The organism is Paraburkholderia fungorum (assembly GCF_902833645.1).
In the GTDB taxonomy this organism is placed as follows: Bacteria; Pseudomonadota; Gammaproteobacteria; order Burkholderiales; family Burkholderiaceae; genus Paraburkholderia; species Paraburkholderia fungorum.
Map to the genome: position 1 here is coordinate 1 of NZ_CADFGE010000013.1, position 56481 is coordinate 56481.

Annotated in this window: 53 protein-coding genes, 6 pseudogenes and 1 riboswitch; of the genes and pseudogenes, 32 read left to right on the top strand and 27 right to left on the bottom strand. The window is 59.0% G+C overall.

The features are described 5' to 3' along the window. Positions 1-37 precede the first annotated feature (37 nt). From HWX91_RS40940 to HWX91_RS31155, 5 genes are all read right to left on the bottom strand, one after another. Positions 38-196, bottom strand: coding sequence for a hypothetical protein (locus tag HWX91_RS40940; protein WP_244144167.1), 159 nt, complete (start codon positions 194-196; stop codon positions 38-40). A gap of 67 nt (positions 197-263) precedes the next feature. After that, positions 264-614, bottom strand: a complete 351-nt coding sequence (locus HWX91_RS31140) for a copper-binding protein (RefSeq protein WP_025496437.1) — start codon at positions 612-614, stop codon at positions 264-266. A gap of 63 nt (positions 615-677) precedes the next feature. Further along, positions 678-1973 (bottom strand): copper oxidase, encoded by a 1296-nt coding sequence (locus tag HWX91_RS31145; RefSeq protein ID WP_028196975.1) that lies wholly within the window; start codon positions 1971-1973, stop codon positions 678-680. 1 nt (position 1974) lies between these two features. Then, positions 1975-3420: a TolC family protein gene (locus HWX91_RS31150; RefSeq protein WP_025496435.1), complete on the bottom strand. Its 1446-nt coding sequence runs from the start codon at positions 3418-3420 to the stop codon at positions 1975-1977. Further along, complete coding sequence (locus HWX91_RS31155; protein WP_025496434.1) at positions 3417-3719, bottom strand: hypothetical protein; 303 nt, start codon at positions 3717-3719, stop codon at positions 3417-3419. Before HWX91_RS31155 ends, HWX91_RS31150 begins: the two co-directional genes overlap by 4 nt. A gap of 769 nt (positions 3720-4488) precedes the next feature. On the opposite strand from HWX91_RS31155, the gene HWX91_RS31160 reads away from it, so the two are divergent. From HWX91_RS31160 to HWX91_RS31195, 7 genes are all read left to right on the top strand, one after another. Continuing rightward, the gene (locus HWX91_RS31160) at positions 4489-5160 is read left to right on the top strand and encodes a heavy metal response regulator transcription factor (RefSeq protein ID WP_025496432.1); all 672 of its coding nucleotides are present in this window, start codon (positions 4489-4491) and stop codon (positions 5158-5160) included. Continuing rightward, on the top strand, positions 5157-6554 hold the full coding sequence (locus HWX91_RS31165) for a heavy metal sensor histidine kinase (RefSeq protein WP_025496431.1): 1398 nt from the start codon (positions 5157-5159) through the stop codon (positions 6552-6554). Before HWX91_RS31160 ends, HWX91_RS31165 begins: the two co-directional genes overlap by 4 nt. Before the next feature lie 104 nt (positions 6555-6658). Next, positions 6659-6856 (top strand): heavy-metal-associated domain-containing protein, encoded by a 198-nt coding sequence (locus HWX91_RS31170; RefSeq protein ID WP_025496430.1) that lies wholly within the window; start codon positions 6659-6661, stop codon positions 6854-6856. Positions 6857-6883: 27 nt separating this feature from the next. Then, the gene (locus tag HWX91_RS31175; RefSeq protein ID WP_025496429.1) at positions 6884-7846 is read left to right on the top strand and encodes a YVTN family beta-propeller repeat protein; all 963 of its coding nucleotides are present in this window, start codon (positions 6884-6886) and stop codon (positions 7844-7846) included. 23 nt (positions 7847-7869) lie between these two features. Continuing rightward, entirely contained in the window at positions 7870-9078 is a 1209-nt protein-coding gene (locus HWX91_RS31180; RefSeq protein WP_028196976.1) for a permease, read from the top strand. Positions 9079-9101: 23 nt separating this feature from the next. Continuing rightward, entirely contained in the window at positions 9102-9497 is a 396-nt protein-coding gene (copM, locus tag HWX91_RS31185) for a CopM family metallochaperone (RefSeq protein WP_025496655.1), read from the top strand. Between the two features lie 666 nt (positions 9498-10163). Then, positions 10164-10778, top strand: coding sequence for a class I SAM-dependent methyltransferase (locus HWX91_RS31195; protein ID WP_025496656.1), 615 nt, complete (start codon positions 10164-10166; stop codon positions 10776-10778). Positions 10779-10830: 52 nt separating this feature from the next. On the opposite strand, the gene HWX91_RS40950 is transcribed toward HWX91_RS31195, so the two are convergent. Next, positions 10831-11028: a GDCCVxC domain-containing (seleno)protein gene (locus tag HWX91_RS40950; RefSeq protein WP_081833071.1), complete on the bottom strand. Its 198-nt coding sequence runs from the start codon at positions 11026-11028 to the stop codon at positions 10831-10833. A 94-nt stretch (positions 11029-11122) separates the two neighbouring features. Between HWX91_RS40950 and istA the strand changes: the two genes are divergently transcribed. From istA to HWX91_RS31230, 7 genes and pseudogenes are all read left to right on the top strand, one after another. After that, a complete protein-coding gene (gene istA / locus HWX91_RS31200) occupies positions 11123-12601 on the top strand; it encodes an IS21 family transposase (RefSeq protein WP_221306894.1) in 1479 nt (492 codons plus the stop codon). After that, positions 12594-13397: an IS21-like element helper ATPase IstB gene (gene istB, locus HWX91_RS31205; protein ID WP_025496658.1), complete on the top strand. Its 804-nt coding sequence runs from the start codon at positions 12594-12596 to the stop codon at positions 13395-13397. Before istA ends, istB begins: the two co-directional genes overlap by 8 nt. A gap of 59 nt (positions 13398-13456) precedes the next feature. Next, positions 13457-13681, top strand: a complete 225-nt coding sequence (locus HWX91_RS31210) for a hypothetical protein (RefSeq protein WP_025496843.1) — start codon at positions 13457-13459, stop codon at positions 13679-13681. 310 nt (positions 13682-13991) lie between these two features. Then, the gene (locus HWX91_RS31215; RefSeq protein WP_025496844.1) at positions 13992-14567 is read left to right on the top strand and encodes a cytochrome b; all 576 of its coding nucleotides are present in this window, start codon (positions 13992-13994) and stop codon (positions 14565-14567) included. 9 nt (positions 14568-14576) lie between these two features. Next, positions 14577-15269: a VIT1/CCC1 transporter family protein gene (locus HWX91_RS31220; RefSeq protein ID WP_025584620.1), complete on the top strand. Its 693-nt coding sequence runs from the start codon at positions 14577-14579 to the stop codon at positions 15267-15269. A 1193-nt stretch (positions 15270-16462) separates the two neighbouring features. After that, positions 16463-16815, top strand: a pseudogene (locus HWX91_RS31225) (oxidoreductase); the annotation flags it as partial. 492 nt (positions 16816-17307) lie between these two features. Then, on the top strand, positions 17308-17730 hold the full coding sequence (locus HWX91_RS31230) for a YfdX family protein (RefSeq protein WP_025496580.1): 423 nt from the start codon (positions 17308-17310) through the stop codon (positions 17728-17730). Positions 17731-18097: 367 nt separating this feature from the next. On the opposite strand, the gene HWX91_RS31235 is transcribed toward HWX91_RS31230, so the two are convergent. After that, positions 18098-18670: a glycine zipper family protein gene (locus tag HWX91_RS31235; RefSeq protein WP_025496579.1), complete on the bottom strand. Its 573-nt coding sequence runs from the start codon at positions 18668-18670 to the stop codon at positions 18098-18100. A 297-nt stretch (positions 18671-18967) separates the two neighbouring features. Then, positions 18968-19849: pseudogene (locus HWX91_RS31240) on the bottom strand (glycoside hydrolase family 15 protein); the annotation flags it as partial. Positions 19850-20108: 259 nt separating this feature from the next. Here HWX91_RS31240 and HWX91_RS41395 point away from each other — a divergent pair. Next, a pseudogene (locus HWX91_RS41395) lies at positions 20109-20985 on the top strand (c-type cytochrome). 696 nt (positions 20986-21681) lie between these two features. Here the strand turns inward: HWX91_RS41395 and HWX91_RS31250 are convergent. The 7 genes from HWX91_RS31250 to HWX91_RS31280 form a co-directional block, all read right to left on the bottom strand. Next, a complete protein-coding gene (locus HWX91_RS31250) occupies positions 21682-22014 on the bottom strand; it encodes a cytochrome o ubiquinol oxidase subunit IV (protein WP_025496578.1) in 333 nt (110 codons plus the stop codon). Beyond that, a complete protein-coding gene (locus tag HWX91_RS31255) occupies positions 22011-22634 on the bottom strand; it encodes a cytochrome c oxidase subunit 3 (RefSeq protein WP_025496577.1) in 624 nt (207 codons plus the stop codon). Before HWX91_RS31255 ends, HWX91_RS31250 begins: the two co-directional genes overlap by 4 nt. After that, positions 22631-24742, bottom strand: coding sequence for a cbb3-type cytochrome c oxidase subunit I (locus HWX91_RS31260; RefSeq protein WP_052660723.1), 2112 nt, complete (start codon positions 24740-24742; stop codon positions 22631-22633). Before HWX91_RS31260 ends, HWX91_RS31255 begins: the two co-directional genes overlap by 4 nt. Next, a complete protein-coding gene (locus HWX91_RS31265; protein WP_052660724.1) occupies positions 24739-25767 on the bottom strand; it encodes a cytochrome ubiquinol oxidase subunit II family protein in 1029 nt (342 codons plus the stop codon). The genes HWX91_RS31260 and HWX91_RS31265 overlap by 4 nt, the downstream gene beginning before the upstream one ends. Before the next feature lie 187 nt (positions 25768-25954). Next, positions 25955-26749: an SDR family oxidoreductase gene (locus tag HWX91_RS31270; protein WP_042275118.1), complete on the bottom strand. Its 795-nt coding sequence runs from the start codon at positions 26747-26749 to the stop codon at positions 25955-25957. 132 nt (positions 26750-26881) lie between these two features. Continuing rightward, the gene (locus HWX91_RS31275; RefSeq protein ID WP_028196979.1) at positions 26882-28669 is read right to left on the bottom strand and encodes a glycoside hydrolase family 15 protein; all 1788 of its coding nucleotides are present in this window, start codon (positions 28667-28669) and stop codon (positions 26882-26884) included. A 26-nt stretch (positions 28670-28695) separates the two neighbouring features. Next, positions 28696-29691, bottom strand: a complete 996-nt coding sequence (locus HWX91_RS31280) for an SDR family oxidoreductase (RefSeq protein ID WP_028196980.1) — start codon at positions 29689-29691, stop codon at positions 28696-28698. A gap of 215 nt (positions 29692-29906) precedes the next feature. Between HWX91_RS31280 and HWX91_RS31285 the strand changes: the two genes are divergently transcribed. The 5 genes from HWX91_RS31285 to HWX91_RS31305 are packed head-to-tail and all read left to right on the top strand — an operon-like array spanning position 29907 to position 34343. Then, the gene (locus tag HWX91_RS31285; RefSeq protein ID WP_028196981.1) at positions 29907-31502 is read left to right on the top strand and encodes a GMC oxidoreductase; all 1596 of its coding nucleotides are present in this window, start codon (positions 29907-29909) and stop codon (positions 31500-31502) included. 22 nt (positions 31503-31524) lie between these two features. Beyond that, entirely contained in the window at positions 31525-32037 is a 513-nt protein-coding gene (locus HWX91_RS31290; protein WP_063627878.1) for a DoxX family protein, read from the top strand. Between the two features lie 8 nt (positions 32038-32045). Beyond that, positions 32046-32504, top strand: a complete 459-nt coding sequence (locus tag HWX91_RS31295) for a cupin domain-containing protein (RefSeq protein ID WP_028196982.1) — start codon at positions 32046-32048, stop codon at positions 32502-32504. A gap of 10 nt (positions 32505-32514) precedes the next feature. Continuing rightward, positions 32515-33429 (top strand): SMP-30/gluconolactonase/LRE family protein, encoded by a 915-nt coding sequence (locus HWX91_RS31300; RefSeq protein ID WP_028196983.1) that lies wholly within the window; start codon positions 32515-32517, stop codon positions 33427-33429. Beyond that, positions 33426-34343, top strand: coding sequence for a VOC family protein (locus tag HWX91_RS31305; protein ID WP_052660725.1), 918 nt, complete (start codon positions 33426-33428; stop codon positions 34341-34343). Before HWX91_RS31300 ends, HWX91_RS31305 begins: the two co-directional genes overlap by 4 nt. Before the next feature lie 212 nt (positions 34344-34555). Here the strand turns inward: HWX91_RS31305 and HWX91_RS31310 are convergent. After that, positions 34556-34746, bottom strand: a pseudogene (locus HWX91_RS31310) (Crp/Fnr family transcriptional regulator); the annotation flags it as partial. A gap of 1720 nt (positions 34747-36466) precedes the next feature. Between HWX91_RS31310 and HWX91_RS31315 the strand changes: the two are divergent. The 5 genes from HWX91_RS31315 to HWX91_RS31335 all read left to right on the top strand — a co-directional run bounded on the left by HWX91_RS31315 (position 36467) and on the right by HWX91_RS31335 (position 41000). Then, the gene (locus HWX91_RS31315; RefSeq protein ID WP_028196985.1) at positions 36467-37813 is read left to right on the top strand and encodes a PQQ-dependent sugar dehydrogenase; all 1347 of its coding nucleotides are present in this window, start codon (positions 36467-36469) and stop codon (positions 37811-37813) included. Between the two features lie 531 nt (positions 37814-38344). Then, positions 38345-38415, top strand: a riboswitch (Fluoride riboswitch). 80 nt (positions 38416-38495) lie between these two features. After that, a complete protein-coding gene (locus HWX91_RS31320) occupies positions 38496-39872 on the top strand; it encodes a voltage-gated chloride channel family protein (protein WP_028196986.1) in 1377 nt (458 codons plus the stop codon). Beyond that, positions 39869-40270, top strand: coding sequence for a putative PII-like signaling protein (locus HWX91_RS31325; protein ID WP_081833074.1), 402 nt, complete (start codon positions 39869-39871; stop codon positions 40268-40270). The genes HWX91_RS31320 and HWX91_RS31325 overlap by 4 nt, the downstream gene beginning before the upstream one ends. Positions 40271-40273: 3 nt before the next feature. Then, complete coding sequence (gene crcB, locus HWX91_RS31330) at positions 40274-40663, top strand: fluoride efflux transporter CrcB (RefSeq protein WP_028196988.1); 390 nt, start codon at positions 40274-40276, stop codon at positions 40661-40663. A 13-nt stretch (positions 40664-40676) separates the two neighbouring features. Further along, positions 40677-41000: a DUF190 domain-containing protein gene (locus tag HWX91_RS31335; RefSeq protein WP_028196989.1), complete on the top strand. Its 324-nt coding sequence runs from the start codon at positions 40677-40679 to the stop codon at positions 40998-41000. Between the two features lie 522 nt (positions 41001-41522). Here the strand turns inward: HWX91_RS31335 and HWX91_RS41160 are convergent. Continuing rightward, the gene (locus HWX91_RS41160) at positions 41523-41654 is read right to left on the bottom strand and encodes a hypothetical protein (protein ID WP_255246784.1); all 132 of its coding nucleotides are present in this window, start codon (positions 41652-41654) and stop codon (positions 41523-41525) included. Positions 41655-41681: 27 nt separating this feature from the next. Continuing rightward, on the bottom strand, positions 41682-41891 hold the full coding sequence (locus HWX91_RS31340; protein ID WP_028196990.1) for a transposase domain-containing protein: 210 nt from the start codon (positions 41889-41891) through the stop codon (positions 41682-41684). 202 nt (positions 41892-42093) lie between these two features. On the opposite strand from HWX91_RS31340, the gene HWX91_RS31345 reads away from it, so the two are divergent. The 5 genes from HWX91_RS31345 to HWX91_RS31365 are packed head-to-tail and all read left to right on the top strand — an operon-like array spanning position 42094 to position 47857. Further along, complete coding sequence (locus tag HWX91_RS31345; protein ID WP_028196991.1) at positions 42094-43257, top strand: TDT family transporter; 1164 nt, start codon at positions 42094-42096, stop codon at positions 43255-43257. Between the two features lie 58 nt (positions 43258-43315). After that, a complete protein-coding gene (locus tag HWX91_RS31350; RefSeq protein ID WP_028196992.1) occupies positions 43316-44299 on the top strand; it encodes a malate dehydrogenase in 984 nt (327 codons plus the stop codon). Between the two features lie 37 nt (positions 44300-44336). Beyond that, entirely contained in the window at positions 44337-44816 is a 480-nt protein-coding gene (locus tag HWX91_RS31355) for a DUF2244 domain-containing protein (protein ID WP_042275121.1), read from the top strand. A gap of 32 nt (positions 44817-44848) precedes the next feature. Then, positions 44849-46441, top strand: coding sequence for a cytochrome c oxidase subunit I (gene ctaD / locus HWX91_RS31360; RefSeq protein ID WP_028196994.1), 1593 nt, complete (start codon positions 44849-44851; stop codon positions 46439-46441). 57 nt (positions 46442-46498) lie between these two features. Then, positions 46499-47857 (top strand): chloride channel protein, encoded by a 1359-nt coding sequence (locus tag HWX91_RS31365; RefSeq protein WP_052660726.1) that lies wholly within the window; start codon positions 46499-46501, stop codon positions 47855-47857. Positions 47858-48174: 317 nt separating this feature from the next. On the opposite strand, the gene HWX91_RS31370 is transcribed toward HWX91_RS31365, so the two are convergent. Beyond that, on the bottom strand, positions 48175-48447 hold the full coding sequence (locus HWX91_RS31370; protein ID WP_162181295.1) for a hypothetical protein: 273 nt from the start codon (positions 48445-48447) through the stop codon (positions 48175-48177). On the opposite strand from HWX91_RS31370, the pseudogene HWX91_RS31375 reads away from it, so the two are divergent. Together HWX91_RS31375 and HWX91_RS31380 are read left to right on the top strand one after the other, a co-directional pair. Further along, positions 48371-48571 (top strand): annotated as a pseudogene (locus HWX91_RS31375) (transposase domain-containing protein); the annotation flags it as partial. The gene HWX91_RS31370 and the pseudogene HWX91_RS31375 overlap by 77 nt on opposite strands. 139 nt (positions 48572-48710) lie before the next feature. Further along, positions 48711-49292: a uracil-DNA glycosylase gene (locus HWX91_RS31380; protein WP_158380643.1), complete on the top strand. Its 582-nt coding sequence runs from the start codon at positions 48711-48713 to the stop codon at positions 49290-49292. A 158-nt stretch (positions 49293-49450) separates the two neighbouring features. Here HWX91_RS31380 and HWX91_RS31385 read toward each other — a convergent pair. The 8 genes and pseudogenes from HWX91_RS31385 to HWX91_RS31420 form a co-directional block, all read right to left on the bottom strand. Continuing rightward, positions 49451-49625: pseudogene (locus HWX91_RS31385) on the bottom strand (transposase domain-containing protein); the annotation flags it as partial. A gap of 113 nt (positions 49626-49738) precedes the next feature. Next, positions 49739-50668 (bottom strand): LysR family transcriptional regulator, encoded by a 930-nt coding sequence (locus HWX91_RS31390; protein ID WP_042275123.1) that lies wholly within the window; start codon positions 50666-50668, stop codon positions 49739-49741. Positions 50669-50702: 34 nt separating this feature from the next. After that, positions 50703-51494 carry a substrate-binding domain-containing protein gene (locus HWX91_RS31395; protein ID WP_028196995.1) on the bottom strand — a complete coding sequence of 264 codons (792 nt, stop codon included), beginning with the start codon at positions 51492-51494 and terminating at the stop codon, positions 50703-50705. A 170-nt stretch (positions 51495-51664) separates the two neighbouring features. Next, on the bottom strand, positions 51665-51856 hold the full coding sequence (locus HWX91_RS31400; RefSeq protein WP_028196996.1) for a hypothetical protein: 192 nt from the start codon (positions 51854-51856) through the stop codon (positions 51665-51667). A 14-nt stretch (positions 51857-51870) separates the two neighbouring features. Beyond that, complete coding sequence (locus HWX91_RS31405; RefSeq protein ID WP_052660727.1) at positions 51871-53151, bottom strand: cbb3-type cytochrome c oxidase subunit II; 1281 nt, start codon at positions 53149-53151, stop codon at positions 51871-51873. Next, entirely contained in the window at positions 53148-54629 is a 1482-nt protein-coding gene (locus HWX91_RS31410) for a cbb3-type cytochrome c oxidase subunit I (protein ID WP_052660728.1), read from the bottom strand. Before HWX91_RS31410 ends, HWX91_RS31405 begins: the two co-directional genes overlap by 4 nt. Then, complete coding sequence (locus tag HWX91_RS31415) at positions 54626-55630, bottom strand: c-type cytochrome (RefSeq protein ID WP_052660729.1); 1005 nt, start codon at positions 55628-55630, stop codon at positions 54626-54628. The genes HWX91_RS31410 and HWX91_RS31415 overlap by 4 nt, the downstream gene beginning before the upstream one ends. Beyond that, positions 55627-56349, bottom strand: coding sequence for a c-type cytochrome (locus HWX91_RS31420; RefSeq protein ID WP_208459049.1), 723 nt, complete (start codon positions 56347-56349; stop codon positions 55627-55629). The genes HWX91_RS31415 and HWX91_RS31420 overlap by 4 nt, the downstream gene beginning before the upstream one ends. Positions 56350-56481 lie beyond the last annotated feature (132 nt).

Here is a 56481-nt window from a genome sequence, read left to right on the forward strand (position 1 = left end):
ATCAGCGATCACGATCAACCGAAACGGGTGATCACGATCATTCGGAATCCGTGATCACGATCCGTCGGAATGCGTGATCACGTTCGCCGAAATACGCACTCTCGAGCTTGCCGTGCGCGAACGCAGCAGCGGGCACGAACGTGATGACGGCAGCCGTAGTCAGCCCCATCAGTTGGTTGCGAGTGAATGTTTTCATGTTCTTGCGCGTCCTGAATAGTCAAAGCGGGTATTGCTTCCGTCTGTTCACAACACCCAGTGAATCCTTACTTCTTCTGCAGCTTCGTTACCGTCAGTGCGCCGTCAACCTCTTCGGCCACGAAATCAATCTTGTCGCCGACCTTGACCTGCGAAATCATTGACGGGTCCTTGACCTTGAACACCATCGTCATGGCGTCCATGCCCAGGTTTTCCAGCGGGCCGTGCTTGATGGTCAGCTTTCCGGCTGCCGCGTCGACCTTCCTGATTTCCCCATGCGACATGCCGGCCTTCGCCTCGCCAGCCTGTTTGGCGCCGCTACCGCTCATGTCCATGTTGCCCATTTCGCCAGCCGCATAGGCCGATGCTGAAATTGCCAATGCGCAGCCAATTGCAATCGATGCAAATACGTTCTTCATCATGCTTTCTCCAGTGTTTAAAAGACAAAAACGAGCCGGGCATTGCGTCCGGTGAAATCAAAATCAGCTATCCGGCAATTCGCCGGTGTATTCGTAGGCAACCGTCCCCTTGGGGTGTTTGAACCAGCCCGGGTCGCGATAGTCCTTGCGCCCCAATCCATCGCGCACCTTCACCACGCTGAACATGCCGCCCATTTCCAGCGGGCCGAATGGCCCGGTGCCGGTCATCATCGGCAGTGTGTTGTCGGGCAGTGGCATCTCCATCTCTCCCATCGCACCGCCTGTGCTGCCCATCGCCATGTAGTCCGGTACGAGTTTGTTGATGCGTTTCGCGAGGTCCTTCTGCGGCACCCCAATCAGGTTGGGTACGGAGTGCCCCATCGCATTCATCGTGTGGTGGGACTTGTGGCAGTGAAACGCCCAGTCGCCGGGCCGGTTTGCCGTGAATTCGATGGCACGCATCTGGCCGACCGCGACATCGGCGGTCACCTCAGGCCAGCGCGCGGCCGGCGGAATCCATCCACCATCCGTGCCCGCGACCTCGAAGTGATAGCCGTGCAGATGGATGGGGTGATTGGTCATGGTCAGATTGCCGAACCTGATACGCACGCGGTCCCCCGCACGTACCGGCAACGGGTCGATGCCCGGGAAGACCCGCGAATTCCAGGTCCACATGTTGAAGTCGGTCATCTCATTGACGCGCGGCGTGAAGCTACCCGGGTCAATGTCGTACGCGGACATGATGAACACGAAGTCACGGTCGACCTGCATGACGCTGGGGTCTTTCGGATGAACGATGAACGTCCCCATCATCCCCATCGCCATCTGCACCATCTCGTCCGCGTGCGGGTGATACATGAAGGTGCCGTGCTTCTCCAGCTCGAATTCGTAGACGAATGTCTTGCCTGGGGGGATATGTGGTTGCGTAAGCCCTCCGACACCATCCATGCCCGATGGCAACAGCATCCCGTGCCAGTGAACGGTGGTGTGTTCCGGTAGCTTGTTGGTCACGAAGATGCGGACCTTGTCGCCCTCGACTGCCTCAATAGTGGGGCCTGGCGCCTGTCCGTTGTAGCCCCAAAGATTCGCATTCATGCCCGGCGCCATTTCGCGCACGACAGGCTCAGCAATCAGGTGAAACTCCTTCCAGCCGTTCTTCATGCGCCATGGCAGCGACCAGCCGTTCAGTGTGGCAACAGGCGTGTACGGACGGCCATTGGGAGGCGCGAGCGGCGGTTGCATGGTGGCGTTGGCCATTGTGGGTGCCTCAGGCAGCGACGCAGCACCAGCCTTGCTCACCAATGCTGCTCCCAACAGCGCGGCCCCCGAGCCGCCAAGAAAATTTCGACGTGACACCATTTCATTTACCTTCGGAATCTGTAGGCGACGCGGGTTGCATCGTGGATTGCGTCGTGGGCGCGGATGGCGCTGAAGTCATCGCGAGCGGCGGCAGGCGGCCACCGACTGCCTGCTGCAGGTCGGTCTCCGCGAGCCAATAGTCCTTCAACGCGTCGATATAGCTGTTCACAGCGCCGACCTGGTCGCGCGAATCCGACAGCAGCTCGAAGACGCTCGCGAGCATGCCGTTGTAGCGAAGCAGGAGCTCGTCCGAAATGGTTTTCCGGATTGGCACGACTTCATCGCGGTAGTGCTTCGCGACGTCGTAATCGGTCAAATAGGCCGAATACGACTCGCGAACTTCAGACCGCGCGTTAATCGCAGTCTCGGCAACACGGTTGACCGACTGCATGTAAATCGCTTCGGCGCGCGCAACCTTCGAGCCGCCCCAGTTGAAGACAGGAATCTCGACGCTGATTTCGTAGCCCTGCTCATGGCCGTCGGAGGTCGTGAAATTGTTCTGATACCCGACGTCCAGTGCGTTGATGAAACGCGTCGCCTTGCTGAGACCCAATGAGGACGCAACACTCTGCGTTTGCAACTTCGCCGCCTGGATGTCCAGGCGGTTCTGCATCGCAAAACTCTCAAGGTCGTTCAGCTCGGGACGGTTCCTGGGCAGGTCAGGCAGGCGCTCGGGAAGCGTGTACTGTGTCCCGGCACCCCACAGACCCATCGTCCGCGTAAGCTTTTCCCGCGCGGACACAGACTGCTGCCGCGTTTTCGCCAGTTGAGCCGCTGCGTCCGCATAGAATGCCTGCTCACGCGCGTAGTCGAGCTTGCTGAAGTTGCCGGCCTGTTGCATCCGCAACGCCAGTTCGGCACCAGCCTCCGCCGAATCCTTCACCTGCGCGGCATATGCCGCAGCCTGCTCGGCGGCCACCGCGTTGACATAGGCCCGTCGTGCGTCAGCGGCCACCTTAAGCATCGCGTCAGCCGCCAGGAGCTTGGTCTGCTCGAAGCGGCGACTCTCGATGCGCGTCGCCAGCGGCAGTGTGAGCACGTTCAACAATCCGAGTGTGAACGTGCGATTGATGCTCAGGTCGCTGCCCCCGTGAGTGCGGCTAAAATTGAAACCGGGGTTCGGCAGCCGGCCGGCCTGAACCAGGTCGGCCTCGGAAATGCCGAGCTCTCCGTACGAGGCCTGCAGGCCCCGGTTGTTCAGCAGCACAATCTGGACTGCGTCATCCATGCCCAGTGGCCTGGAAAGCAGTTCGTGCGTTCTCTTTGCGACAGCGTCCCGGTCTTCGTCGGTCTTCACCAGTACGGCGTCTTTTCCCAGACGCTCAGAGGCGGTGGTTGAAACGGTGTTGAAGCCACCGTCTTTCGAGACAGTCGTACAGCCTGCGAGGAAAACCATCGCGCTGGCGACCGCAAGAATGCGGCTACCCGAAAAGAAGTGCGCAGTCATTTCGCCGGTTCCTCGTGTCTGGAGCTGTGTTCGTTATTTTTGGCGTCGGTGCCGCCGCCCGGCATGCTGCCGTGGCTCATCCCTTTCATCCCTGATGAGTTCGTCACCGCCTGATTGAGCTCCTGCCAGGTGGACGCTTTCTGGTCCCGGTATGGGTGGTAGTCCGCGAAGGCAGACAGCACACTGACGCCCGGAACCGATGCGGCGGCGTCGGCCGGGTCAGGAAACGTGGTGGTGGCGTGCACAAGCGCCGGCAACAATGCCGACGCGCCCAGCAGCGCCGCGATAAACATTCGCATGGATTTTTCTCGTCGTTAGTCACCTGGATGGCCAACACGCGGCCATCAGGGTGAAATTGCGCATCGCAGCCTGAGGCCGCGACAAAGGGCTAGACGAGAAAGCCTCTGGGAGGTCGTTCGATGCCGCTAGTCAGAAACGACGCGACGCTGACAGAGGGAGGGAGTGGGACAGCAAAGTGAGCCGTGCCGGCCGGCGTTGCCACTGCAGGGACTGCGGGTAACGCAACGCCGAAGCAACAGGATGCGCACGTCGCGCAAGTGTGCGCGCGATGTCCATGCTGATGACTATGACGAATACCGTCAACCATCGCCATACCGCGCATATCATGCCCGGCAATCGACTCAGCCTCATGCGCGTGTTGCGCGGACGTCATTTCGCCCCCGGAATGCGATGTCTCGCATTTCATGGAAATGGCTGCGAACGACTGAACCGGAAGGCTCACTATCAGCAGCACAATGACGAAAAGTTTGCGCCAGTACGACATGGTTGCGAAGTCTAGCACGCAGAATAAGAAGACTGTAAGGTCGGGAGTGTGTCATTGCGTAACCCGCGCTCCCTAAGGGCGCAGCGGCTCGCCGAGTACACGCCCCGAACCTTATCGCCGTGTACGTGACGAAGGAGTGGCCGGAAAATGACCAATTTTTCAGGTTGGCCAAATATGAAAAAATTGTCATTTTCCCGTCATTTTCGATACACCTCCCCGGCACTACGCTGAGTACACTGATTTAATGCTCATAACTGGCGACGACCACCAGGCCGACCTCTCCCATGCGGATACTGATAGTCGAAGACGAGCCGAAAATGGCTTCCTACCTGCACAAGGGACTGACGGAGGCCAGCTACACGGTCGACATCGCCGATAACGGCAAAGACGGCCTCTTTCTGGCGTTACATGAAAACTTCGACCTGGTTGTGCTCGACGTGATGCTCCCTGAACTGAACGGCTTCGAGGTACTCAGGCGCCTGAGGGCGCAGAAGCAAACGCCGGTGCTGCTCCTGACGGCCAGAGACACCGTCGAAGACAAGGTGAAAGGTCTTGAGCTTGGCGCCGACGACTACCTGTCCAAACCTTTCGCCTACGCCGAATTTCTCGCACGCATTCGTTCGCTGCTGCGGCGCTCCCCCCGCGGGGTTCGAGACGTGCTGGTGATAGCCGACCTAGAAGTGGACCTCATCAAGCGCAGGGTCCGGCGAGGCGACGCCCGCATCGACCTTACCGCTCAGGAGTTCGCGCTGCTTCAGTTGCTGGCGGAGCGGCAGGGCGAGGTCCTGACCCGTACGTTCATCACGTCGCAAATCTGGGACATGAACTTCGACAGCGACACAAATGTGGTCGATGTTGCCGTCAAGCGCGTGCGCGCGAAGATTGATAACTCGTTTGACAAAAAGTTGCTGCACACGGTTCGAGGCATGGGTTACGTGCTCGAGGACCGCGCGTGACAACCGGTACGTCCTCATATTCCCTGCTCAAACGATTGACCCTGGCGTTCTCAACGGTCGCCATCCTGGTCTTCGCGCTGACAGGCGCATTCCTGTACAACGCGCTGTCGACCGAGTTGCAGCGACGCGATGACATCGAAATCAGCGGCAAACTCAGCCAGTTTCTGCAACTCGCACGAGATGCCGGTTCAACGCAGGCCGTGCACAATAAGCCTTCCGTGTTCCACGAGGTGTTGCTATCTCACCCCGGCGTCTACCTCGCCATATTCGACCGGCAAGGCACTGTGCTGCTTCAGCATTCGGACAGGTCGTCGGTCGACCTCGCGGCTACGCCGGTTGCCCACCATCCGAACGCACCGTACACCTGTGAGCCACCTGGCATTGGTCCATCCCGCTGTGTCTTTGCCGATGAAACGTTACCGTCCGGCGATTCGGTTCGGGTATTGCTCGTTCGCGCGGCGGCCGACCGCCAATCGTTGCTGGAAAGCTATCGGATAGATATCTGGCTTGCGGTAGCCGTCGGCGCGGCACTGGTCGGGGCATTGGGTTATGCGGTCGCCCGGCGCGGCTTTTTGCCGGTTAGAAGCATCGGGCGTCAGACCTCACGCATTGAAGCTCACAATCTGAGCGAACGTCTCGACATCGAGGGTGGGCCAATCGAGCTTCAGGATATCGCGTTCTCGGTCAATCGCATGCTCGACCGGCTCGAGCGTGCGTTCGTCCGCCTCTCGCAGTTTTCGTCCGACCTCGCACACGACATGCGCACGCCTCTCGCCAACGTTATCAGTTCTTCGCAGGTCACGCTGTCACGTCCCCGAACCACCGAAGAGTACGAAGCGCTCATTGACTCCAATATCGAAGAGTGTGAGCGACTCCAGCGAATGATTGAAAACATGCTGTTCCTCGCACGCACAGACAACGCGCAACAGCTCATCAAGGTCACAGAGCTCGACGCGGAAACCGAATTGCGCCGGCTCGCGTCCTATTTTCAGGGGCTGGCCGAAGAAGCGGGTGTGCACATCGCTGTAGAAGGCAATACCCGGGTAACTGCAGACGCGACGTTGTTCAGGCGCGCTGTGAGCAACCTGATGTCAAATGCGCTGGACCATGCGTTCGCTGGGTCCTCCGTCAAACTGTCCTCGTTCGATTCGCCGAAGTACTCAGTTGTCGAAGTGACGAACCGGGGGCATGCCATTGCACCGGAACACGTCAACCGGATTTTCGAACGTTTCTATCGAGTCGACGCGTCACGGCACGGTTCAGCCCGAAATGCGGGTCTCGGCCTTGCTATCGTGAAATCCATCATGGAGCTGCATCGGGGGAAGGTCGACGTCGCAAGCTATGGCGAACGGACGACTTTCACCTTGTATTTTCCGCGTTCGGTCGCGGTCTAGGCGGTTGGGATGCGAATCAGCAGCAGGTGCGTCACGCAGGAACTTGACCTTCCTGCCATGGGAAGGTTCATGCTAAGGGTGCTAATTTGCTACTGGAGGTAAAAATGGAATTTGAGGTTAAGGATATGTCATGCGGCGGGTGCGCCAACTCGATTACGCGCGCCGTCATCAACGTCGACCCGGCAGCGAAGCTCGACATCGATGTCACCACAAAAATCGTGAAAATCGATTCAGTGTTGCCACCTGAGCGCCTGGTCGCTGTGATTGAGGAAGCGGGATTCCATCCGACGGTTAACGCGTAACCACATCGTCCCACGGAGATAGCTGAAATGCGGTTCCCTTTTGGCGCCTTACTGTTGATGTTCGCGTTTCAGCTTCCCGCTCATGCTGAAAACGTCATTGTGCTGAACTCGGCCGACGCGAGCGTGAGCCTCATTGACGAGGCGACGCAGAAAGTCGTCGATACGTTCCCGGTGGGAAAGGAACCTCATCACCTGATGGCAACGCCGGACAATCAGTCGTTGATTGTCGCGAACTCCGTGGCCAACAATCTTGTCTTTCTTGACCCGAGAAGTGGCAAGATTCAGCGGTGGATGCCGGACATCGAGGACCCGTACCAGCTCGGCTTCTCGTACGACCGGAAATGGTTCGTCACGAACGGCCTTCGGCTCGACCGCGTAGACATCTACCACTACGACGGAAAGAGCTTCGCGCTGGCAAAACGTGTGCCTCTGGCAGCAATGCCCAGTCACATGGTTTTTTCTGCTGACAGCAAAATCGTGTTCGTCACGCTGCAGGTCTCCGGTGAAGTAGCAGCGATTGACCTGGCAACACAGACGGTACTGTGGAAGATGCCGGTGGGCAGAGCGCCAGCCGGCCTGTGGCTCACGCCGGGTGACAAATATCTATTGATTGGAATGACAGGCGCTGACTATGTGGCTGTCATTGACTGGCGCGCGCGCAAAATCGTAAAGACCATTCATACGGATAAGGGCGCGCATAACTTCCGCTCGCTCGTCGACGGCCAGCACATTCTGGTATCCAATCGAGTCGGCAACACCATCAGCATCCTGGACGAGAACAATCTGACCAACGTTGGGACCATCACCGGTCTGCTGCCAGGCCCCGACGACATGGAGCTGACGCCCGACAAGCGATACCTGTGGGTGACTTTCCGGTTCACCCGCTACGTCGGCATCATCGATATTAAAACGCTGAAGCTCGTCAACACCATCAAAGTCGGAAAGTCCCCTCACGGCATTTACTTCTATAACCGCGCACCGCTGGTATAAAAGTCTCCACGCAGGAGGTCGCAATGCAGATTGTCTCCGCTCTCGGTCATGCGCTGTGGATGGCCTTCACAATGTTGTGGCAGATATTCTGGGGGTTGAGTCTCGGCTTCCTGTTCTCTGCCGTGATTGAAGTCGTTGTCTCGAAGTCAGAGATGTCGAAGCTTCTACCTGACGCATCGCCTCGCTCGCTGACGGTCGCCAGCCTGCTCGGTGCGGCATCTTCCTCCTGTTCCTATGCAGCCGTCGCGATGGCACGCTCCATTGTGCGAAAAGGCGGTGACTTCACGGCCGCCATGGCGTTCCAGTTTGCAGCTACGAATCTTGTGCTTGAACTGGGCGTGCTGATGTGGGTGCTGATTTCCTGGCAGTTCGCCGCCGCTGAGTTCATCGGGGGCCCGATCATGATTGTCGTTCTGGTGCTGCTCTTCCGATTCTTTCTCAAGGACTTGCTCAAAAGCGAAGCTATCGAGCAGGCGGACAAGGGAATCGCCGGCAGCATGGAGGGTCACGCTGCCATGTCGATGGGCGAACAGCACGGGACCTGGAGGCAACGTCTCTCATCCAGGGACGGGTGGATAGCTATCAGCCATAGTTACGTGATGAACTGGGCGATGCTGTGGCGCGACATCGGGATTGGATTGCTCATCGCTGGCGCGCTCGGCGCCTGGGTGCCGGACAGCTTCTGGCAGAAATTCTTTCTCGTCAGCCATCCAACGGCCGCGATGATTTGGGGTGCATTTGTGGGCCCCCTGATTGCGGTTGCGTCTTTCACGTGCTCCGTTGGAAACGTGCCGCTCGCTGCAGTGCTGTGGAACGGCGGTATCAGTTTTGGCGGTGTGGCCTCTTTCATCTTTGGCGACCTCATCATTCTTCCCATCGTCAACATCTACAGGAAGTACTACGGCGGCAGGATGACGGTTTTCCTCGCTGTGACCTTCTATCTTGCGATGGTCTCAGCGGCACTCGTGGTCGAAGCATTGTTCCAGTCCCTCGGATGGGTCCCGACGGAGCGGCATACCGCAGTCGTGGACGCAGCGATTACCTTCAACTACACCACCGTGCTCGACATCATCTTCGGTGCAGTCTTCGTCGTCTTAACGGTTATGTTTTTCAGGACCGGCGGCCCGAAGATGATGCGCATGATGGAGGGCGGCGAGCAAGAACACGGCGCTCATGGGCATCCCTCGACACATAACGAAGCGCATCACCATCATCACGGCCCATCCAGCTGATATCACTTTTAAGGAGCCTCAACATGAAATACCTACGTTTTCTCAATGTCATCTTCGTATTTGCGGGCGTAGCCCTCTCAGGCTTGTCGCTCACGGCGCACGCGCAGCAGAGTGCGTCGATGCCGGCAATGAAAATGTCCGGGTCAACTGCCGGTGATTTGAACCCTGCGACACAAGCCTTCAAGGAGCGCGGCGACCAGATGATGAAGAACATGAGTGCGCCTCCCTACACGGGCGATACCGACAAAGACTTCGTCGCCCACATGATTCCGCATCATCAGGGCGCGGTCAGCATGGCGGAGGTCGAGCTGAAATACGGCAAGGACCCCGCGATGAAGCGCTTGGCAAGAAACATCATCAAGGCGCAGAACGAGGAGATTGCCTACATGAAAAGCTGGCAGGCAAAGCATGGCAAGTAACGTCGTGTGACGCAGTCACCTGGCAGGACGCGGTGAAGACCGGCGCCGCTATACTCGTGGCTGCGCATTTAGCGACGTGTATCGAAGCGCTCGTCGTCAACCAGGTCGTGTTGAGGCTCGCGCTCCCGTTCTCATGACGGCGTTGGTTCGGTGCAACTGCTGGCAAGGTATCATGGGCCTTTAGGCGAACCGTACTTTCTCCACCATTCTCGCCACGGTTGCGGCGGCCGCGTCCTGTCAATCAAATCTTGCGTGGGTAGCTATGATTGGCTATGGTTGCCTGACCAACTGGGTCACGATTGGACCGGAAGGCATGTCGCTTGGCGAATTGGCTAGATGCTTTGCTACCTTGGTATTGGTCGGTACACCACTATCGTTCGTGATGCTGATTATGTTGCGCCACGTCGCTCGATTGTCGCCGGGTCCAGTCACGATGGTAAGCAGTCTCGCGGCCGCTGCAATAACTGCGGCAGTGCTACTTCACCCGCTCGATGCTTCGGCGATGATAGTGCGGTGGACCTTGGTGCAGCCGCGCTTTCTCTGTCGTTGAGCGGCCGCCATAGCCAGCGACTTTTGGGTTGGGTCGCGCTGCGCTGAAGCCCGGGTACTTCGCATTAGCGCCGAAGAAAAGTCCTCAAGACGAAGTGCGGCGTTTAAGGATGGAATATGGACAGCAAGAATCACTGGGAAGACGTTTACCGGTCCAAAGCTCAGGATGCAGTCAGTTGGTATCGTCCGCACCTTGACATCTCCCTGACGCTGATTTCCGAAGCCGTGTCGGACCGGAGCGCAGCCATTATTGATGTGGGTGGAGGAGAATCGACGCTGGTCGATGATTTACTTCAGCGTGGATACCGAAACCTGACCGTGCTCGATATGTCCGTCGTCGCTCTCAACGCAACGAAACAGCGTTTAGGCTCCGTCGCCGAGCAGATAACGTGGGTCGAATCCGATATTACGATGGTTGACCTACCTCAGCATCGATACGACGTGTGGCATGACCGCGCCGTCTTCCACTTCCTGACGGAGCGACCGCAACGAAACGCCTACACCCATGCGTTGACGAGAGCACTCAAGCCGGGTGGCCGCGTTGTAATTGCCACATTCGGACTGCTGGGACCAAACCGGTGCAGCGGGCTGGACGTAAGGCGATACGACGCTCAACAGCTCTCCGACGAATTCGGACCAGGTTTTGAATTAATCACAAGCACACTCGAAGACCACCACACGCCGGCTGGCTCCAGCCAGCAGTTTCTTTACTGCAGTTTCCGGAAACTGTGACTGCCAAGTCTACCCGCCTCGGCGTTGCGCCTACCCAATTACCTGAACATGGTCAGGCGCAGCAGGAGGCAGACCGCTGCATAGGCGGGCACCTGTTGGTGCCATACGAGCAATACACGCAGCAATCCCCGGGTTTCGGTCCGAGCACTGTCTTGCAAGTCTCGCATTCGTAAAACCACACACAGACATCGGTGGGCATCGTCTGTTGATGTTCACGCAGAATTGACCCACTAAGGGGTGTAATTTTCATCGAATTTTGACCCACGTGATTGAATGTCCTGCTCAATCTTTGAGCAGGAGATACAGAGGTGATCACGGTGGGCATATTGGCCAAGATCAGGCGGATGTATTTCCGCGAGAAGGTCCCGCTGCGCGAGATTGCGAGGCGTACGGGCCTGCCCCGAAACACGGTGCGCAGCTGGCTGCGGCAGACCGATGCTGTCGAGCCGAAGTATCCAAAGCGCGTCAGTCCGAGCGTTGTTGACGAGTGGGCCGCACAGCTGACGGGCTGGCTGCGGGCGGACAGTCATCGCCCGAAGCGCGACCGGCGCACCGCGCGATTCATGTTCGAGGCGATCCGCGGCGAGGGTTACGCGGGCAGCTACGGCCGCGTCAGCGCGTTCGTGAGGCGCTGGCATAAGGAACAGGCCGATGCGCCGCGCAGAAAGGCCTACGTGCCGCTCGCCTTCGAGCCCGGCGAAGCCTTCCAGTTCGACTGGAGTTGCGAATACGCCTTCATTGGCGGCCTGCGGCGGCGCCTGGAGGTTGCCCACGTCAAGCTCAACGCCAGCCGCGCGTTCTGGCTCGTCGCCTATCCCACCCAGAGTCACGAGATGCTGTTCGACGCGCACGCTCGTGCATTCGCCGCATTTGGCGGAGTGCCCAGGCGCGGCATCTACGACAACATGAAGGCCGCCGTGGACAAGGTCGGTCGCGGCAAGGAGCGTGCGGTCAACGCGCGCTTCGAAGCGATGTGCAGCCACTACCTGTTCGAGCCGGAGTTCTGTAACCGGGCGGCAGGCTGGGAGAAAGGCATCGTCGAGAAGAACGTTCAGGACCGCCGACGGCAGATCTGGCACGAAGCAGCGCTACGGCGCTGGGAGACGCTGGAGATCCTGAACGAATGGGTTGCCGGCCAGTGTCGCGAAGCCTGGCACATGCGACACCCGCAATGGCCAGAGCTGACAGTCGAGGACGTGTTGCAGGACGAGCGCACCCGGCTGATGCCCAATCCACGGCCATTCGACGGCTACGTCGAGCAGACCCTGCGAGTCTCGTCGACCAGCCTGATCCACGTCCAGCGCAACCGCTACAGCGTGCCCACCGAGTACACGAACCAGCTGGTGAGCGTGCGCTGCTATCCGGCGTATCTCAGCGTCGTCGCCGACGCGCACGAGATCGCCCGCCACGAACGCAGCTTCGAGCGGCACATGACCTTTTACGACTGGCGACACTACATCACGCTGGTCGAGCGCAAACCCGGCGCACTGCGCAACGGTGCGCCCTTCATCACGATGCCGCAACCGCTCCAGCTATTGCAGCGGCACCTGCTCAAACACCCGGGCGGCGATCGCATCATGACGCAGGTGCTCGCCGCGGTGCGGGAACACGGACTCGATGCTGTGCTGCTCGCTGTGCAGGCTGCGCTGGATTCAGGGCGTCCAAGTGGCGAGCATGTCCTGAACGTGCTGAGCCGGCTGAAGGCGCCCGTCACGAGTGCCAGTCTCGCCACCACGAAACTCCAGCTCAAGGAAGAACCGGCGGCTGACGTGAATCGCTACGAGACGCTACGCACCAACCCACCGGAGGATCGTCATGTCTAACGACATCATTGCCCAGCTCAAGGGTCTCAAACTGCACGGCATGGCGAGCACCTGGCCGGAGCTACTGGCACAGGCGCGTCACACTGACTTCGAGCCGGAGCGCTTCATGAAGCAGCTGTTGATGGCGGAGACCGCCGAACGGCAGGTACGCTCGATCGCCTACCAGATGACCGCTGCACGCTTCCCGGCTCACCGCGACCTGAAAGGCTTCGACTTCGCACAGGCACAAGTTGATGAAGCGCTGGTTCGGGAACTCAGCGAACTGTCGTTTCTCGCGAGCGCATACAACGTCGTGTTCATCGGCGGCCCGGGCACCGGCAAGACGCACCTTGCCTCGGCAATCGGAATCGAGGCCGTACAGCGCCACGGAAAGCGTGTGCGTTACTTCTCAACTGTCGAGCTGACCAACGCCCTGGAGCAGGAGAAATCGACGGGCAAACAAGGCCAGATCGCACACAAGCTGATGTACGTCGATCTGCTCATTCTCGATGAACTCGGCTATCTGCCGTTCAGCCAGACCGGCGGCGCATTGCTGTTCCATCTGCTATCCAAACTATACGAGCACACGAGTGTCGCGATCACGACCAATCTCAGCTTCGGCGAATGGGCGACCGATTTCGGGGATGCAAAGATGACGACAGCGCTGCTGGACCGGGTTACGCATCACTGCCACATCGTCGAGACCGGCAATGAATCGTGGCGTTTCAGGACCAGCTCTGCACAGGCAAAGGCAAAGGCAACAAGAAAAAGAGCAGCAAAACCGACCGGAAACGAAGAGTTATCCACACCGGAATAGATGTACTACGCTGTCTCGAGGTGGGTCAAATCTAGATGAAAACGGTGGGTTAAGACTCCATGAAAATCAACACGGTGGGCGTGAAAGTGTCGGGGCGCGCCTGGACGGGCGCGATGTTAACCATTGGAACCAGTGACGATTCCGGTGCCGGGATGGCGGGTGATGCGCCGAAGCCCGTGTCGGTCGAACTTGATGGTCCAATCGCGCAGGAGGCCAGTGGCAAAACCATTGAAATGGCCAGACGGTTCAGGAGGCGCATGTGGGTCCCGAAGGAAGAGCGTTAATTGAAGATGCAACGGACCGACAGCAAGAAACCGGCCCGTGGCGTTGCCTGCTAACGCCCAAACCATTCCTGTCATTCAGGTAGAAAACCTCGCCCTTCCAGTTCCGTGGATGAGTTGCCCCACGTTGGCGGATGGGCGGGAATAGTAGCGGGACGAGCATCCGGACCGCCCTTCCGGGCGTCAGGCGCCCTTAAGGTAAGGTCGCTATCGTCGAGCGGATTTGTGCAGTGCTTTTTGGGCGGTCAGTTCGAAACCCGCAGGCTGCGCGCCTCGTCAACTCATCGAAATCATGACATCCCGAGGAGCAGGAATGACCAGGTTCTACGAAATGCGCCAGCCGGCCTATGACACAGTCGCACGCATGCTGCACTGGTTAACCGTCCTGCTGGTCGCACTTCAATTTGTGATCGGCTGGACGATGCCGGATGTCCACAAAGACACCCAGCCGGTAAATCTCATCGCATGGCATCTTGGGGTGGGCGCGACACTCGTCGCGGTGATGGTAATCCGGGTGATCTGGCGACTGACGCATCAGCCAACGCCGGACGAGTTGCCGCCTCTGCTTGGCAACGTCTCGCGTATTACGCATGTTCTCCTCTACGCCGCCCTCGTGATAGTGCCGCTGCTCGGATGGATCAACGCGTCCTCACGTGGCTGGACGGTCCGCCTGCTGGGCGTGGTGCCCTATCCTGCACTCAGCGAACCGGGCTCGGCTTTCGGCCACGAGATGGGTGACGTGCACGGCATCCTCGCATGGGTGCTCTTCGCATTGATCGGTCTGCATGTCGCCGCGGCGCTGTTCCACCGCTTTGTTCTGAAAGACCACGTGTTGCAGCGGATGCTGCCTCAGGCGGGGCCGTCGCGCGATCAGGGTCGGGAGCGATAGGGTCTGCCAATGCCAGAAGCTCACGGGGAACCGCATCGAATCAAGGCGATTGGCTGGCTACGCGCTGCGGTGCTTGGCGCAAACGACGGTATCATTTCGACGGCAAGTCTGATAATTGGCGTCGCGTCCGCGCACGCCGAGCATGGCCATCTGGTGTTGACCGGCGTGGCTGGGTTGGTTGCCGGCGCGATGTCGATGGCGACAGGCGAATACGTATCGGTCTCGTCGCAGGCGGATACCGAAACTGCGGCGCTCGCCGAAGAGCAGGCGGAGCTCGATGCGGATGGCGCGCGCGAGCATCGGGAGCTGGCTGCGATCTACGTACGGCGGGGCCTCGATATGGCGCTTGCGAAACAGGTCGCGCAGGCTCTCATGGCTCACGACGCACTGGGCGCGCATGCCCGGGACGAATTGGGTATTTCGGAAACGACCCGGGCAAATCCGTTGCAGGCCGCGCTAGCGTCAGCCAGCAGCTTTTCGGTGGGGGCTGCTTTGCCGCTCATCGTTACGGCGCTCGCCCCGCAGCGATGGGTGGCCCCGAGCATCGCGGTGACGGCGCTGTTTTCCCTGGCGATCCTTGGCGGACTTGCCGCTCGCGTCGGCGGGGCGAAAATGGGGCCTGGTGTATTGCGGGTCACTTTCTGGAGCGCTCTGTCGATGGGGATTGCATCCGCGGTCGGTGCTATATTCGGCGCGAGCTGAGCCGTGGCACCTTCCCGCAATAGAGCCACTTACACCACTTACTGTTCCGCTACGGCTGTCATCTGCCTGCCCGGCTCGTGTTTTCGGAATGTCCAACAGCCAAAGCCGCCGTTATTACCCTGCCCATTGCCGTTTTGATGGTCGTCCTGACCCCGCCGAATCGGAGCGCATCGACGAGATCACCGATGGCTCGCGCATTGACAGGGGCATGCATGCTGCCTGAGAGCTGCAGCGGATTCCGCGAATGTTTGCGCTCGCGTGATCAGAGGAAGCTATTGGTTGCGATCGATTAATTTGCCAATCAAAGCGAGATCCGAATTTATGGACCACCGCCGCTGAGAGAATATGGTAATACCGCGATCACCGAAATCCGCAGACTGTCACCCAAGCAATTGATAGGCTGGATATTGTGCAAATTCCAGTAGTTGACGCTTTCGTCGGCAATGGTCAGGATCTTCGTCGAAGCCTGTGATTGTCGGGCTGGACAGGATCGAAGTTGATTGCACGAAAGACGGCGATCCATGGCAGGGGCTTGTGAACGTCGGGTTATGTTTTCGCAGCGGACGGTTGCGAAAGTGGGTCGAACGGCGACAGTGGGTGGCGCCAATTCGCTCTTCAAATTGATCGCCGGAAACCGGCCATTGAGCGGGGGCGGACTAGGCCTTGGCTATTCAAATTGAATGGCGATCTCGAACGGCGGCTTGTGGCCCGACAACGGAAGTTAGCAGACACGCAGTGGCCGACTAGCCCGATGTTTTCTCGAACTGCTGAAATCGACCCTGACCGGCCGGACGCGTCACGCGAGCGAATGTCCGTTATTCAACTGGATAATCGCCCGGCTACTTTTCTAGGAACCTACTCAGCCATCCGCTCCGACGTCGATAGTGATGGTTACTGCAGCACTTATCGGCGCACTTCGTTGATATAAAAGTGCATTGAGATTTTCGTCTTGTAAGCCGTCGAATGACCGGCCCTGACGGCATCGAAGTACCTCATCGGCTACAAATTTTTCCAACCTCCATCCGTGGACAGATGTCTGATCGTTAGCATCGAATGGCTGGGCTGCGACCAAGTTTGTGATGCTGGGGGCCGTTCCTTGAGCCAGAATAGCGATCGCGTCGTGAACGTGTGCCGCTGGCATAACACGACAACCTAGCTCGTTTCGCACCTCATGGATTGCCCCGTCTAACGACGACATCGGCGTGGCTTATCTTCATATTGCCTAAGCCAATTGGGACGATGCCCCCGACATGCCCGCAGCGTTCAAGGAGGCGCTACGGCTCATCTTCGGCGGCACACTGATCTATGCGGGCAAATACACTCTGGAACAAGCAGAGGCCGCTCTGCATAATGGCTGGGCGATCTGATCGGCTTTGGTCGGCCGTTCGTCGCTAACCCTGATGTACCTGCTCGTCTGCGTTACGGCTCGCCGCTCGCTACGCCCGATTTGAGCTGCTTCTTCGGCGGCGCAGCCACTGGTTACACCGGCTATCCGATCGCAGCACAAGGTAGCGAGGCACGCGCAAAAAGGGCGGGCACTTCGTGAGCCGGTGCAACAGCGTCCATTCACGCATCTGGGCACTACTGTCACAGCGCCTGAGATCGGCGCCGGCAAAAAAGTAGGGGGCGCGCGATCCCAATCTGGACGAGCTTTAGAATACCTACCGTTGTGTAAAGAGCGCTTACTCCGACTTGGCAGCGGCGCCATGCGTCGCGCCGAAGGGCTGTAGTTTGTTCCAAAGCGGGCGTCCGATCGTCTGCCCAATGAAAGCGCCAACGCCCGCTTCTGGCCGAGAGTTGCCCGATGCGGTCGGCATACGTTGGCCACAATCTTTCTTGGCTCCCGTCGACGGGCGTCGGTCGAGGGCCTAATTTTAAGAGCGAATTGACGAATTTATTTCGCGCCCGGCAACCCCATACTGAGTATGGATCGCCACGCTATTGGGGCGCACGAAGCCCCGAGTTGACAACTTTATAGTCGCAACGTTGACACCTTTAATGCGTTCTACGCGAGTCCGACCTGAAACCGCCGCCTTCAATGAACGCGCAACCCGGCGCGGCAAAAAATACGACGCCGGTTTCGTGGCTGCCAGTAGGGGCCGACGTGACCGTAACCGATGACTTTTCCGCAAAGCCGGCACAGAGCAAAGCAGTTGCATCTGCAAACGAGCAGTTGAAGAAAGGAAAACCAGACGCCGCAGTCAAGGTGCTCAGTCTGGCGGATGTCAATGTTGCGTACACGATGGCGGTCGTGCCGATTAAGCAGACCGTGGCGGATATCGACAAGGCTGCCGGCCTGCTCGCTGCGGACAAATACTACGAGGCGGATCAGGTTATGAAGAAGGTGCAGGACAGCGTCCGGTATGACTGGGTCGACGTGAAGGCGTTACCTGGCCAGAGTGCCGTTCCCGCGAAGAGCGCCAGTAGCGCCGCGGCTTCGGGGACGACCGTGGCGAAATGAAATATCGAGGAAGCGGCAGTTATTCTGGCGTCGACTTCGGCGCCGGTATTTGCGCACCAACCGACGGGTCCGCTCGTGCAGTTCCCGGTCTCCAAGTTGGTTACGCTGTCTTTAAAGGCGGGTGAGCATCGCAATAGGTTCGATCTGATGCCAACTGCGAAGGAAAGTAGGTAAAACACTCCCCGGACCGCGCGCTGCACGCGCGCGGACTTCACCGGAACATCCGTTTGACCAGGGCCACGCGATAGTCCGAGTGTCCAGAGAAACTAACTTTCATCAACCCGTGTCGGATTACATCAATTTTTCATGTTCCACGCCTGACCCGGCGGCGCCTGACGTATGAACGTGATGTTCGCTCAAGTGCCCGTCATGCGGATCTGGCGACCGGCTCCCGTGCTTTGGTCGGGTCAAAGTCTGCCCATGCGCCCCGTTGCCATAGCCCTGAAGCGCGCTCAATGTCCATCGCGTCGCACTCTTCGAGAGTTTCAATGACGGTATCCATGTTTGTCTGTTGAGTATGTATCGCGATCAGCACACCTGACTGGCGAGCATTCTCAAAATTCGCTAACGATGTCTTCGAATTTTGACGCGCGGTCCGTGTATGGGACATAGCGCCGGACAACGAGCCCAGATAACCGCCGACTGCAGCCGCAACCGCGATAATGATCCATGGTGCGTTGAGCCCGAAGCGTATAGCCACTCCGGCGCCTGCGCCAACCAGCACGCCGATCACGACGCCTTTTCCCGCGCCTTTCGGAGCCTCCGCTGACCCTTCGTCGGTCATCGAATCTCCGCCGATCGGGGTTCGCGCATGCTGCCCATGTTCTGTTACATAGACAATCGACAATTCTTCTTTCGTCACACCCGTGGCCTGCAGCCTGACGGACGCGTCTTCCGCCTTTTCGAATGTGTCGAATCTCGCGGCAATGATAAGCGACATAGATAATCCCTGGTCTGAATTAAGCGGACATAAGCAAAAAATGGGTCGGCCGATGATGCTGCTGCAGCATGATTCGAGCCCACCAATTCATTCGGAGCGAATCCGGATTTCACGGGGACGTAACAGTGCCTGTCGCCCAAATCCATCTGCACTATCGGAGATGTCTGGGCACTGTCCACCGCGCTGTGTGCCGCTGTCGTATCCATAGTTACAGACTGAAGACCATCTCGCGACGGTCCTACCGCAAACTCTTCCAAAAAGTCGTAAGCGATCCGTGCGATCGCCGCCGGTCACCGGTCACATTATCAGCCCCAGGTCGTTCCGGATGGCCAGCAGCTTTTCGAACATGGCGTCGGCTTCGTCACGACGCCCCTGGAGGCTAATATTTTCGACAAGCCAGAAACTGCATGCGAGAAAACTTCCTTCGCCAGACTTCAAATTGTCGTGCATTGTTTCGATCCTGTAGCGGCTTACGAAGCCAGTTGTGACCAGTTCCTGTTCGATCGCTGCTACCGTGCCCCTTATACGATCGTCCTCTGGCGGCAGAAAACCCACTATTGCCATCAGTAAAAGGCTTGCGTCGAGTGCTGTGCCCTCATGCTCCTGAACGAACGTGTTGCGCTGCTTACTGAAACCCCTGGCATAGACTCCTGCATGAATTTCACCGCGCAGTCCGCGCCAAGGGTCAAGCGGACCCGTCAGATCAAACTGCTCTGCCGACTGGATTGCGCGGTCGACCGCGACCCAGCACATCACCTTTGAATACGTGAAATTCCGCCTGCCGCCGCGCGTCTCCCAGATCCCCTCATCGCGGCTCCGCCAGATCGCTTCAAGGTGCCCGATCAGTGTCATCTGAACGTTCCAAGCGGCGGCGTCGTCGGGCAACCCAGCTACCCGGGCCTCGTGCAACGCATTCATGATTTCGCCAAATACGTCCAGCTGAAGCTGATCAGCGGCCGCGTTGCCGATGCGTACGGGAACCGCTCCTTCATAACCGACAAGCCTATCGCATTCCCATTCAGGCAGACGGTGCTCACCAGCAACGCCGTACATTATTTGCAATTGCCCCGGAGACCCCGCGATCGCCCTCACCAACCAGTCACGCCACCGGGCAGCCTCGTCGAAGTTGCCGCCGCGCATCAATGCACGCAATGTAAGCGTGGCATCCCGAAGCCAGCAATATCGATAGTCCCAATTGCGATCACCGCCGGCGGCTTAGGGCAGAGAGGTCGTCAATGCGGCGACGATCCCGCCCGTCGGCTCAAATTCAAGCGCCCGGAGGGTGATAAGAGATCGTTGTAGGGCATCTCTGTACTTTTCCGCGAGCGTTGCTGCGTGCCGACCACGCCGGCCACACCACCGTCGTGTCCGAAAGACGCTTGCGCGCGTCGCGCGGGGAAGGTATCGGTTCGTACGACCTTCCATATTGCAGCGAGAAATGCACCTCCTCTACTTCCCCGACGACATAATCACTGCAAATTGCCAGGTCCGAGTTGTGCAGGTCCGCACGGGTCCCGAGAACCACCATAGCGATGCAGGCACAGCGCCGCCAGCGAAATCGACGACGGCGGGCGCCGGAAAAATGTTCGTCCCGCCCTCTGAAGAAACGATGCCGACCAATGATTCTGGCAAATCGGTAAAACTGGGGGAAGAGATTTTCACGCACACCCAGGAATTCGCCGGCAAATATGTGGGCAACTCGCTTAACTGCGGCAGTTGTCATCTTGATGCCGGACGGAAAGCGAACTCGACTCCTCTGTGGGCTTGCCGAACGCATGCAGGGCCGCTTCTGGTACAGCATGAACGGCAAAGCGCTGCCGTTGGGGGATCCTGCGCTCGTTGCATTTGAGACGTACGCGTACTGGCTCGCTAAAAGGTGCGCCGCTGGGAGAAAGGTCGCTGGACGCGGTTATCCGAAGCTTGCGGCGCCCCCGCAGAAGGCAGACTTCACGAGAGGTACGCAGGTCTATGCGCAGCATTGCGCGTTGTGCCACGGCGCCGACGGCCAGGGTCAGTCGACCAATGGAAAGACCGTGTTTCCGCCGCTATGGGGTGAACACTCTTTCAACTGGGGAGCGGGCATGCATGAGATCCAGAACGCAGCGGGTTTTTATCAGGCGAACACGCCGTTCGCACTGGGTGACACGCTGACCGACCAGCGGGCGTGGGACGTAGCAACGTTTATGGACAGTCACGAGCGACCACTGGATCCGCTCTTCGCAGGGTCTGTGGAGGCGACGCGCGCGAAAAACCACGACTCACCGAGTTCGATGTACGGAAAAGCCGTTAATGGACATGTTCTCGGAAGTCCCTGAAATCGCGAGTTGAAGTTTCAATCCAATATCGCGGTACTCACAGATGCGATAGCGCAGACCAAGTTAACATTGTCACCATTGCGCCAATAATATCGTCAACTCGCACCGTACCGCGACCAGGTTCAGCCCCTGGCCTCGTCGCAAAAGGGTTTGCGGACGCGAAATAAAAGTGTCACTGGCAAAACTCGGTCCGGCGACAACGTTAGGGCGATTTCATGAATTTGTGCCCCGTGAGTCGAGCTTCCATGATGCGACCTGTTCTGCTCGATCCACTCCGGTTCTTGCTTTGCAATTCCTCGTTGCGGCGATGCTCGCCGGCAGCGACGCGTGCAGACCGATCGAGTCCCATAGACGTGCGCTGGGTGAAAGTCCGTTCTCAGCTCAACGGCCGCCTCCTGTGATGGAGATGGATTAATCGCGCTTTGCTGATCTGTTTCAGATTGCTTCGGAATGCGAGACCTTATACGTTACATGCATTGCCCCAAAAAAAACCGCAGATTTGTATTTGATTAGGCTTCCTATAAGTTGATCATATTTATGTAAAATAGTTTAAATGGATGTTGCAGGCGCTGGGACAAATGAGTATCTGTTTTTGACGTCAAGACGATCCGAGTCGTTTCTCCTGATGGAAAAATAAGAAAATCCTAAAAATATATACCGTGACGTGTTGACATCAAGCGTTAATGGTGAGTGCCGCTAGGTCATGCTCATGCGCTGCGCGAGGCTTGCCATGATCCATACTGTTCCGGCCACCATGATTCCCAGCAGCAATGCCGAAAAAAGGATGAGTTGAAGGTCTTCGCGCTGATGTGAAAAACTAATGTGGAGGAAAAAGCGAAAGTGCACGCATATCTGAACCAGTGCGAAAGCACTGATCGCGATCAGTAAATTGGGGCGCGAGATTGCGTGCCAGTGCACAAGGGCGAAGGGTACAAGCGTTAATACCAAGGCGAAACCAGCGCCGTTGCGGTAGCTATGTAATTCCCGACGTTCGTCCTGCGCCGCGTCGGGGTGGATCGGTTCGTTCATGTCAGCCCCCCAAGATAAACCACTGAAAAGATGGCGACCCAGACAATGTCGAGGAAATGCCAAAAGAGCGCCAGCCGCATGATGCCTATCTTCACGGCTGTATCGACGCCGTAACGCGCAATCTGGCCCACCAGGCAAAGCAACCAAATGCATCCACCGAGCACGTGCAGCCCGTGTAGGGGGACGAGTCCAAAGAAAGCGGACAGGTAACCGCTTCGGCCCGGACCGCCGCCTTTGGCTAGCATCGCGCTGAAATCGTGCAGCTCGAAGCCTAGAAACACAACTCCAAGCAACACGGTCGCGGTGAGCCACGCGATCAATCGCAGCGTACCGCGCTTGTACTTGAGTGCGAGCGAAGCCATACCGAACGTTGTGCTACTCGCAAGGAGCAACACAGTTTCGATAAAAGCACTGTTGATGTCGAAGAGTTGATGCGGGCCAGGACCACCTGCAGTCGAATTCAGCGATGTTGCATAAGAGGCGAACACCATGCCGAACAAGATGGCGTCGCTCATCAGGAACACCCAGAAACCGAACATTAGGTTCTCGGCCTCGGCGTCGTCGACACCGTGGGCGCTCGTCAGATTCAGCCCTGGATACTTTGCCCCGGGACGGCTCATAGCGTAATCCGATCTGGTTCGCGACCAGCAAGGCCGTCGTTAAGCGGTGCGCGTTCGTCGGCGCGGGTCACCGGCATAGCCGCCGCGACGGCATCGAGCCAGCGATGGTGCTCCGCCTGCACCTCCGCTGCGCAAATAATGCGAGAAGTGTCGCGAGCAAAACCGCGCACGATCATCGCCGCAATAGCGACTGTGAATGCGAGAAGGGTTATCCAGCCGATCTGCCAAACCAGGCCAAAGGCCAGCACGAATCCAACGATCCCAACGACCGGACCCATCGCACTGTTCTTCGGCACGACAATGTCCTCGTAAGCGTCGAGTCGGCGGAAGGCGGTGCCGCCCTCTTTAGCGAGCGTGAACGCATCGCGGTCGGTGACGACCGGAATTGCTGCAAAATTATATTCAGGCGGCGGAGCAGACACCGACCATTCGAGACTTCGTCCATCCCACGGGTCGCCGGCGAACACGTGGTTCGCCTCGCGCTGCCGGATCGATACCCACAATTGCGCGATCAGCAGGCCGAGCGCAACGACGACGAGCGCCGCACCAACCAGCGCGACTCCTTCGAGCGGCACGTAGCGGGCATCCGAATAGGCGACGGTACGACGCGGCATGCCCATCAGCCCCAACGCATACAGCGGAAAGAACGCCAACATGAAGCCGATAATCCAGCAAAAGGCCGATGCCCTTCCCAAACCTTCAACGAGACGAAAGCCAAATGCCTTGGGAAACCAGTAGTGGTACGCGGCTATCATGCCGAACAACAGGCCTGGCACGGCCACGTTATGAAAGTGCGCCACGAGGAAGACGCTGTTGTGTACCTGATAGTCAATGCCAGGGTCCGCGAGCAGGATGCCACTCATGCCGCCCAATACGAAGAGCAGCATAAAGCCGATCGAATAGATCATCGGCACAGTGAAGCGGATGCGACCACGGAACATCGTCGCCATCCAATCGTAGATTTTCACGCCTGTTGGAATGCCGATCAGCATTGAGGCAATACCGAACGCCGCGTTGATGTTCGCGCTTTGCCCCATAGTGAAGAAATGGTGCAGCCAGACCGTGAACGACAGGATCGCGATAGCCATCGTTGCCATCACGAGAGTTCGGTAGCCAAACAGCATCTTGCTGGAGAAAGTGGAGATGACTTCGGAATAAACGCCGAACGCAGGCAGGATCAGGATGTAAACCTCGGGATGCCCGAAGAGCCAGAACAGGTTGGCGAAGTGCATCATATTGCCGCCCAGCTCATTAGTGAAGAAGTGGAAGCCGAAATACCGGTCGAGCGCAAGCTGTGCTGTTGCCACTGTCAGTGGCGGCATCGCAAAGATCATCAGGATGCTGGTGCACAGCGCCGTCCACGAGAACAGCGGCATGCGCATGAAGTTCATGCCAGGCGCGCGTGCTTTGTAGATCGTCACTGCGAAGTTGATTCCGCTGAAGGTCGAGCCCAGCGACGCGAGCGAGAGCGACCAGATCCAGTAGTCGGGACCCACGCCGGGACTGAACGTGGCCTCGGTATAAGGCGGATAGCCGAACCATCCGCCTGTTGAAAAAGTGCCGAGACACAGCGAGATCATTACGAGCGTCGCGCCGGCCGCGGTCAGGCCGAGACTAACCGAATTGAGCAAAGGGAACGCGACGTCGCGCGCGCCGATCTGCAGCGGCATAACGTAGTTGATCATGCCAGTAAGGAATGGCATCGCCATGAAGAAGATCATGATGGTGCCGTGCGTACTGAACAGCTGCGCGAAATGGTCCGGTGACAGGAACCCTCCCCCCAGCCCGAACGCCTGTTGGGTGCGCATCAGCAACGCTTCGATCAGCGCACGGGAGAGCATAACGAAGGCGAGCACCACATACATAATGCCGATCTTTTTGTGATCGGGGCTCGTCAGCCATTCGTTCCAGAGCACGCCCCACTTCCGATAACGTGTGATAAAAACGATACTCATGATTGCGCCGATGCCTACCAAGGAGGCCGCGCCTGTTCCGATCAGGCCGTTGATCACGTTAGTACGGGTTGGGTCCTGCACCATTTCCCAGAACGGCAGCGCGTCGAGGCTCAACCGTCCCAGCGGATGCGCGAAGAGATCGAGCGGGCTCATGGCTTATGCTCCATGGAAGGCACTGTGTTTGCGACGGGCATGCCTTTCGCAGCCGGAGGTTTGGACCCTGACATGGTTGTTAAAACGACGCTTGAGAAGATGTCTTGGGTCGCATGGTTAAAAGAGACGCTCACGTCGCCGGGGTTTCGTCCAAGCGCTTTCATCAGTTGTGCATGAGTCGTGCGCGCTGAAATCGTTTTCAGAGTATTGCTATCGAGCGGCATGCCATCGGTTCGGCTGAGCGTGACCCAGTCATTGAATGCGTCAGATGCCATCGCGACAGCGATAAAGCGTTGCTGATGGAAACCGTCGCCGTTATACATGGTGTTTTCTCCCATAAAGCGCCCGGGCCGGTCAGCCTGCAAATGCAACTGGGTCACCATACCGCCCATCGCGTAGATCTGGCCGCCGAGTGCGGGGATCAGCAACGACTGCATCACTGTTGCTGACGTGAGTTGCATCGCCACCGGCCTTCCGACAGGTAGCGCCAGGACACCGATGCTCGCCACGCCTTGATCGGGATATATGAAGAGCCACTTCCAGTCGTATCCGATCACGAGAACACGAAGGGGCGACTTATCGGAGACGATAGGTCGGTACGGGTCGAGCGCATGTGTACTACGCCAGACGAGCGTCGCCAGAAAGACCGCGATAACCGCCGGACCGCTCCACGCGGCTATCTCCAGCAAATTTGAGTATCCCCACTTAGGGGAATAGCGCGAAGACGTCGCGCCATATCGATAACGCCAGGCGAGCCAGGGAATAAGTATGAAGATCGGCAATGCAACAAAGACTGCGAGCAGTACCACCATCTCAACAAAGTGGGTGCGCTGGGTAGCCGCCACCGACCCCTGAGGATCAAGGAAGCTAAAATGAATAGCGCCCAGCATAGGCACTGTTGAGATCACGACGCCACGACGGAAGACCTCGATAATTAGACGCAAGGTCGAAGCAACCAATGGCGCATCTAACCAGATCGACCTGGTTTGCCCCTTACGATGACACTGCTGGTTGCTTTTAATCACAATTGTTCCAATAAAACGGGAAGTCTGCAAAAGCAGCGATAGCCGACGACATCGCAGAGTCGGGCACATGGGCGGCGACCTTGTCCCCTGCCTCCGGGGTACGTCCCTGCAATTATCTTCTGATCAAGGACCGGGACGGATCGCTTTCTGCCGAACGCCATTCGCTTTACCGCCAGATCTATGGATCCTAGCCCCCAGTCGCGAAACCCGGATATAACGTCATCCCGCCATCTACAAAGAGCGTCGCACCAGTTACGTAATCGGCGGCATCGGATGCCAACCAGACCGCAGCCTGCGCAATGTCATCAGGTTCCCCGATGCGCTTGTAGGGGACCAAGGTCATCAAGTCGGCATAAGCCTCCGACGTGCTCCACGCTTGTGTATTGATCGGCGTCCGAATGGCCCCCGGCGCAATGCTGTTGACGCGGATGCGGTAAGGCGCAACCTCTTGGGCAAGACTTTTCATGAGCAGCATGACACCGCCCTTAGACGCCGCATAGTTGGCATGACCCGCCCAGGGGATCTCCTGATGCACCGAACTCATGCAGAGGATTTTTCCCGCTGCAACGGACACCGCGTCATCGACGCCACGACGCTTGAACTCCCTGACTGCCTCTCTCGTGCACAGGAACTGGCCGGTCAGGTTGACACCGATCACCCTATTCCATTGATCCAGCGTCATCTTGTCAAACGGCGCGTCACGCTGCAATCCAGCATTGCTCACCACGATGTGAAGCGTCCCGAAATGTTCGATGGCACGGGCGAACATGGCTTGAACCTGGTCTTCCTTGCTCACATCGGCCTGCAATGCAATTGCACGACGCCCCAAGCGTTCTATCTCGTGAGCGACCTCCTCTGCTGCCTGCGGATCGGCGACGTAATTGATGACCACGTCCGCACCCGCGCGTGCAAACCCGAGGGCCACGGCCTTGCCGATGCCAGAATTTGCGCCTGTAACAAGCGCTGGTTGTCCCGCGAGCATTGGATAAGAGGCGGGATGTGGCAATCGGCGAGCGTCAGGAGCTGCCGGGGCCGAAGGATCCTTCGGGGCTGCATCGGTCATCGAGATCTCGTTGGGTTGATTGATTCGTCTTGGGTGCGGGGATCGCGCGGTTCAACTGCCACCGCGGTTAAGTGTCGGACCGCAAAAATTAAGAGCCGTATTGACGATGGCCAGATGGGTCAGCGCTTGCGGAAAATTGCCGGCGAGATGCTTGCCGGGCACGTTGTACTCCTCGGAAAACAAGCCGAGTTCGTTGCCAACAGCGAGCACCCGTTCGAATTGCACCCGCGCCTCGTCGACCCGACCTTGCAGGATGAGGCAATCAGCCATCCAGCAGGAGCACGCGAGAAACGCACCCTCGACTGGACCGTCTCGTCGTGCCCTCGTTCGGCGGATCAGGCCGCCTTCCGAGAGCTCTCGCTGGATCGTGACAATCGTCGCGGCCATGCGGGGCTCCTCAGCCGGCAAAAAGCCGACTAACGGAAGGAGCAGCAAGCTTGCGTCGAGCTCCTGGCCCCCATAGTGCTGCGTGAAGCTGCCCAAACCTTCGTTCCAGCCTTCGCGACAAACCTGCGCGTGAACCATCGAGCGCAAGGAAACGATGCGATCGAGCACCTTTTGATCGACGGTATTGAGGGTTCCAGACGCTTCGTGGTGGCGGATGAAGCGGTCGAATGCGACCCACGCCATCACCTTGGAGTAAGTGTATTGCCGCGGCTCGGCGCGCGACTCCCAGACGCCCGAGCCTTCGCTGTCCCACATCTGCGCAAGGTGTTCGACTATCGTCAGCGCGACCGCCGTTTCCTGTGTCGAGGTGGGCACGCCACCCCGCCGAGCAAGATCCAGGCAATCGAGCACCTCTCCGAACACATCGATCTGATGCTGTGTCGATGCGGCGTTACCGACGCGCACCGGCTGTGAATATCGATATCCCGGCAATGCATCGACGGTCCACTCGGCGAGATGCCGTGCGCCGTCGACCCGATACATGATCCTCATGCGATCCGGCGAGCCGGCGATGGCACGCAAAAGCCAGTCTCGCCAAGCCTGCGCTTCAGCCAAAAAGCCGGCGTTGAGGAGCGCTCCCAAGGTGAAACTCGCGTCGCGAAGCCAGCAATATCGATAGTCCCAATTCATCTTGCCGCCCGGCGCTTCAGGCAAAGAGGTCGTGGGCGCGGCGATCAGTCCGCCGCTCGCCTGATGAATCAACGCCTTGAGGGTAAGCAGGGAGCGACGCACCTGTTGAGGCCAGTCGGTCTTTGAATTATCGAAACGATCGATCCAGTTGCACCAGAATTTTTGGGTCGCCACCAGCGCGGCTTCAGCATCGATAGCGGCAGGCGGAGGCTGATGGGACAGCCCATAGCTCATCACGAACGCCAGCCTGCTTTTTTCCCGAACTTCGAATTCGGTTTCGGTGCCATGCGACTTGACTTCGAGTGGCATCGGCGCGCGCAGGACCACGAGATCAGGGCCGACTTTCGCGATCATGCTGTTCCCTTCTGTTGTCGACCAGGGTGGCAACGCGCCGTAGTCGAATCGCAGGCGCAAGGTCGAGCGCATTTTGACGCTTCCACGCAGCCCGACAACGATACGTACAACAGACGAAAACGTCGTGCGCATCGGCATGAAATCGACAACCCGCACAGCACCTTCGTCGGTCGCGAAGTCGGTCTCCATGATCAAGGTGTCTTGTTGATAGCGGCGGCTTTGGCCGGTCAGCGCTGCAACAGGCGCCATCGACCAATGACCATTTTCTGTTGTGCCAAGTAGCGCGGCGAAGCAGGCATCGTCGTCAAAGCGTGGCCAGCACAGCCAGTCGATCGATCCATGGCGGCTGACCAACGCTGCGGTCTCGCCATCGCCCAGCAGGGCATAGTCTTCTATCGGGTTGCTCATTGCGATTTTGTCCTGAGCGATTTCATTCAGATCTTATACTTCTTGGCGAGCAGATGAACCCCACCGACAAGACCCAACGCGGCAAGCGCCCAGAACACTGAACGGTGGCGGTCAGTGAACATTTCCCAGCTGCCCGTCTTCGACTCCTGATCAAACCGCCCATGCGCGCCATAATTCCCGGGCACCGGTTCGTACAGATTGGCAGGCGCATCCGTAGCGAGCGGAACGTCGGTCAGTTGACCTGCATAACCCGCCGACGCCAGGTATCTATCGATCAACCCCGGTGCGATGCGGTTCGCGAGAATCGCCTTTACCGTTGGGAAGCCCACCCAGACTTCGCGCCGCTTGTGCGTGGCGGCGAAGTAGATCGCGCGGGCCGGGACTTCCGGCTCAAAGATTGGCGCAACGGGCTTCGCCTTCACCCCCATTTTATTCATCGCCCAATCGAACTGCGGCGTATTGACCGCCGGCAGGTCGACCATCGTCAGGTGCACTTTCAGCTTGTCGTGGATGATTTCCGAACGCAGAGCGTCGGTAAAGCCACGAATCGCAAATTTCGCGCCGCAATAGATCGATTGCAACGGCACCGACCGATATCCGAGCGCCGATCCGACATTGACGATAGTGCCGCGATTGCGCAATCGCATGCGCGAGAGTGCTGCCATCGTGCCGTGCACCTGTCCAAGATAGGTGACTCGCGTGCCACGCTCGAACTCTTGTGCAGTCAGCTTGGAGACGGGTGCAAACACCGTCGCCATCGCGACATTCACCCATACATCGATCGGGCCGAGCTCTTCCTCTGTGCGCGTGGCGGCTTTTTCGATGGCATCAGCAACTGCAACATCGGTTGGAATAGCGAGCGCGCGAATATGGTAGCGACGCTCCAACTCACGGGCTACGCGCTGTAGGCGTTCGGGTTCACGCGCCAGCAACGCAATATCGTATCCTTGACGGGCAAACTCTTCGACGGTTGCACGGCCGACACCCGCACTGGCCCCCGTCACCACCGCTACTTTTGTCATGTTGATTGACCAATGTTCATACAAAGTTGCCGCGAATGCCCGGGACCAGATCGACGAGTCTAGCGGCGAGGGCGCAAACCACATCAGCGCAAGAGCCGTACCGGGTAATCGATACGCTCCCGGCTTACTAAAAGCCCACAGGTTCGGTTCTTGCGAAACGAGAGCCGTGCTAACGCCGGGACGCTCTCCGTTGAGCGATCACGGTGTTCACCTTCATGATCGACAAGGAACCCATGAGCCACTACGACGTCATCGTGATTGGAAGCGGCCCGGGAGGCGCGTCTCTCGCGCAGAAGCTCGCCTCCACGGGCAAGCGAATCCTTTTGCTCGAACGCGGTGACTACCTGAAGCGCGAACCCGAGAACTGGGATTCGAAAACGGTGTTCGTCGATGGCATGTATCAGACTCGAGAAACCTGGTATGGCAGCGATGGCAGCAAGTTCCAGCCTGGGTTGCACTACTACGTTGGGGGAAATTCGAAGGTCTACGGCGCGGCGCTATTCAGGTTGCGGGAGCGCGATTTCGAAGTAGTGCAGCATAAGGACGGCATATCCCCTGCATGGCCGCTTACATACGCAGATTTCGAGCCTTACTACGCGCAAGCGGAGCGCCTGTTCCACGTCCACGGACAACGGGGTGAAGACCCTTGCGAACCCCCTGCAAGTACCCCGTTCCCCTATCCCGCCGTGTCCCACGAGCCCCGCATCCAGTCCCTCAACGACTCGTTGCTCAACGCGGGATTGCATCCGTTTCATCTGCCGCTCGGCATCCTTCTCGACGAAAAGGACGGCAAGGTCACGCCGACAAGCACGTGCATTCGCTGCGATGCATTCGACGGCTTCCCGTGTTTGCTCAACGGCAAGGCAGACGCGCAGGTGGTGTGCGTCGATCCGGCGCTGGCGGCGTATCCGAACCTTACGCTGATGACGGGGGCGTACGTAAGCCGGCTTGAAACCGATGCGTCCGGGCGGACTGTAACAGGGGTATGCGTACAGCGCGCGGGCATGGAAGAGCGCTACACGGGCGACATCGTCGTGGTCGCGTGCGGGGCGTTGTCGTCGGCGCTCTTGATGCTGCGCTCCGGCAATGACAAACATTCTCGCGGCCTGGCAAATGGCTCCGACCAGGTGGGCCGCAACTACATGCGTCATAACCAGTCGATACTCATGGCGCTCATGCGCGAGCCGAACGATACGGTCTTTCAAAAGACGCTCGCGATCAGCGACTTTTATTTCGGCGCGGACGATTGGGAATATCCGCTCGGCTTGATCCAGATGTGTGCAACTTCGCACGCCGACCAGATCCGGGGAGAGGCGCTGCCGGGCTGGCTCGAATGGCTCCCGGAAATGCCGTTCGAAACCATGGCGCGTCATTCGATGGACTTCTGGTTGTCGACGGAAGACCTGCCCCGTCCCGAGAACCGCATCCGCTACGACGGCAAGCGCGTCGTGCTCGACATCGAGGAAGGCAACATGGAAGCCCATCACCGTTTGAAGAAGAAACTCGAAACACTCCTCGCCGATGCCGGCGCTCATGCGACGATGATGGAACGCAATCTGTACCTAGGAAAGAATATCCCCATCGGCGGGACAGCTCACCAGGCGGGTACGCTGCGCTTCGGCACCGATCCGGCCACATCGGTGCTCGATGTGAATTGCAAGGCGCACGAACTCGATAATCTGTATGTCACCGACGCAAGCTTCTTTCCATCGATTGGCGCAGTCAATCCGACCTTGACGATCATCGCCAACGCGCTGCGTGTCGCTGACCATATCGGCGTGCGCTTGGGCGTGACGCCACTGCCCGCATGACGCTCGCCCAAAAGGATTGAACGTGAATTTTCTCAATCTGATTGCCATCCCGTTGATCGCCCGGTTCTGTCTCGTGATCATGTTTCCGTTCAGCGCCTTCGACAAGATTGCCCACTGGAAGGAAGCGATGCAGCAGGCCACGTCATCCTTCCTTCCTGGCGGCGCCGTATTGATCGTGATCGCCATCGTCGTGGAGTTCGTAACGCCGGTTTGCATCGTGATCGGCTGGCATGACCGGCTGGCGGCGTTCGTACTCGCGGGCTTTTGTGCGGTCACTGCCCTCCTATATCACCCGTTCTGGAACTACCCGCACTTCTGGTCCAATCCCGGAGAAGGGCGAAGCCATTTCTGGGATTTCCTGAAGAACTTCGGACTGGTCGGCGGCCTGCTCTTGCTCGTGATCGGCGGCATACCGGTGAGCGCATTGTCGGTGTTGAATCATCCATTGTCCTCAGCACCCTATGCAGGCGTTGCGTCCATGCCGTCGACATCCACCGCTGCGGGCAATGCACAGCCCTGCCCTCCCATTTTGTGAGAATCTTAATGTCATCCTCCGAATCGAAAGACCCGTCCCCGAGAATCGGCTACTGGCACTTGTGGACGGACGACGCAGGCGTGAGCCATCAAATGCGCTCCGAGCTCGACAAGTTCGACCTGAAGGGCGTAGGCAACGCTGCGCCGCAATGGAACGACAAACAAGAGCGTTCGGACGCGACCGTTGTCTTTACCGTGCAGCCCGTGGGCTGGGTTGGCGAATGGCACGAGAATCCGGCGCCGCAGTGGATCGTTCCCCTGTCCGGGCGATGGTGGGTCGAGTCCATGGACGGCACGCGCATTGAAATGGGTCCAGGCGATCTCTCGTTAGGAGAGGACCAGGGAAGCATCGCCAGTGCCGACGGCCGGAAGGGGCATCGCTCGGGTACGATCGGCGATCAGCCGGCGGTCCTCATGACCGTTCAATTACACGTCGATCCGGTCCATCGGCCGGGACACTTCCAGTAGCCGGTGACGCATGACCACGCGCCCGGATGTGGAGATTATCGACCCATGCTTCAAGCCGATGGTTCTCCCGAACGCGCCACTCGAATTGCTTGGCGACGGCTTTCGGTGGCTGGAAGGACCGGTCTGGTTCGCGGATCAGGAGTGTCTCTTGTTCAGCGATTTGCCCAACGATCGCATCATGCGCTGGACGCCGGACGGCGGTATCGGCATGTTCAGGCAACCGTCCGGGTTCGCTAATGGACATACGCGCGATCTGCAAGGGCGGCTGATCGGATGTTCTCATCGAAACCGTTGCATCACCCGTACCGAACTGGATGGACGCGTCGTCGTGCTGGTGGACCGCTACGAAGGAAAGCGCTTGAATTCGCCTAACGATGTGATCGTCAAGAGCGACGGGACAATCTGGTTTTCCGATCCGCCGTACGGCATCCAGACGGACTACGAGGGCGGCAAGCAGGTGTCGGAGCGTCCAGCGTGCGTGTATCGGCTGATACCCGATACGGGAGAACTCAGCGTCGTTTCGGAGCGATTCACGGGACCCAACGGCTTGTGTTTCGCACCCGACGAAACGCGCCTCTACGTCTGTGAAAGTGGCCTGCAATTCGATCCAGCACCGGTGCAACACATCGCCGTGCTGGAGGTCTGCGCCGACGGCGCATCGCTTGGCGAGCCGCGTATCTTTCATAAGATCGATCCTGGCTTTGCCGATGGTATCCGGTGCGATGAGGACGGCAACGTGTGGTCGAGTGCAGCGGACGGCGTGCACTGCATTGCACCCTCCGGCGAATTGATCGGCAAGATCCGTGTCCCCTACGCCGTGTCCAATCTGACGTTTGGCGGACGTAATCGAAGCCGCTTGTTTATCTGCGCTTCACATTCGTTGTTTGCGATCTTTACCAACCTGCGAGGGGCCCAGCGCCCATGACATCCGCGCTCGTTACCCAGATCATACGAATTAGCCGAAATGTCGTGGACCTTGAACGTAGCACTTTGTTCTACCGGGACCGCCTGGGTTTTCAACTAAGCGGGGGTGCATTTTATATGGACCGCTTGTTTGCGGCTGAACTCGGGTTGGGCGCATGTAATGTCAAGGTACAGCGTTTAAGCCTCGGCAACGAGGAGCTTGAACTTGTCGAGGCTGGTCCGAACGCGCGCCCCTATCCGTCGCCAAGCACCTCGGTAGATCTTGCGTTTCAACATCTGGCCCTACGTTGCGCGAACATCGATACCGCGTTCAAGCGGCTTTATCGTGAAGACAGTGCCTCTGCGCGTCCAACTGCGATCTCGCGCGGCATGGATTCCGGGCCGGCACCGGTTCGCCTCCCCGATAGCAGCGGTGGCGTTACAGCCTTCAAGTTTCGCGACCCGGATGGCCATCCGCTCGAGTTGCTGCAGCCTGCCGGCGAATGCGGTCGATCTGAAGTTCGCGCAGGGATTGACCACACCGCGATCTCCGTATCCAGCGCATCCTCGAGCGTTGTTTTTTATACGACCACGCTGGGCCTGAGCTTGAGCGCGTGTCAAACCAATTCCGGAAGCGAACAAGGATTGTTGGATGCGCTCGATCACCCGATAGTCGACGTCGCCTCTCTGCAAACGACATCGGAGATGTCACCACATGTCGAATTGCTCGCTTACCAGCATCCCGTTGCATCTATGACGGGCTTGCTAGCAGAGATTACCGATATAGCTAGCGACAAGATTGTCATCCGATGCAGCGATGTGGGCAAGCTCGCAGCGAATTTGGGCATCGTAGCGGGACTTGTCCGCCTTACGTCCGGGGAACCGTGCTTGCTGTTTCGAGACCCTGATGGTCATTTATTGATGGCGATCGAGTAGCCGGTTTGTAGCGGACACTCGTGGCGTTTATATCGACGACTGGAGACCGTAACAACGACGCTTGCTCGGCTAGATCGACCGATCGCATACCGTCACCACGCCACAACAGGCCAAAACGGTCCTAGTTCGCGTTGCGCCTGCGTCAGTATGCGTAGCGGCCAGTCGATTGGGCGTCGCCACAGGCATGCGACAGGACGTGTAAATGCGGTGCTTTACCTTGCGGTGAGATCGGGCAGCAGCCTTTCGCATTCCCGCCTGACAACGTGAAAACACTCGCACACACGTTGTTCGAGGCCGAGCGGTCGAGGACCTCGATTCGGCCGTAGCTGTAGCGGATCAGATCGGCGTCCTGCAATCGCAAGGGCGCCTCGGTTACACCGGCTCGCCGCACGCCGAGCATGTTGCCTCTGGTGCGGAGCATCAACACCCTCCAGGCATCGCGATAGCGTATCCGGGCATTCTCCCTACCGTCACGCGTCGCCCGGTAGTATCCTGTCGCCGACGCAAACCTGACCGAAGTGCGCAAATAGTCCACATGCGTCGGAGCCTGATGCTGACAGGCACAGCAACCAACCGGTTTCATGCGGTAACGCACCCGATGGAGAAGAGCCAATGAACTCAAAGATCGTTTCCGCCGGAAGGCTTCTGCCGCCGCTTCTGTGCCTCGGCGTGCTTTTATACGGTACGCGCGGGCTAGCGCTTCACCGGCATTTGCACCTGACATATCTTGCGTTGACGGTGCTTGGGATCGTTGCAGGAACCGTCTTTACGCGCCGCGGATCAACCCGCGCCTGATTGTCAGATTGAGCGAAAGAACTACCGCACGCCAGGCCGCGTTATCAAGATCCTCCTTTTCGAAATAGGCTTGTCCCGGACTACCGATCTCCTGCTGTTTACCCCTACATGATCTTTAAGCCAGTTTTAAGCAATCGGCCGTAGATTACTTGCAGGCAAGGCCCACTCTTCCGAACACCAAATATTCTCGCGAGATCCGTACGTCCACCAACCGATAAGCGTCTTAGCGCCGTCGAGGCGGATGTCAATCGTTTGCAGAGTCCTGCTTTTTTGAGCACGGCGTACGCACGTGCTTCCGTCCGGGTAGTTGACTGTTTCCATGGGAATCATGGTCTACATTTTCGTGCGCGCTAAAGACGCTGTTCAAAAAAACGCACGCCGTTGGAAGATTCGGCGCCCCGTTTTTGACGAGGGTGCGAGTAACCGTCGCCGAGGTACATCATGAAGAGGCTACTCAGTCACCATGAGATTGCGATACTGCTTCTGATATTCAGCGGGCCCGCACAGGTGGCAATCGCGGACCCTGATGCGATGATTCTCCGACAGGAAAGTTTGCTCGAAGTTGTGGCAACAGCGTCAAGCGGTTCAGAGTTCCGGCTAACTCAAGAGGGTGCCGAAGTTTTGCGACGACTGGGCACTGCAGGAATTAGTTAGTCATCCACAATGAATTGCAGACCACTTTATCGCGTGCCTCTAACATTCCCCTTATGCCAACGCCAATCGTGGCAGCTCGGATCGGGAACCCAGAGTAACGGCGGCAACTCGTTCGGAATGGGCTGATGCATCAATCTCCAGATTACGCCGATTGACATCACGGCGACGAGCGTCGCCCCAAAAAATGCCAGGCGATCAGAGTAACGGGGGGCATGTCTTTGTAGACATCCAGCATCGTTCAGCCGACGACAAACTGCATTTCGACCAGCAGGATGATAAGCCAGTACAGCATCTAGGCAACTGTGGCATTTGCGTCTTCATTTCGCTAACCTGAGCCATTCTGCCTCTTCAAATGTCGTGACTTGACGAATTGATCGCGCGCGCCACCGACGAATTTTGAACCGATAGCCCGAAAAAGATCCCGCGCAAATCCGATGGACGCTGGCGCTCTTACCTTAAGGATATCTGACGCCTTGAAGGGGCGATTCTGATACTCGACTTCGCTGCTGTTTCCCCATAGCCGACAACGTAGCAACGGCAAGATCAGAAAGTCGGTAGGTCGAGGTCTGCCGTTAGATCACGAAGCAGTGCGCCTTGGCAGGCAACATCACGGGCTGGATTCTTGCTACTCCTCCCGTACATCATCAAGCAACACTTCTCGCCGGGGAATCCACATGCGCCTGCTCAATCGTTTGGCTGTTGCAACGCTTTTACCATTAACTTCTTGTGCGATCGGACCATCAAGTCCAGGTGATACGGGCTTTGGCGCGTCGCCCGCAATACCGGCTCCACAATCGACCTTGATTCCAATGGTCAACATCGCGCCTGTTCAGACGCGCCCTGCCGGCTTTGTGCCCACAGCTCCTCCCAGTTTTGATGTCACCGAGTTTGCTCGTGGCCTTGCGCACCCGCGCTGGCTTTACACGCTGCCCAATGGTGACGTACTGGTAGCGGAAAGCGACGCGCCAGAAGAACACGATGAAGGCAGCGGCCTATTCGGCTGGGTCAGAAAGCAGGTCATGAAGCGCGCAGGCGCCGGTGTGCCGAGCCCCGATCGCATTGTGCTGTTGCGAGATGTGGATGGCAGCGGCGTCGCGAGGAATCGGACCCTGTTTCTGGGCGGCCTGCACTCGCCGTTCGGGATGGCGCTCATTGGCAATCAACTCTATGTTGCCGATACGGACGCTTTGCTGCGTTTCAACTATGTGCCGGGCAGCACCCAGATTACGAGCCCCGGCGTCAAGGTTGTCGACTTGCCGGGCGGCCCGATCAACCATCACTGGACCAAAAACATCCTCGCCGATCGCTCCGGCAGGCATCTGTACATCACTGTGGGATCGAACAGTAACGCCGGGGAAAATGGAGTCGACGCCGAACAAGGCCGAGCGCGCATCCTCGTGCTCGACATCGACACGGGTCATCTGCGGCCCTATGCGACTGGATTGCGCAACGCCAACGGACTTGCATGGCAGCCGGACAGCGGCGCGTTGTGGACGGCAGTCAATGAGCGGGACGATCTCGGCAATAATCTTGTCCCCGACTATATGACCGCTGTGAAAGATGGGGCTTTCTATGGCTTCCCATATAGCTATTACGGCCAGCACATTGACACCCGCGTCAAACCGCAACGTCCCGATCTGGTTGCAACGGCCATTGTGCCGGACTATGCGCTCGGCAATCACACGGCTTCGTTAGGTCTGGTCTTTTACGACCGGGCGCTGTTCCCGCCTCACTATCGTGGAGGCGCATTTGTCGGTCAGCATGGATCATGGAACCGTAAACCGCGTACCGGCTACAAGGTGGTGTTCGTGCCATTTGTCGATGGAAAACCTGCTGGCGTACCTGAGGATTTCCTGAGCGGCTTTCTGACGCCAGACGGCTACGCCGTGGGTCGACCCGTTGGCGTCGCACTGGACGCGCATGGGGCCTTGCTTGTGGCTGACGACATCGGTAACGCTGTATGGCGAGTAGCGCCACATAAGAATGTTAAATCGGCTGACATCGCGCCAGCGAGCAAATGACACAGCCCTGCCGATTTGCTCCGAAGCCTGGCGGCAGCAAGATTATCGTGCCGATTTGAACCGTTTCTTCAGTCAAAGCAGCGCACCCGTGGCGACGGCTCAAAAGATGGTATTCGCAACTAGATTACGTTGACGCTCCGCCGGGCGAAGCCAGCACTGCCGTAATTCGGCAGTTCAGGAAATCGATCGGCACATCCGCGCCGGCTTGGCCGTTCCGTTGCCAAATTAGCGAACGGCCGCTAACTCAACAATCATCGGCCGTTTACATCGAACCATTGACCGCCTCGTCCTCGCCGCATAGTGCCTCATGTCGTGGGAACGCGCCGCTTCAATCCTCGCAATCCTGCGATCGGCATCAGGTCGCCCACAGGAGCCCTTCACCGAACATTCAATGCAAAGACCAGCTAGCGGATGTCAAACGGACCGTCAGGAGAGATCCTTGCTGCGAAATATGGCCCAATCCCAATCTTCCCTGGCTGAACCATGGAAGAGAGACGGTTGTTCGCTGTCATCCGATGCTATATAGTTCTAGCTCAATCTGGAGATGGCGTTCCTCCTTTAACCATCGCGCTTACCGCGCGGTTAATGACGCCTACAGTTACCTGACTATCGTTAGGGCTGTAGGCGCTCGCGCCCGCATCTTTTTCGTTGGTCAGGCCAAGCAACATCGCGCACATGACCAATGCATAAACTCAAACGCTTTGAACAACTCGAACTGCTGCCTTATCTGGGCAAGTGGTTTCTGATCGCCTGCGTCGCCGCGGCTCTCTCAGGTAGCGCCTCGGCCTTTTTCCTTTTTTCCCTCGATAGTGCAACCGCGTGGCGCGAGGCTCACCGCTGGGCGATCTGGCTGCTGCCCGTAGCGGGCTTCGCCGTGGGCTGGGTGTACCACCTGCTGGGTAAGCCGGTCGTTGCGGGCAACAACCTGATCATCGATGAAATCCACGATCCGAAGAAAGTCGTGCCACTGCGCATGGTACCGCTCGTGCTCGGCGGCACGATCGTCTCGCATCTGTTCGGTGCGTCGGTCGGACGAGAGGGCACGGCGGTACAGATGGGCGCAGCTCTCGCGGATCAGCTGACCCACGCGTTTCGTCTCGAACGTGAAGACCGTCGCATTCTGCTGATGATCGGCATGAGCGCAGGGTTCGCGTCGGTGTTCGGTACACCCCTAGCCGGCGCAGTGTTCGGCCTCGAAGTGCTCGCAATCGGGCGCATGCGTTATGACGCACTCTTTCCTTGCATCGTGGCGGCCATCGTCGCCGATCAGGTCTGTCTGGCATGGGGTGTCCATCACGTCCACTATGCGGTCGGCTCGATCGCGCCGATCAGCGCGTGGAGCGTCGCCGCCGTCGTTATCGCCGGCATTGCGTTCGGTCTGGTCGGCATGGCATTCGCAACCAGCGCACACAAGCTCGGCGCGCTGGTGAAGCACTACATCACATATGCGCCGTTGCGCCCGTTCGTGGGCGGGATCGTCATAGCGACTGCCGTGTGGGCGCTCGATGCCTATCACTACATTGGCCTCGGCATTCCCGACATCGTTCGCTCTTTTCAGCAGCCGATGCAGCCGTGGGACTTTCTTGCCAAGTTCGGCTTTACCGTTGCATCGCTTGGAACAGGCTTTAAGGGTGGCGAGGTCACACCACTGTTTTACATCGGTGCGACCCTCGGTAATGCACTGGCGCCGCTGCTGCATATGCCGTTCGCGCTGATGGCAGCCATTGGCTTCGTTGCGGTGTTCTCTGGGGCCGCAAACACGCCGATCACCACCACGATTATGGCTATGGAGTTGTTCGGTACGGGCATCGGCCCGCTTGCCGCAATCGGTTGCGTGACCGCTTATCTGTTTTCCGGCCATGCGGGTATCTATCACGCGCAGCGCGTCGGGCATGGCAAACATCGCAAGCACCGCCTGCCGGTGCCAGATGGAATACAGAGGGCCGAACCCGGCGGGTCTCGTCCGCAGAAAGCAACAGCGGCGAGACCGGTCGCGAATGGCAAGCAGCCGCGTAGGTCTATTGATCCGGCAGTGACGACAGGGGAAAGCGGCCAATGATTCAGCAAATCAACAACCAGCGCATTGCAGCGCTGCGACTTTACTTCCCGCTTGCGACCCGCACCCGAGCGACGCGGTTCTGGCATCGCCTCAGCGCACCTGCACTCGCCCATCACCTGATAGCTGTAGCGAAGAGATCTAACATCATGCAAGCAATGCTGCATCACGTCAGTTCAGGGTATCTGCCTGGGGAGCGGCTTTCTCACCAGCATCCAGAAATCAGCGGAATGCGCCATCCGCAGTGCCTCGAACTGGTTGACACCGAAGAGCGGCTGCGTGATTTCATGCGCGCACACGCCGACGAGTTGCGCAAGGTCCACGCGGTAATGTTCCTCTGTGAACTGCCCGTCGCGGATCACCTCACTGCCCACGCGCTTTCAACATCAAGCGGAACTTAAACCATGACCGGGGCGTACTCGCTTATCGCCATCAGCATCGGCGCGGTGCTAGGCGCACTCGCCCGCTATGGCTTGAGCATCATGATGAACGCGCTCGTGCCAAACATTCCGATGGGAACGCTTGCATGCAATCTGATTGCCGCGTATATCGTCGGGTTTGCGATCGCGTTCTTCGGTTCGACGGCAGGTCTGTCTGTTGCATGGCGACTTTTCCTCATCACCGGTCTGGCTGGCGGACTGTCGACATTCTCGACTTTTTCTGCCGAGCTGCTGACCTTGCTTCGGGATGGCCGACTCGGGTGGTCGGTCGGCATGCTGGCGCTGCACGTCGGTGGTTCGTTAGCCATGACCGCGTTGGGCATGGCCACGCTTTCCCTCACTCGTCACACCTGAAAAGGAGTCTGCAATGCAAGGCTATCAATTGACGTTTTTTACTGAACAGAACCGTAAGCATGGACATCAGTCAATCTGCGACTGGCTGCTGAAATTCGCCGAACAGCACGGCGCATCGGGCGGAACGTTGATGTCGGGTGCAGAGGGGTTCGATCACGCGGGCAAGTTCCATTCGGCCGGCTTTTTCGAGCTCGCAGATCAGCCACTTGCCATCACCATTTCCGTCGATGAGAAGGCATGCCAGCGCTTGATGAACGCACTAGCGGAAGAAGACGTCGATCTCAGCTACGTAAAGATTCCGGTTGAGTTTGGCCGAGTCGGCCGCTCGATCGCGTAACAGGTCACGATCGATTTCTAAGCGACTACCGATTTTTTTACAGAACTGGTCTGTCAGTCGCTCGTCGTCTGGCGTATGTTCGTTGTCTGACAGACACAAGTCAATGCGATGTCCCGCTGGGATTGACCGGAGCAGCGGTTCAGGATCGTGTCGTGCCGGTGCCTGTAGTTGGGTTGGTCGATTTGGTCAGCGCTAACGACCAGCAGTCAGTGTCCGCCCCAAAATATTGGGAACTTTGCTCATGGCGGACCGGAGTGGCAGCGGACAGTTTGATTCGCGTCTGGGAAATCGTTGCCCGGTAAGCTTTCGCCGCAATCTGTCGAATGCGTCCGCGAATTGACGACTTTAATGTCGCGAGGTTGACGAGTTTATTGCGTACTTTGGTAACCGGATGTACGCCAAATCGTTCCCATACCACCCACAGCGCCACTGCGGCCCAGTGCTACCAGCACGGCGAACTGTCGTGCGTAGCGCGGCCCGCCGCTCTCGGCGGGCCCTTCCCGCGTGCAATTCCTGCAACATCTAGGCCGCCCTTTGCCAAGCCATCTTCAGCAACTGGCGCGCCGTGACGGGATCGATCAGATGACCGACTGCCACGTCGAGAAAAGACATCTGCATGGCGATAGCCAGATTCGACATTGACGCGTCGATCATTCGTAAGCGCTCAGCATGGGACGCCCTTCAAAGATGCGGGGGCGTGGCCCAAGGCAGAAGCGCAATGTAGTGGTCGGCGGTTGTCGCCTTAGGCAGTTCCGAAAACAGGTGCACGAGGTATTGGTACGGTTCGATGCCGCTGGCCTTCGCGAATTCGACGAGCGAGTAGAGATTGACACTGGGGTATGCGCCGGCCACCGTGTCGGCAAAAATCCAGGGCTTAGCGGAACACAACATCCGGTACTTGCGGACTATGCTCGTCGCGCGCCCCACCGAAACCGCTATTCGTCGTTGCGAAATTCGCCATGCGAATTTGATATGGGAAACATATCTAATATGTATTTTTACTATACATCAAGAATATCTATTCTCCCGTTGTAGCACAGGCGTAACGTAACAAGCCTCTCCTACCCCATGTTGATTCTTCTGGAGATCATGAATGGCTACCGATCAGCAAAAAAAGCCGGCCAGCGAGCGCTTCCTACCTTTTAGTCGCGTTTCGAGTCATCGCGAGATCGTCCGCCAGTTCACGCCTAACTGGTTCGCCCTGACGATGGGAACCGGGATCGTTTTCCTGGTTCTCCTCGGCTTGCCGTTCCAGATGCCGGGCCAGCACCAGCTTGCCATGGCACTATGGATGATCGATGGCCTGTTCTTCCTGCTTTTTACAATCCTTTTCGCCGCACGCCTTATCCGCTTTCCTGAAACGGTCAGGCCCATGCTCGACCATCCCGTCCAGTCGATGTTTCTTGGCGCAATTCCGATGGGGCTTATTCCGGTCGTCAATGGACTCAGTGTTTTCGGCGTCGAGCTGTTCGGCCCGTTCGCACTCAGCTTGGCGCATGGCCTCTGGTGGTTCGACGCAGGCCTCGCGGTCCTGATCGCCTGTCTGGTGCCGTATCGCATGTTCACCACCCAGCAGCATTCCGCCGAACAGATGACTGCCGTCTGGCTTCTGCCGATCGTGGCGCCGGAGGTCACCGCATCGAGCGCAGGCGTTCTCGCGCCCCACCTTTCGCAGAGCGCAGCGCAGTTGCTCGTTGCTACAGGCTATGTGCTGTGGGCGATCTCAGTGCCGCTCGCTTTTTCAGTCCTGACGATCGTATTCCTGCGCCTTGCGTTCCATAAATTGCCACACCGTGACATGGCCGCCTCGTCATGGCTCACCCTCGGCCCGATCGGCACAGGCAGTCTCGGGCTCCTGCTGCTTGGACAGGCCGCGCCGTTCGCGTTCAGCGGCACACCGCTCCAGCAGGTCGCCATCGTGGCCCGGGACTTCGGACTGCTTGCGGGCCTGCTTATGTGGGGAGTGGGCATCTGGTGGCTCATCACCGCCGTTGTATTGACGCTCCGGTACTACCGCGAAGGGATGACCTTCAACATGGGATGGTGGGGTTTCACATTCCCGATCGGGGTGTACACGGTCGCCACGTTCACGTTGTTCCGTCTCACGCATTTCTTCCCGTTCGCGTTGTTCGGCACGGTACTTACCGTCGCGCTGATTGGATTCTGGCTGATTGTCATCAGCAGGACGCTGACCGGGATGTGGCACGGCAACCTTTTCCAAGCACCGTGTCTGGTGAAACCAGGCACGCAGGATTAAACACACCAGCGCGGTCCAGTCGCGACCGCTCGATCAACCTGAATCGAAGGACGTCACCATGCAAAAGCATCCCGTCAAGATCGCCATCACTGGCGCCGCAGGTCAGATCTGCTATTCGCTGCTGTTCCGGATCGCAAATGGAGACCTGCTCGGCCCGGATCAGCCCGTGACCTTGAACCTGCTCGATCTGCCCCAGGCTCAGGCGGCACTCAGGGGCGTCGTGATGGAGCTCGAAGATTGCGCCTTTCCCCTGCTCGCCGGTATCGACATCACAGACGACCCGCGCCGGGCTTTCAAGGACGTCCAGTATGCGCTGCTGGTCGGTTCGCGTCCGCGGAGTAGAGGCATGGAACGTGCTGACCTGCTTGCGGCAAACGCGGAAATCTTCACGACGCAGGGTCGCGCGCTGAACGCGGTTGCAGCGCGCGACGCCAAGGTTCTTGTCGTCGGCAATCCGGCCAACACCAACGCCTACATCGCGATGAAATCAGCCCCTGACCTGTCGCCCGACAATTTTTCTTCGATGATCAGGCTCGATCACAACCGCGCTGTCTCGCAACTGGCTGCGCATCTCCACTGTGAGACGCCTGCGCTCGGCCAGATGGTCGTCTGGGGCAATCACTCTCCCACCATGTTCCCCGATTACCGCTTCGTCACGCGCGAGGGGCATGCATGGACACCTGACGACGCCGACGAACACTGGAACCGCGAACAGTTCATTCCAACGGTCGCCCAGCGCGGAACTGCGGTCATTGAAGCACGCGGCCATTCTTCGGCCGCCTCTGCGGCGAATGCCGCCATCGACCAGATGCGCGACTGGGTGAGCGGCAGCAACGGCCGGTGGGTTTCAATGGGGATTCCCTCTGACGGCTCCTATGGCATTCCGGAAGATTTGATGTTCGGCGTGCCGGTAGTATGCGCGAACGGCCGCTACGAGCGCGTCGCCTCCCTCGCGCTGTCCGGATTCGCAAAAGAGAAAATCGACCTGTCTGTCCGGGAACTCGTGGCCGAGCGTGATGCCATCGCTCATCTGCTTGCGTAAGCACACCTCCATTGCGTGAAACGATCGGGGACAAGCCATGGAACACGAAGGCAGCAACCGCGCCGAAGCCCCGGTCGTGCTCCGCAGATGGTCGTTGAAGCGAAACTGCGCGTTAAAGCCCTCCCAGTTCGCTGGCGTCTATGGTTCGCTTGTCCTGATCTCGATACTGCTGTCCGCTTTCTGCGCCTGGCACGGAGCGTGGGTCATACCGCCGGTCTGTGCCGTCTACCTGGCGGGTACAGGCATTGCATTTCTCGCGTACGCCCGGCATGCAGCTGACGCGCAGGCAATCTGCCTGATGCCCGGGCGACTGATCGTTGAATGCTGGAACGGTCTTGTCTACGAGCGGCATGAATTCAATCCGGCCTGGGTGTCGATCGATCTGTCCGTGTCGGGACGACCCGGCGTACTGATTCGATGCGCGGACAAGACCGTCAGTATCGGCACTTTTGTACCCATTCACCGACGCGCGGCGCTGGCCGCCGAGATCCGGCGTTCGTTGCACACCTGTCGCTAAAAGTACCCATTCACCACCTTGAGGAGCGCGTCATGTCGAGCCTGACTGATCCGATTGCCGGCCATGGCCAAAGCCACGAGCATGATCGCCCGGTCGGCTGGCGCCGCTGGCTGTTCGCGACCAACCACAAGGACATCGGGACGATGTACCTGCTGTTCTCGTTCACCATGTTCCTGTCGGCCGGCGTGATGGCGCTCCTGATCCGCAGCGAGCTGTTTGAGCCGGGTTTGCAGCTGATGCGGCCAGAGTTTTTCAATCAGCTCACCACGATGCACGGCATTGAAATGATCTTCGGCGCGATCATGCCGGCCTTCGTGGGATACGCGAACTGGATGCTGCCGTTGCAACTTGGCGCATCAGACATGGCGTTCGCGCGGATGAATAACCTCAGTTTCTGGCTGTTGCCGGTGGCGGGTATCCTGCTGACGGTCTCGTTCTTTGTGCCGGGCGGTGCGGCTGCGGGAGGCTGGACGTTGTACGCGCCCCTGTCCATACAGATGGGACCCGGCATGGACTTCGCGATTTTCGCGATTCATCTGATGGGCGCGTCGTCCATCATGGGCGGCATCAACATCATCGTCACGATCCTGAACATGCGCGCGCCCGGTATGACGCTCATGAAAATGCCGATGTTCGCCTGGACGTGGCTCATCACTGCCTTCCTCCTGATTGCAGTCATGCCCGTGCTGGCTGGCGCCATCACGATGACCCTGTTCGATCGACATTTCGGCACGGATTTCTTTAACGCGGCGGGCGGCGGCGACCCGGTTATCTATCAGCACATCTGGTGGTTCTTTGGACATCCCGAGGTGTACATCATGGTACTGCCGGCGTTCGGGATCATTTCCCAGGTCATTCCGACCTTCTCTCGCAAGCCGCTTTTCGGCTATAGCTCGATGGTCTATGCCACTGCCTCCATTGCCATCCTGTCGTTCATGGTATGGGGCCATCACATGTTCACCGCTGGTTTTCCGGTGACCGGCCAACTCTTCTTCATGTACGCCTCAATGCTGATCGCCATTCCGACCGGTGTGAAAGTGTTCAACTGGGTGGCAACCATGTGGAGAGGTTCGCTGTCGTTCGAAACACCGATGCTGTTTGCCATCGGCTTCATCTTCGTGTTCACCATTGGCGGTTTCTCCGGGCTCGTACTCGCCGTCGCACCGCTCGACATTGCACTGCACGGGACCTACTACGTGGTGGCCCACTTCCACTATGTACTGGTTGCAGGATCGCTTTTTTCGCTATTCGCCGGATGGTATTACTGGTCCCCCAAGTGGACGGGATACATGTACAACGAGACGCGCGGCAAGATCCATTTCTGGGCATCGATGATTTTTTTCAACATCACGTTTTTTCCCATGCACTTTCTGGGTCTTGCCGGCATGCCGCGCCGCTATGCGGATTATCCGGCCCAGTTCACCGACTTCAACCAGATCGCAACGATCGGCGCCTTCGGCTTTGGACTCGCGCAGGTGTATTTCCTGTTCGCCGTCGTGCTGCCCGCCTATCGCGGTGGAGAAAAGGCCGCCGACAATCCATGGGATGGGGCGCGGGGTCTGGAGTGGACCGTACCGAGTCCCGCGCCATTTCATACTTTTACTACTCCGCCAGTCGTCGAATAGCGAGCGGGCCACTTCCACCACGCCAATAGCAAGGGGCGACCAGATGGCACACGATTCATGACGAAAGACCTGGACGATCACGGTCAGTTGCCGGTGCACGAAGCGGTACCGACGACGCTGGATCAGCCCGGCGCGGTGAGGTTCTGGATCGCCATCGTGCTGACCGGCACAGGCGCCGGTATCGGCGCCGCCGCGCTTGCGTGGCTGTTGCGCGTAGTCCAGCGCATTGCGTGGGGCAGCCCGGACTCGCTGCTGCAAGCGGCTACACAGGCAAGCGCAATCCGCCACGTGCTGGTACTGCTCGCTGCCGGTCTGGTGGTAGGCGTCGGGCAATGGGCACTCGTCAGACTTTCAAGTGGCAATGGCATTGATATCACTGAGGCAATCTGGTTCTCTGCAGGTCGTCTGCCCAAGCTGCGTACACTCGGAAGCGCAGTTCTGTCGATTCTGATCGTGGGCATGGGCGCGTCGCTCGGGCGTGAAGGTGCGCCGAAGCAAACTGGTGCGGTCATCGGTAACGCATTGTCCGACGTGGGGCGGCTGTCCGATGAGCAGCGGCGGTTGATCGTCGCATGTGGAGCGGGTGCCGGCATGGCCGCCGCCTACGGTGTGCCGTTGGGCGGCGCCCTCTTTTCACTGGAAGTTCTGCGTGGTGAGCTTGCGCTGCGCTATGTTTTGCCGGCACTGCTGGCGTCGCTCGTCGCGACCGTAGTGTCGTGGGTTGAAGTGCCGGACCTGCCGACCTATTCATTGGGGCACGTCGCAAGTGCGCATTCCATCCTGGTCTGGGCCATCATTGCCGGCGTTGTCGCGGGGCTCGTATCGGTGGCTTACGTCAAGGCGGTAGCTTTCGTCTACCGCCGCCGGCCCCAAGGGTGGAAACGACTTGTTGCACCAGTACTGGCGCTGGGGCTTATCGGACTTCTGTCGCTCAAGTATCCTGAAGTGCTCGGCAACGGCCGAGATGTTGTGCGCCTCGCATTGCGCAATCAGCTACCGGTTGGAACACTGGCCGTCCTCCTGCTGCTCAGGCCGCTCGCGACGCTGCTGTGCCTTGGCAGTGGCGCCCCCGGGGGCCTGTTTACACCGACATTGAGCATCGGAGCTCTGCTGGGGGGAATGCTGGGCTACAGCTGGTCTCTGGTGCTGCCGGGCACGCCAGCGGACATGTATGTCATCGTCGGGGCCGCGGCTGTTCTGGCCGCTACGACCCAAGGCCCGGTTTCAACCATCGTACTGATGTGGGAGCTGACAGGTCATGACCGGTCTTTTGCTGCTCCGATGCTGGCAGCGGTCATCGTCGCCACGCTCATCGCGCGCTCGATATCGAGCCGCTCGATCTACGACGCCAAACTGAACGACGACGAAATTCGCAAACGCCAACGGGAGCGGAGCCCGACGAGGAGACGTTCGTAAACTGCCAGCGTTCCTGTCCGGCCACGGAGTATCCTCCCTGATTGCTGCATTCAGGCATCTGTGCAAATGAAGCGATTCGAGCGAATCCGACTTATGCAGATCCGTCGCGCCTATCGAAGAGACCCAATTCGGATCAATTCGCACTCGCGAAGATGCGCTCCGCTTACTCGAACAGCACTTTGCCCGCTTCGGTCAGCGCGATGTCGCCCGGCGTTGGCCAACCAGAATCACGCCCGGGCGATCTTCGAGGTCGCGAATTTCGCGGGCGCCGGCGGCCTGCATCAGGATTACACAGGGCCGTTACGTCGACGTGGGCTTCACCGAGAATCAGCGTGACGCACACGGTGCATCCAGCATTCATCCTGCAATGATCGTAACGTCACCGTCGCTCGCATATAATGAACAACGCGCCTTCCACCGCGCAGTTCCACATCTAGAACCGTGACGCGACGGCGATACAGCGGATGCCAACGATAGCGGACTTCGACTTCCTGCCCGATACGGGCAGTATGAAGGGAAATGGCGCTTGGTCGCAAGAAATGGCTCTTCGCAGGACCGCTGCGCAGCGGCAAACGGGCGGCGGCGATCATGAGCTTGATCCAATTAGTGCGCACGAACGGGCATGGTCCGTATGCGCATCTCAAGGATACGCCGCGGCGGTTGCCAACACAGACGGCCAGTGAGCTTGATAAATTGCTACCATTCCACTGGCAGCATCCCGTGGCAATTCATTTGCGAAATCCGGTGCCTCGTGTTGCGGGATTAACGGATGCTAACCAGAAGCGCTCATATGTATCAGGATGGTGCCAATGATCAACGGCGGGCTTGGTTCGCGCCCGAAAAGGACTCACGCGTGAGCATCTCTGAAGCACGTCGGGCGCTTCTATACTCTCCGCCCGTGCGTGCACTGAATGAATGGGTGGAAAGCCGATGCTCGGCAGGCAGAAAACTGCCTTACTTCGACCCGATGGATGGCGGGATCTATGCGTCCATCCTGATTTTGTTGGAGTCTCCGGCCAGGGACAGCTCATGGCCGCGATTTGTTTCACGTGACAACCCAGGGCCTGCTCAGAAAAACTTGAAGCGCTTCCTCGACCAGGCTTGCCTTGCGCGTGAACAGACCATCTTGTGGAACCTCTATCCATGGCTGCCGGATCTGGATAGCCCTGCTCGAGCCATCAGCCGCTCGAAGATCACAGAGGGCACCACAATATTGAAAGAGGTAATGGATCAACTACCTCACCTGCGCGCAGTAGTCTTAGCTGGGCGCGTGGCTCAGAAAGCGTCGCCCGAAATCGCGCGTCATCGCCGTGAACTAAAACTGTTCACCATGTCACATCCTAGCCCGCTTTCGGTGTGCAGGCATCCCGATGTCGCTAAACACATTGTCGCCACGCTCTCGCGGGCCGCGGGCGTGACGGGTAGTAGAGGTTAGTGACCGACGCGCCTGGCGTTCGCCGATACATTACGGGTTGATAAAAACCGGTTGCCACGATAATCGCCCGCAGCGATTTTGTTTGCGACCACCAGCCACATGATGGTAAGCAGCCAGCAAACCCGTCTTGACGAATCGGACCATCCGACGGGCGGCGCCGGCTGCCAACGATGCGGCAATAGAGTGGCGACGTCGCTGGCCCGGTGGTTCGGCAGTCGCGTGAGGACGGATTTCAGATAGGCGTGCGGTTCACGCCCATCGAGTTGTGCTTGAGCACAACAGGCTCATGAAGGCAGCGGCGCGTTGACCTGCTCGTAGCGAATTGGCGAACAGCCGACAGTTGACGTTGTTGCGGATATACGAGTCGAGCACTTCAACGATCCAATCGACGGACGTAGCCTGCCATCGTTACGTAGTCGTGCGCTCTGCAGGTCGCGCCGTTGTCATCATCCCACCGCTGCTTTCGCGTTGCGATTTTTTGCGGGCTTGCGTTTCGCTTCCGTCGTTGCCACGACCAGATCGAACAGAGCCTGACTGCTGGGCGAAAGCGAACGGCCTCTCGTCCAGACCATGTGCAGTGGACGTTCGATTCGCAGATCAGCCACCGGAATGACGGTCAGCTCACCCCGACGTAGCTCGCTTTGCACGCTCAGCAGCGACACGTAAGCAAGCGCGTGCTGGGCGAGCAGCATACGCTTGATCGCTTCCGTGTCGCTAACGGACATCAACGGCTCGATCCCCAGGCCCAGGCCGGCGTAGGCTTCCTCAACGATCGCACGTGTACCCGAGCCAGGCTCGCGCATAATGACTGCCTGATCGGTGAGGTCGGCCGCCTTCAGGCGTCTGCCCGCCAGCGGATGGGCAGCCGCAGCCACCACGGCAATTTCGTCGGACCCGATCCGGTGTGAATGCAGGACCGCTTCGTCGAATGGTCCCTCGATAAAACCGAGCGTGAATTTGAGGTTCACGAGCCCGGTTTCGACCCGCTCAGTATTGGCCACAGTCAGGTCTATGCCCACGCGCGGGTAGCTCGCGTTGAAGCGCGCGATCAGGTCCGGTACAAGATAGACGCCAAGCGTACCGCTCGCGCCGATCACTATGTGGCCCGCGCCAAGCCCCGCGATTTCCTTGAGTTCATTTTCGGCACCTTTTGCTAGCGAGAAGATGCGCTCCGCGTACTCGAATAGCACGCTGCCCGCTTCGGTCAGCGCCACGCCACGCGGAAGGCGGTCAAACAGGATCACCCCCGTGCGGTCTTCGAGCTCGCGAATTTCGCGGGTGACGGCGGGCTGGCTCACGTGCAACCGTTCGGCACCGGCACTGACGCTGCCGGCGCACGCAACTTCATAGAAAGCGAGCAGGTGGGTAAAGTTCATTGGCATGGCTCAGGACGGTCGCGACATCCGCTTCCTAGTCCGGTTTGACGGCATCATTGCCTGGGAGGCCGGTCGTCCAGCCCCAGCGGCCAAAAATAGTTGCACCTTGGGGCGATTTCAGGAACTCAGCGAACTGCCCGGATGCAGGATTGTCGGCGCCGCGCTTCGTTACTGCAATACCCGCGTCACGATAGATCGCATAGCGCTGCTCGATTGGCACCGTGTCCGCGAGCGACGGATTCGAAACCTGCCAGATATTCCAGATGAGCCACACGTCGATGTCGGACTGCGATATCCAGGTCTGTCGCGCAAGCGCGCTGTTGCCGGCATAACTGACGATGTTGCGGCGCAGGGCCGTCACGGTCCGGATGTCGCCAAGGCGCCCCGCCACGTCCTCCCAGACGCCGTTCTGGCCTGCACCATTGACGACGAGCACTTTCACGCCAGGCTTGAGCACATCCGCGAGACCGTGGATGTGATGCGGATTGCCCGGGCGCACGAGGATCGACATGGGGCGCAGATACAGCGGCGTGGGCGACTCGGGCGTCAGCTGGTCACCCATCGCAACCACGAAATCCGACATCATCGTTTCGGAGCCGCTGAAGATGAGGTCGGCATTGGCACGCGCGTGATCGATCCAGGCAGGCGTCGGGCCCGCAGTCACTTCTACGTGCGTGCCAGTCTGCTTTTCGAACGCCGCAGCGGCTTCCTTCATCGCGGGCGCCGGACCACCTGGGCCATACACGTGGAGTGTGGACTGAGCGGCGGCATAACCGCACGCGAGTGAAAGGCAGAGGGCAACGGCCGAACGCGTCGCAAGTTTCATGATTTATCTCCCTTGAAAGCAGAAGCGGATTGAGCGACAGGCAGGCCAATCGACGGCAGCGATATATGCTCCCGGGATTCGCTCCGTCGAACTGCCGCAAAATGAGGCGTGCAGGGGGCTGCATCAACCCCGAAACGTGCCCCTCAATAGCTAACACTGGCGGCGTACTTTTAATCCGGACTCAGTGTGTTTTTTTCGGGCGAACCGGCGTGCGCATCGTCGCGCACATCAAGCTCGCGCTCAAGTTCCAGAAAGCGATACTTTGGCCACTCCATGCGTTGCCGGTAGCTGGGCGATAACGCCCAGGCGGCAAGCGCAAGGCCGACAAGCACGCAAAGTGTCCAGACAATCACGGCAAACATGGTAAACCCCTTCGTCAATGCGGTGCGGCTGGTGCTGCGGGCGATCCGGCCGCGCCGTCACGGTAGAGCGAGCCGACAAAGTTCGCGAGTGCCTCGCGGTCTGCCGTAGTGAAGTTCGGGAACGACGGCATGGCACTGCCAGGAATGCCTTCGCGCAGCGCACGGTCAACGGCTTGCGTCGAGGGACGGACGTGCAGAAAGTCGTACGGCATGGGCCGGATCAGCGCTGCCATCGGTCCATCTCCACGCCCGTTCACCCCATGACACACCGCACAGTCGTTCGCATAGAGTTGCGCGCCGAGCGCCAATGCTGCCGGCGCGACCGCGGATCTGTCGATCGAAGGGCCGATCGTGTGCAGCCACGCGATAAGGTCGGCCATCTGCTGGTCGCTCAGATCGCGCCACGCGGGCATCGACGAACCGCTCACGCCGTTCTCAAGAATGGTGTGCAGCGCAGCGTCCGAATAGGCGAACTGCGTCAAGTCCGCCGGTCCTGGCCGCAAGGCCGCTGCTGCTGCCGAGCGGCCGTCACCACGCGCGCCATGGCAGCCCGCACACGATTGGCCAAAGAGGACGCTGCCGCGCATTGCATCGCCTGCCGGCAGCACACGCATCTGGCTCGACGCGTCGACCGAGCCGGGCCGGACCGGTTGTGTGCGCGATGGATCGGCATCGAGCGAGGCACTGGCAATCGCCACCTCGTCACTCATCACCGGCATCGTACCGCCCACTGTTGATGGTAGCCGCGCCTTGCAGCCCGCCTCGCGCCGCGCGGCGCCGAGCGTGTCGAGATACGCGACAAGATCGAGCGCATCGCGCGTCGGACGCGCGGCACTATGCTCAAAGAGCCATGGATAACCGGGCATGACCGATCCCGGCACGACGAGCCGCGGGTCGTACAGATGCGCGAGTTGCCAGTCCTTGCTGCGCACGCCGGTCTCACGCGCCAGGTCCGGACCGATCCGGCGCGTACCCCAAAGCTGCGGGGCGTCGTAACGTGTCTCCCAGGCTTCGGTGGGAGGACCCCAGCGGCGGACGTCCTCAACCGTGTTGCGCACCTGCTGCGAATGGCAATAGGCACAACCTTGCGTCGCATAGAGCGAGCGTCCGTGCAGTTGTGCCTGTGTATAGGCGCTGAGCGTGACGGGCGCATCGTTGCGGATCGCACGTTCAAGCCTGAGACCCGGAAGCACACCGAGGAGAATCACCGAGGCGGCGAAAAAGCAAATACCCGCAATGAACATGACCGCCTGACTGGCGCCGAACCAGTGGCGGCGAAACACAGGCGGGCTCATCGCACAGCCTCCCCATTGCCCGACACTGGCTCGTGCGCCCTGCCCTCACTCACCAACGGACCGCACAGCATCGCGGCGGCGACAAGGCCAAAGCCGGCGAGCACCGGCACGGCAGAAACCACGCGGATCCACCAGTAAGGCATCGAGGCACGCACTGAGTCCATCCACGGCACGCTTTGCGCCCACAGGTTACCCTGCACGAGTCCGGCGATGGTCAGGTCGCCCACCATCAGCACGAGACCCGTAAGCAGCAGCCAGAAACCTGCATTGGCGAGCCCGTCGTGATAGCGCGCGCCGGGCGTGCGCTGCCAGGCGTGCAGGATACCGGCCATGGAAACGAACGTCGCGAAGCCCAGCATGGCGAGATGCGAGTGGCCGATGACCCAGTCGGTGAAATGAATCACGCGCTGCACCGGCATGAGTGCCTGTACGGAGCCCTGAACGCTGACAAGGAGATAAAACACGACCCCGACCCAGGCGAAGCGCAGCGGCACATCGCGCCACATGACGCCGCGCGCGCCACGCAACGACATGAGCTGGTTGAACACCACAAGGATTACGTCGAAGCCGAGCAGCACGGACGCGGCGATGGCCGCACGCTGGGTGTCCATCGGGATGGCGGAGTAGACGTAATGGTGCGTACCGTTCATCGGATAGATGAAGAACAGTACCCAGAAGCCCAGCATTGAGACGAAGTGGCTATACACCGGGCGGCCCGTTGCGGCCGGGATGACGTAGTACGTAATGGCCAGCGCGAACGGGGTGACAAAGAGGCCGACCGCATCGTGAATCCAGAGCCCGCTGAACGCAGCGCCAATCGCGCCGGGGGCGAACTCGGGGACGAGGCTGCCCATCGGGAACGCGAGCAGCGTAAAAACCACCCCTCCGAGCAGATACCATGCGGAAATATAAAGCTGGTCTCGCTCGGGGCCACGCACGATTGGCAACGCAAACTGCACGAGCATCAGTGCGAGACAGAGTTCTGTCACCGCGTTGATGGCAAGGGGAAACTCCGTCCACTCAAGCGGCTTGATTGCGAGGAGCCACTGCGGCAGGTTTGCTTCGACAAGTGCCCAGCCCGGCAGCACCATGCCAAAGTTCCAGAGGACGAAAAGCAGCCAGCCAAGCCCTTTGCCCGTGACACTTCGGCCCGCGAGGCGCGGCGTCGCGTAATAGGTAAAACATAGAAACGCGTTACCAAGCCACCCGAACATGATGCCCTGCGTGTGGTTGTAGCGCAGCAGACCCCACGTTGCCCACGGTTCGGTGCCAAGAAAATCCGGTGCAACGAATTTGATCGCAACCGCGGTGCCGAAAATCGCCGAGATGATCAGCGTGGCAATGGCAGCGTAGCCATGTGCGAGCACGAGGCCGGCTTCAGTACGCGCCCGGGCCCGAACGTGCGTTCCGGGAAACGGATGGATCGTCTCTTTGGCGGACGCGGCGTCTGAATGCGGATCCAGATAGCCGGTACTCACAGTCCCTCCTTGCCGCGCAGCGTCCCGCCGTTTGGTGTCGCATGGCTACCGAGCTGATAACCCTCGACCGTCTTGCCATACATCGACTGCGGTGAGTCGTGGAACTGCGCGCGCGTGCCTGCAACCGAGCCGGTGTATCGTGGATCCTGAGGACGCTCCTGACTATCGACGAACATCGCCACATCCCACGCGTCCTGGTTACTGAGGGTACCCCCCGCGCCCAGCGGCATATTGGCATGGATAAACTCCGCAGCGTTCTTCACGCTTGCCATGCCGGCTCCCCAGTTGTATGAGTGATCGCCCCATAGCGCCGGGAATGCGGGCGTGCCGTCGCCGGCATTCTGGCCATTACCGTTGGCTCCATGGCAAAGCGCACAGCGGGCTGCATAAATCTTTTCTCCACGGTGAAAGTCCGGCGTCTGCGCGGGCTTCGCGAGCGCGGGAAAGCCGCGCCCAGGAAGCTTCGGGTCAAGTGGCGCACCCTGCGCGAGCCAGTACGAATAGGTTTCCAGCGCAACGAGAACGGGGTCGCCAAGTGGCGGCGCCTTGCCGTTCATGCTGTAGCGGAAGCAACCCTGCAGACGCTCGGCGAACGTATTGACGTGATGATTTTTGGACCTGTACGCGGGATACGCAAGGTACGCGGCCCACATCGGCGCAGCGCCTTCCTTGCGCCCCTGATCCAGATGACAGCTCGCGCAGCGTAGCTGGTTGCCTACGTAACCAGCCGCGTAACGCGCCGGATCGTTGAAGATGCGTTGGCCCTGCGCCACGACCTTGCCGAAGTCGTTGTCTGGAATTGCACGATTCGCGGGCACGAACATTTTTTTGCCCGCAGGAGCCGGCGCAGCAGCCGTCGAAACGATCGACGCAGACGCACCAGCGGGCGTCGCCGCTTTCACCGTGATGGGACGCGGCTGGTCGAGCCCGGCGAGCAGGACCGCGCCTCCCGCAATGGCCAGCACAGCTGCAATTGATCCAATGGCAATGCGTGTATTCATGGCGTATTCCCTCGCGAAGCGGCGGGCAGTGCGGCAAAGTAGTCGGCGACCGCGTCGACTTCGCTGTTGCTCAGTCTGCTGGCGATGGAAGCCATCAGTCCGAGCGGGCCGGGCGGGCGGGTCCCGCTTTTCCATGCAGCGAACTGGTTACGGATGTAAATGGACGACTGGCCGGCTAGTGCGGGAAAATCCGCGCCCACACCACTACCCTGACTGCCATGACACGAGACGCACGCGGGCACGCCTTCGCTCCATTTGCCATGCAGCGCAATCTGTTCCCCTGTTCCATGCTCAGCAGCAACGGCAGTCTGGTCCGTTCTCCGCCCTGGTCCTGAGGAAGGCTGCGACGTATAGAACGCAGCGAGCGCAGCGCGGTCGCTGGCATCGAGTAGCTTCGCGACTGGGTTCATCATTGGGTTGCTGCGCGCGCCGCTGGAAAAGTTGGCCAGCTGCTGCGCGAGATAGTCTCCGGGAAGCCCTGCGAGACGCGGGTATCCCACTGCAGCATTACCCTCGCCCACTGCGCCATGGCACGCGGCGCACGCAGGAATGCCTGATGGCGTGCCCGCATGCGCAATGGAGGCTGCGCGTGCGGCTGGCCTGGCCGTTTCGTCGGCATAGGCTGCGCCCTGCATCAGTAATATCGCCGTTGCGGCGACCATCGCAGCAACAGCGAAGTAAAGCCTGATATCCGTGTGCATCAATCGCTTTGTTTTCATTGTGGGTTCTCGCGAAATCGGTCGCGTGGCGCCGCAGCTGTCAGCCCGTGCGCCAGACGGGAGCAGATCAGTGGTCGGTTCAAACATGCGAGCCGACAGGAAGAGCAGGTTGTCATCGTACGTAACAAAGAT

Excerpts from the sequence above, each read along its gene's own strand:
- HWX91_RS40940 (WP_244144167.1), bottom strand. The coding sequence starts at position 196 with ATGAAAACATTCACTCGCAACCAACTGATGGGGCTGACTACGGCTGCC.
- HWX91_RS31140 (WP_025496437.1), bottom strand. The coding sequence starts at position 614 with ATGAAGAACGTATTTGCATCGATTGCAATTGGCTGCGCATTGGCAATT.
- HWX91_RS31145 (WP_028196975.1), bottom strand. The coding sequence starts at position 1,973 with ATGGTGTCACGTCGAAATTTTCTTGGCGGCTCGGGGGCCGCGCTGTTG.
- HWX91_RS31150 (WP_025496435.1), bottom strand. The coding sequence starts at position 3,420 with ATGACTGCGCACTTCTTTTCGGGTAGCCGCATTCTTGCGGTCGCCAGC.
- HWX91_RS31155 (WP_025496434.1), bottom strand. The coding sequence starts at position 3,719 with ATGCGAATGTTTATCGCGGCGCTGCTGGGCGCGTCGGCATTGTTGCCG.
- HWX91_RS31160 (WP_025496432.1), top strand. The coding sequence starts at position 4,489 with ATGCGGATACTGATAGTCGAAGACGAGCCGAAAATGGCTTCCTACCTG.
- HWX91_RS31170 (WP_025496430.1), top strand. The coding sequence starts at position 6,659 with ATGGAATTTGAGGTTAAGGATATGTCATGCGGCGGGTGCGCCAACTCG.
- HWX91_RS31175 (WP_025496429.1), top strand. The coding sequence starts at position 6,884 with ATGCGGTTCCCTTTTGGCGCCTTACTGTTGATGTTCGCGTTTCAGCTT.
- HWX91_RS31180 (WP_028196976.1), top strand. The coding sequence starts at position 7,870 with ATGCAGATTGTCTCCGCTCTCGGTCATGCGCTGTGGATGGCCTTCACA.
- copM (WP_025496655.1), top strand. The coding sequence starts at position 9,102 with ATGAAATACCTACGTTTTCTCAATGTCATCTTCGTATTTGCGGGCGTA.
- HWX91_RS31195 (WP_025496656.1), top strand. The coding sequence starts at position 10,164 with ATGGACAGCAAGAATCACTGGGAAGACGTTTACCGGTCCAAAGCTCAG.
- HWX91_RS40950 (WP_081833071.1), bottom strand. The coding sequence starts at position 11,028 with ATGAAAATTACACCCCTTAGTGGGTCAATTCTGCGTGAACATCAACAG.
- istA (WP_221306894.1), top strand. The coding sequence starts at position 11,123 with ATGTATTTCCGCGAGAAGGTCCCGCTGCGCGAGATTGCGAGGCGTACG.
- istB (WP_025496658.1), top strand. The coding sequence starts at position 12,594 with ATGTCTAACGACATCATTGCCCAGCTCAAGGGTCTCAAACTGCACGGC.
- HWX91_RS31210 (WP_025496843.1), top strand. The coding sequence starts at position 13,457 with ATGAAAATCAACACGGTGGGCGTGAAAGTGTCGGGGCGCGCCTGGACG.
- HWX91_RS31215 (WP_025496844.1), top strand. The coding sequence starts at position 13,992 with ATGACCAGGTTCTACGAAATGCGCCAGCCGGCCTATGACACAGTCGCA.
- HWX91_RS31220 (WP_025584620.1), top strand. The coding sequence starts at position 14,577 with ATGCCAGAAGCTCACGGGGAACCGCATCGAATCAAGGCGATTGGCTGG.
- HWX91_RS31230 (WP_025496580.1), top strand. The coding sequence starts at position 17,308 with ATGAACGCGCAACCCGGCGCGGCAAAAAATACGACGCCGGTTTCGTGG.
- HWX91_RS31235 (WP_025496579.1), bottom strand. The coding sequence starts at position 18,670 with ATGTCGCTTATCATTGCCGCGAGATTCGACACATTCGAAAAGGCGGAA.
- HWX91_RS31250 (WP_025496578.1), bottom strand. The coding sequence starts at position 22,014 with ATGAACGAACCGATCCACCCCGACGCGGCGCAGGACGAACGTCGGGAA.
- HWX91_RS31255 (WP_025496577.1), bottom strand. The coding sequence starts at position 22,634 with ATGAGCCGTCCCGGGGCAAAGTATCCAGGGCTGAATCTGACGAGCGCC.
- HWX91_RS31260 (WP_052660723.1), bottom strand. The coding sequence starts at position 24,742 with ATGAGCCCGCTCGATCTCTTCGCGCATCCGCTGGGACGGTTGAGCCTC.
- HWX91_RS31270 (WP_042275118.1), bottom strand. The coding sequence starts at position 26,749 with ATGCTCGCGGGACAACCAGCGCTTGTTACAGGCGCAAATTCTGGCATC.
- HWX91_RS31275 (WP_028196979.1), bottom strand. The coding sequence starts at position 28,669 with ATGAGCAACCCGATAGAAGACTATGCCCTGCTGGGCGATGGCGAGACC.
- HWX91_RS31280 (WP_028196980.1), bottom strand. The coding sequence starts at position 29,691 with ATGACAAAAGTAGCGGTGGTGACGGGGGCCAGTGCGGGTGTCGGCCGT.
- HWX91_RS31285 (WP_028196981.1), top strand. The coding sequence starts at position 29,907 with ATGATCGACAAGGAACCCATGAGCCACTACGACGTCATCGTGATTGGA.
- HWX91_RS31295 (WP_028196982.1), top strand. The coding sequence starts at position 32,046 with ATGTCATCCTCCGAATCGAAAGACCCGTCCCCGAGAATCGGCTACTGG.
- HWX91_RS31300 (WP_028196983.1), top strand. The coding sequence starts at position 32,515 with ATGACCACGCGCCCGGATGTGGAGATTATCGACCCATGCTTCAAGCCG.
- HWX91_RS31305 (WP_052660725.1), top strand. The coding sequence starts at position 33,426 with ATGACATCCGCGCTCGTTACCCAGATCATACGAATTAGCCGAAATGTC.
- HWX91_RS31315 (WP_028196985.1), top strand. The coding sequence starts at position 36,467 with ATGCGCCTGCTCAATCGTTTGGCTGTTGCAACGCTTTTACCATTAACT.
- HWX91_RS31320 (WP_028196986.1), top strand. The coding sequence starts at position 38,496 with ATGCATAAACTCAAACGCTTTGAACAACTCGAACTGCTGCCTTATCTG.
- HWX91_RS31325 (WP_081833074.1), top strand. The coding sequence starts at position 39,869 with ATGATTCAGCAAATCAACAACCAGCGCATTGCAGCGCTGCGACTTTAC.
- crcB (WP_028196988.1), top strand. The coding sequence starts at position 40,274 with ATGACCGGGGCGTACTCGCTTATCGCCATCAGCATCGGCGCGGTGCTA.
- HWX91_RS31335 (WP_028196989.1), top strand. The coding sequence starts at position 40,677 with ATGCAAGGCTATCAATTGACGTTTTTTACTGAACAGAACCGTAAGCAT.
- HWX91_RS41160 (WP_255246784.1), bottom strand. The coding sequence starts at position 41,654 with ATGATCGACGCGTCAATGTCGAATCTGGCTATCGCCATGCAGATGTCT.
- HWX91_RS31340 (WP_028196990.1), bottom strand. The coding sequence starts at position 41,891 with ATGTTGTGTTCCGCTAAGCCCTGGATTTTTGCCGACACGGTGGCCGGC.
- HWX91_RS31345 (WP_028196991.1), top strand. The coding sequence starts at position 42,094 with ATGGCTACCGATCAGCAAAAAAAGCCGGCCAGCGAGCGCTTCCTACCT.
- HWX91_RS31350 (WP_028196992.1), top strand. The coding sequence starts at position 43,316 with ATGCAAAAGCATCCCGTCAAGATCGCCATCACTGGCGCCGCAGGTCAG.
- HWX91_RS31355 (WP_042275121.1), top strand. The coding sequence starts at position 44,337 with ATGGAACACGAAGGCAGCAACCGCGCCGAAGCCCCGGTCGTGCTCCGC.
- ctaD (WP_028196994.1), top strand. The coding sequence starts at position 44,849 with ATGTCGAGCCTGACTGATCCGATTGCCGGCCATGGCCAAAGCCACGAG.
- HWX91_RS31365 (WP_052660726.1), top strand. The coding sequence starts at position 46,499 with ATGACGAAAGACCTGGACGATCACGGTCAGTTGCCGGTGCACGAAGCG.
- HWX91_RS31370 (WP_162181295.1), bottom strand. The coding sequence starts at position 48,447 with ATGATCGCCGCCGCCCGTTTGCCGCTGCGCAGCGGTCCTGCGAAGAGC.
- HWX91_RS31390 (WP_042275123.1), bottom strand. The coding sequence starts at position 50,668 with ATGAACTTTACCCACCTGCTCGCTTTCTATGAAGTTGCGTGCGCCGGC.
- HWX91_RS31395 (WP_028196995.1), bottom strand. The coding sequence starts at position 51,494 with ATGAAACTTGCGACGCGTTCGGCCGTTGCCCTCTGCCTTTCACTCGCG.
- HWX91_RS31400 (WP_028196996.1), bottom strand. The coding sequence starts at position 51,856 with ATGTTTGCCGTGATTGTCTGGACACTTTGCGTGCTTGTCGGCCTTGCG.
- HWX91_RS31405 (WP_052660727.1), bottom strand. The coding sequence starts at position 53,151 with ATGAGCCCGCCTGTGTTTCGCCGCCACTGGTTCGGCGCCAGTCAGGCG.
- HWX91_RS31415 (WP_052660729.1), bottom strand. The coding sequence starts at position 55,630 with ATGAATACACGCATTGCCATTGGATCAATTGCAGCTGTGCTGGCCATT.
- HWX91_RS31420 (WP_208459049.1), bottom strand. The coding sequence starts at position 56,349 with ATGAAAACAAAGCGATTGATGCACACGGATATCAGGCTTTACTTCGCT.